Annotated in this window: 41 protein-coding genes and 1 tRNA gene (1 of these 42 only partly in view); 19 read left to right on the top strand and 23 right to left on the bottom strand. The window is 47.9% G+C overall.

Annotation, left to right across the window (positions count from 1 at the left end; genetic code table 11):
• Together ACO0K9_RS13170 and ACO0K9_RS13165 are read left to right on the top strand one after the other, a co-directional pair.
• Positions 1 to 2,009, top strand: the 3' portion of a protein-coding gene (locus ACO0K9_RS13170; protein ID WP_422985572.1) for an ATP-dependent nuclease. The gene continues 151 nt to the left of window position 1, outside the view; the window shows 2,009 of its 2,160 coding nt (coding positions 152-2,160); the start codon falls outside the window, past its left edge; the stop codon is at positions 2,007 to 2,009.
• Entirely contained in the window at positions 2,006 to 3,751 is a 1,746-nt protein-coding gene (locus ACO0K9_RS13165) for a UvrD-helicase domain-containing protein (protein WP_422985570.1), read from the top strand. The genes ACO0K9_RS13170 and ACO0K9_RS13165 overlap by 4 nt, the downstream gene beginning before the upstream one ends.
• A 55-nt stretch (positions 3,752 to 3,806) precedes the next feature.
• Here ACO0K9_RS13165 and ACO0K9_RS13160 read toward each other — a convergent pair whose 3' ends face one another.
• From ACO0K9_RS13160 to ACO0K9_RS13150, 3 genes are all read right to left on the bottom strand, one after another.
• Entirely contained in the window at positions 3,807 to 4,343 is a 537-nt protein-coding gene (locus ACO0K9_RS13160) for a tyrosine-protein phosphatase (protein WP_422985567.1), read from the bottom strand.
• 517 nt (positions 4,344 to 4,860) lie between these two features.
• Positions 4,861 to 5,193 (bottom strand): IS66 family transposase, encoded by a 333-nt coding sequence (locus tag ACO0K9_RS13155; protein ID WP_422985565.1) that lies wholly within the window; start codon positions 5,191 to 5,193, stop codon positions 4,861 to 4,863.
• 133 nt (positions 5,194 to 5,326) lie between these two features.
• Positions 5,327 to 6,016, bottom strand: a complete 690-nt coding sequence (locus ACO0K9_RS13150) for a hypothetical protein (protein WP_422985563.1) — start codon at positions 6,014 to 6,016, stop codon at positions 5,327 to 5,329.
• 506 nt (positions 6,017 to 6,522) lie between these two features.
• Here ACO0K9_RS13150 and ACO0K9_RS13145 point away from each other — a divergent pair.
• The 3 genes from ACO0K9_RS13145 to ACO0K9_RS13135 all read left to right on the top strand — a co-directional run bounded on the left by ACO0K9_RS13145 (position 6,523) and on the right by ACO0K9_RS13135 (position 9,602).
• A complete protein-coding gene (locus ACO0K9_RS13145; RefSeq protein ID WP_422985561.1) occupies positions 6,523 to 7,722 on the top strand; it encodes a hypothetical protein in 1,200 nt (399 codons plus the stop codon).
• A gap of 141 nt (positions 7,723 to 7,863) precedes the next feature.
• Positions 7,864 to 8,109 carry a helix-turn-helix transcriptional regulator gene (locus tag ACO0K9_RS13140; protein ID WP_422985559.1) on the top strand — a complete coding sequence of 82 codons (246 nt, stop codon included), beginning with the start codon at positions 7,864 to 7,866 and terminating at the stop codon, positions 8,107 to 8,109.
• A gap of 2 nt (positions 8,110 to 8,111) precedes the next feature.
• On the top strand, positions 8,112 to 9,602 hold the full coding sequence (locus tag ACO0K9_RS13135; protein ID WP_422985557.1) for a YfjI family protein: 1,491 nt from the start codon (positions 8,112 to 8,114) through the stop codon (positions 9,600 to 9,602).
• Positions 9,603 to 9,957: 355 nt separating this feature from the next.
• On the opposite strand, the gene ACO0K9_RS13130 is transcribed toward ACO0K9_RS13135, so the two are convergent.
• On the bottom strand, positions 9,958 to 10,710 hold the full coding sequence (locus ACO0K9_RS13130; protein ID WP_422985555.1) for a MobA/MobL family protein: 753 nt from the start codon (positions 10,708 to 10,710) through the stop codon (positions 9,958 to 9,960).
• 419 nt (positions 10,711 to 11,129) lie between these two features.
• On the opposite strand from ACO0K9_RS13130, the gene ACO0K9_RS13125 reads away from it, so the two are divergent.
• The 4 genes from ACO0K9_RS13125 (at position 11,130) to ACO0K9_RS13110 (ending at position 14,617) form a co-directional block, all read left to right on the top strand.
• A complete protein-coding gene (locus ACO0K9_RS13125; RefSeq protein WP_422985553.1) occupies positions 11,130 to 11,498 on the top strand; it encodes a hypothetical protein in 369 nt (122 codons plus the stop codon).
• A 136-nt stretch (positions 11,499 to 11,634) separates the two neighbouring features.
• Positions 11,635 to 12,228, top strand: a complete 594-nt coding sequence (locus tag ACO0K9_RS13120; RefSeq protein WP_422985551.1) for a hypothetical protein — start codon at positions 11,635 to 11,637, stop codon at positions 12,226 to 12,228.
• Between the two features lie 95 nt (positions 12,229 to 12,323).
• Complete coding sequence (locus tag ACO0K9_RS13115) at positions 12,324 to 13,496, top strand: restriction endonuclease PLD domain-containing protein (protein WP_422985549.1); 1,173 nt, start codon at positions 12,324 to 12,326, stop codon at positions 13,494 to 13,496.
• A gap of 140 nt (positions 13,497 to 13,636) precedes the next feature.
• Positions 13,637 to 14,617: a hypothetical protein gene (locus tag ACO0K9_RS13110; RefSeq protein ID WP_422985547.1), complete on the top strand. Its 981-nt coding sequence runs from the start codon at positions 13,637 to 13,639 to the stop codon at positions 14,615 to 14,617.
• A gap of 357 nt (positions 14,618 to 14,974) precedes the next feature.
• On the opposite strand, the gene ACO0K9_RS13105 is transcribed toward ACO0K9_RS13110, so the two are convergent.
• From ACO0K9_RS13105 to ACO0K9_RS13090, 4 genes are all read right to left on the bottom strand, one after another.
• Positions 14,975 to 15,214 (bottom strand): hypothetical protein, encoded by a 240-nt coding sequence (locus ACO0K9_RS13105; RefSeq protein WP_422985545.1) that lies wholly within the window; start codon positions 15,212 to 15,214, stop codon positions 14,975 to 14,977.
• A gap of 267 nt (positions 15,215 to 15,481) precedes the next feature.
• On the bottom strand, positions 15,482 to 15,916 hold the full coding sequence (locus tag ACO0K9_RS13100) for a hypothetical protein (RefSeq protein WP_422985543.1): 435 nt from the start codon (positions 15,914 to 15,916) through the stop codon (positions 15,482 to 15,484).
• A 60-nt stretch (positions 15,917 to 15,976) separates the two neighbouring features.
• A complete protein-coding gene (locus ACO0K9_RS13095) occupies positions 15,977 to 16,306 on the bottom strand; it encodes a hypothetical protein (RefSeq protein ID WP_422985542.1) in 330 nt (109 codons plus the stop codon).
• 150 nt (positions 16,307 to 16,456) lie between these two features.
• Entirely contained in the window at positions 16,457 to 17,254 is a 798-nt protein-coding gene (locus ACO0K9_RS13090) for a hypothetical protein (RefSeq protein WP_422985541.1), read from the bottom strand.
• Between the two features lie 112 nt (positions 17,255 to 17,366).
• Between ACO0K9_RS13090 and ACO0K9_RS13085 the strand changes: the two genes are divergently transcribed.
• Positions 17,367 to 17,609 carry a helix-turn-helix domain-containing protein gene (locus ACO0K9_RS13085; RefSeq protein WP_422638488.1) on the top strand — a complete coding sequence of 81 codons (243 nt, stop codon included), beginning with the start codon at positions 17,367 to 17,369 and terminating at the stop codon, positions 17,607 to 17,609.
• A 35-nt stretch (positions 17,610 to 17,644) separates the two neighbouring features.
• On the opposite strand, the gene ACO0K9_RS13080 is transcribed toward ACO0K9_RS13085, so the two are convergent.
• The 6 genes from ACO0K9_RS13080 to ACO0K9_RS13055 all read right to left on the bottom strand — a co-directional run bounded on the left by ACO0K9_RS13080 (position 17,645) and on the right by ACO0K9_RS13055 (position 23,650).
• A complete protein-coding gene (locus ACO0K9_RS13080; RefSeq protein WP_422985538.1) occupies positions 17,645 to 19,219 on the bottom strand; it encodes a DUF4942 domain-containing protein in 1,575 nt (524 codons plus the stop codon).
• Between the two features lie 52 nt (positions 19,220 to 19,271).
• Positions 19,272 to 20,246, bottom strand: coding sequence for a hydrolase or metal-binding protein (locus ACO0K9_RS13075; protein WP_422985536.1), 975 nt, complete (start codon positions 20,244 to 20,246; stop codon positions 19,272 to 19,274).
• 185 nt (positions 20,247 to 20,431) lie between these two features.
• Positions 20,432 to 21,460 (bottom strand): YqaJ viral recombinase family protein, encoded by a 1,029-nt coding sequence (locus tag ACO0K9_RS13070; RefSeq protein ID WP_422985534.1) that lies wholly within the window; start codon positions 21,458 to 21,460, stop codon positions 20,432 to 20,434.
• Between the two features lie 245 nt (positions 21,461 to 21,705).
• The gene (locus ACO0K9_RS13065; RefSeq protein ID WP_422985532.1) at positions 21,706 to 22,665 is read right to left on the bottom strand and encodes a DUF932 domain-containing protein; all 960 of its coding nucleotides are present in this window, start codon (positions 22,663 to 22,665) and stop codon (positions 21,706 to 21,708) included.
• Between the two features lie 169 nt (positions 22,666 to 22,834).
• Positions 22,835 to 23,206 (bottom strand): hypothetical protein, encoded by a 372-nt coding sequence (locus ACO0K9_RS13060; protein WP_422985530.1) that lies wholly within the window; start codon positions 23,204 to 23,206, stop codon positions 22,835 to 22,837.
• A gap of 114 nt (positions 23,207 to 23,320) precedes the next feature.
• Positions 23,321 to 23,650 (bottom strand): hypothetical protein, encoded by a 330-nt coding sequence (locus ACO0K9_RS13055; RefSeq protein WP_422985528.1) that lies wholly within the window; start codon positions 23,648 to 23,650, stop codon positions 23,321 to 23,323.
• A 416-nt stretch (positions 23,651 to 24,066) separates the two neighbouring features.
• Between ACO0K9_RS13055 and ACO0K9_RS13050 the strand changes: the two genes are divergently transcribed.
• The 6 genes from ACO0K9_RS13050 to ACO0K9_RS13025 all read left to right on the top strand — a co-directional run bounded on the left by ACO0K9_RS13050 (position 24,067) and on the right by ACO0K9_RS13025 (position 45,062).
• Positions 24,067 to 26,994, top strand: coding sequence for a DEAD/DEAH box helicase (locus ACO0K9_RS13050; RefSeq protein ID WP_422985526.1), 2,928 nt, complete (start codon positions 24,067 to 24,069; stop codon positions 26,992 to 26,994).
• 12 nt (positions 26,995 to 27,006) lie between these two features.
• Positions 27,007 to 31,956 (top strand): Eco57I restriction-modification methylase domain-containing protein, encoded by a 4,950-nt coding sequence (locus tag ACO0K9_RS13045; RefSeq protein ID WP_422985524.1) that lies wholly within the window; start codon positions 27,007 to 27,009, stop codon positions 31,954 to 31,956.
• Positions 31,957 to 32,321: 365 nt separating this feature from the next.
• Positions 32,322 to 33,995 carry a DUF262 domain-containing protein gene (locus tag ACO0K9_RS13040; RefSeq protein WP_422985522.1) on the top strand — a complete coding sequence of 558 codons (1,674 nt, stop codon included), beginning with the start codon at positions 32,322 to 32,324 and terminating at the stop codon, positions 33,993 to 33,995.
• A gap of 2 nt (positions 33,996 to 33,997) precedes the next feature.
• Complete coding sequence (locus ACO0K9_RS13035; protein WP_422985520.1) at positions 33,998 to 40,330, top strand: DEAD/DEAH box helicase; 6,333 nt, start codon at positions 33,998 to 34,000, stop codon at positions 40,328 to 40,330.
• Entirely contained in the window at positions 40,327 to 42,414 is a 2,088-nt protein-coding gene (locus ACO0K9_RS13030) for a UvrD-helicase domain-containing protein (RefSeq protein ID WP_422985518.1), read from the top strand. Before ACO0K9_RS13035 ends, ACO0K9_RS13030 begins: the two co-directional genes overlap by 4 nt.
• Before the next feature lie 509 nt (positions 42,415 to 42,923).
• The gene (locus ACO0K9_RS13025; RefSeq protein ID WP_422985516.1) at positions 42,924 to 45,062 is read left to right on the top strand and encodes a hypothetical protein; all 2,139 of its coding nucleotides are present in this window, start codon (positions 42,924 to 42,926) and stop codon (positions 45,060 to 45,062) included.
• 251 nt (positions 45,063 to 45,313) lie between these two features.
• On the opposite strand, the gene ACO0K9_RS13020 is transcribed toward ACO0K9_RS13025, so the two are convergent.
• The 5 genes from ACO0K9_RS13020 to mutL all read right to left on the bottom strand — a co-directional run bounded on the left by ACO0K9_RS13020 (position 45,314) and on the right by mutL (position 51,183).
• Positions 45,314 to 46,576 carry a tyrosine-type recombinase/integrase gene (locus tag ACO0K9_RS13020; RefSeq protein WP_422985514.1) on the bottom strand — a complete coding sequence of 421 codons (1,263 nt, stop codon included), beginning with the start codon at positions 46,574 to 46,576 and terminating at the stop codon, positions 45,314 to 45,316.
• 165 nt (positions 46,577 to 46,741) lie between these two features.
• Positions 46,742 to 46,818: transfer RNA gene (locus tag ACO0K9_RS13015), tRNA-Met, on the bottom strand.
• A 219-nt stretch (positions 46,819 to 47,037) separates the two neighbouring features.
• Positions 47,038 to 47,991: a tRNA (adenosine(37)-N6)-dimethylallyltransferase MiaA gene (gene miaA, locus ACO0K9_RS13010; protein ID WP_422985512.1), complete on the bottom strand. Its 954-nt coding sequence runs from the start codon at positions 47,989 to 47,991 to the stop codon at positions 47,038 to 47,040.
• The gene (locus ACO0K9_RS13005) at positions 47,988 to 49,208 is read right to left on the bottom strand and encodes a multidrug effflux MFS transporter (protein WP_422985510.1); all 1,221 of its coding nucleotides are present in this window, start codon (positions 49,206 to 49,208) and stop codon (positions 47,988 to 47,990) included. The genes miaA and ACO0K9_RS13005 overlap by 4 nt, the downstream gene beginning before the upstream one ends.
• A gap of 49 nt (positions 49,209 to 49,257) precedes the next feature.
• Complete coding sequence (gene mutL / locus ACO0K9_RS13000) at positions 49,258 to 51,183, bottom strand: DNA mismatch repair endonuclease MutL (protein WP_422985508.1); 1,926 nt, start codon at positions 51,181 to 51,183, stop codon at positions 49,258 to 49,260.
• 84 nt (positions 51,184 to 51,267) lie between these two features.
• Between mutL and ACO0K9_RS12995 the strand changes: the two genes are divergently transcribed.
• Positions 51,268 to 51,915, top strand: coding sequence for a VTT domain-containing protein (locus ACO0K9_RS12995; protein WP_422985506.1), 648 nt, complete (start codon positions 51,268 to 51,270; stop codon positions 51,913 to 51,915).
• 41 nt (positions 51,916 to 51,956) lie between these two features.
• Positions 51,957 to 52,298: a hypothetical protein gene (locus tag ACO0K9_RS12990; protein ID WP_422985504.1), complete on the top strand. Its 342-nt coding sequence runs from the start codon at positions 51,957 to 51,959 to the stop codon at positions 52,296 to 52,298.
• 295 nt (positions 52,299 to 52,593) lie between these two features.
• On the opposite strand, the gene ACO0K9_RS12985 is transcribed toward ACO0K9_RS12990, so the two are convergent.
• The 4 genes from ACO0K9_RS12985 to tsaE all read right to left on the bottom strand — a co-directional run bounded on the left by ACO0K9_RS12985 (position 52,594) and on the right by tsaE (position 56,055).
• Positions 52,594 to 53,124, bottom strand: a complete 531-nt coding sequence (locus ACO0K9_RS12985; protein ID WP_422985502.1) for an REP-associated tyrosine transposase — start codon at positions 53,122 to 53,124, stop codon at positions 52,594 to 52,596.
• Between the two features lie 160 nt (positions 53,125 to 53,284).
• Complete coding sequence (locus ACO0K9_RS12980) at positions 53,285 to 53,935, bottom strand: hypothetical protein (protein WP_422985500.1); 651 nt, start codon at positions 53,933 to 53,935, stop codon at positions 53,285 to 53,287.
• Positions 53,936 to 54,187: 252 nt separating this feature from the next.
• Positions 54,188 to 55,606: an N-acetylmuramoyl-L-alanine amidase gene (locus ACO0K9_RS12975; protein WP_422985498.1), complete on the bottom strand. Its 1,419-nt coding sequence runs from the start codon at positions 55,604 to 55,606 to the stop codon at positions 54,188 to 54,190.
• Positions 55,570 to 56,055, bottom strand: a complete 486-nt coding sequence (tsaE, locus tag ACO0K9_RS12970) for a tRNA (adenosine(37)-N6)-threonylcarbamoyltransferase complex ATPase subunit type 1 TsaE (protein ID WP_422985496.1) — start codon at positions 56,053 to 56,055, stop codon at positions 55,570 to 55,572. Before tsaE ends, ACO0K9_RS12975 begins: the two co-directional genes overlap by 37 nt.
• A gap of 79 nt (positions 56,056 to 56,134) precedes the next feature.
• On the opposite strand from tsaE, the gene queG reads away from it, so the two are divergent.
• Positions 56,135 to 57,217 carry a tRNA epoxyqueuosine(34) reductase QueG gene (queG, locus tag ACO0K9_RS12965; RefSeq protein WP_422985494.1) on the top strand — a complete coding sequence of 361 codons (1,083 nt, stop codon included), beginning with the start codon at positions 56,135 to 56,137 and terminating at the stop codon, positions 57,215 to 57,217.
• The last annotated feature ends 454 nt before the right edge of the window (positions 57,218 to 57,671 follow it).

Genomic DNA, 57,671 nt, shown 5'->3' with positions numbered 1-57,671 from the left:
AACTGACGTTCCAAATCGAAGATTTCTCCAATGTATCGTACGACGGATTCTGCGAAGCCCTAAAAGCAAAAAATGATGGGAAGGAAGACGTGGAAATCCGCAGTCTTCTCCCAAGCATCGAACTGAAACTCTTCTTTCGCTATGACAATGCGATTCCTCTTGGCCCGCTGAGCGAATTTGTAATCGACCTCGAACCGGCCTCTGACGAGGCATTGATCGTGGTGCGCTATGAACTTCGTGCAGGCGGCATTGACGCATTCTTCGAGGGGCAGCCCGCTGCCCCGCTAACGCCGGAGTCACGCGTCAAGTTTTTTCGGGCACTACGTGAGCGTATTCCTGGCCACTTCGAAACGCTCTTATGGGCTGAAGACCCGAGCGATCAATCCAATCGTAAAGTGCTGCCACACACGGCGCTGCGGCCATTGCTGAAAACGGGTTTTGTTAACGCTCAGCGTGGCTTGGATGATGTGACCTACAAGGAAACTGATGTTTTGGCAAAGGTTCTGGAGAGCCTCTTCACTACTGCTCAATCGCCTACCGCGAGAGCAGAGGACCGAGCAATTGCCGAAGGTCTTCAAGACGCGGTCCGAACCATTCAGGTTGGTATTGATACTGACTTCAATGGTAAGCTAAAACAGTTGCTGCCGACTTTCGCAGAGTTCGGATATCCAGGCCTCGGCGGTCCCGAGATTCAAACCGAAACCACGCTTGATGTAAAACGCCTGCTATCAAATCATACAAAAGTGCGATACGAAGGTTACAGTGGCGTGCCGTTACCTGAGGCTTACAACGGCCTAGGTGCACGAAATTTGATTTTTATACTTCTTCAAATTGTTGGCTTTTACAAATCGTATCGAGCTGACCCTAAAGCAGCAGGTGTACATCTTGTTTTCATTGAGGAACCTGAGGCGCATCTTCATCCACAAATGCAGGAAGTGTTCATCAGGCAGCTTTTATTCATCGCCCAGAAACTGAACGCTCAGCAACCGGACGCAGAGCCTTGGCCTGTACAGTTTGTTGTTTCAACCCATTCTTCACATGTTGCCAATGAAGCGGGATTTGAATCAATTCGTTACTTCCTTTCCACGCAAGCCGACACTGCTGCCGGAGTGCGACAGACCAAAATCAAGGATTTCCGGCAGGGACTCAAGACAACGACTCCTGATGACAAGAAGTTCCTACATCAATACCTAACTTTGACTCGCTGCGATCTTTTTTTTGCTGATAAGGCAATTTTGGTTGAAGGGCTAAGTGAGCGTCTGATGCTTCCAACGATTATCAAGAAACTGGAGGACGCCGATCCTAAAGCGCCCAAGTTGTCGAGTCAATATACGACGGTTATGGAAGTAGGCGGTGCCTATGCCCATATCTTTTTTGAGCTACTTGATTTCCTTGAGCTGCGTTCCCTCATCATCACGGATATCGATTCAGTTGAGAAGCCCGGTGGCTCAGCATGTGAAGTACACAAAGGCGGGGCTACGAGCAATGCATGCCTAAAATCGTGGTTCGATGGCTCCGATATGTCGATTACAGGGTTATTAGCGAAGACAGAAGCCGAAAAATTATGTAGGAAAAGGCGAATCGCCTTTCAGCATCCTGAAGTCGTCAAGGGTCCGTGTGGGCGAACATTCGAAGATGCCTTTATGTTGGCAAATGGTGTTACGTTCGGCGTCGCCGGATCAACCTCAGACGAATTGGAAGCCAGCGCAATGGCCCTGGCGAGTAAAGTGAAAAAGTCAGAATTTGCACTGAAGTATGCAATCAAGGAAACAATCTGGGTCGCACCTCGATACCTCGTGGATGGCGTTAAGTGGCTGGCTGCGATTGATATTTCCGGAACGGCGAACCCGGCACTTGTCCACGCCGCCGCTGGTGCGACAGCTCCAGTCCCAGATCCTGCGATCTCGGCACCTGTTGCGAAAATGGTGGCGAAACCCACTTTAAAAGCGTCGGCGAAACCAGCAGCGGCACAGCCTGTCGTCAAGGTCGTTCAGAAGGTGAAGAAATGACATCCATAAATAAGAGCCCAGCGGAGCTTGCCAGCGAACAGGCGATAGCCGCGGTATACGATTGCCTTACGAGCGGTAAATCTTTTCTGCTTGAAGCTGGTGCCGGTGCAGGAAAAACCTACTCATTAGTTAAAGCTCTTCGTTTTCTATGTTCTCGTGATGAGTTTAAACTGCCAAGAAATCACCAAAGAATTGCTTGTATTACGTTCACCAATGTTGCCAAAGATGAAATTGTCACACGCACAGATCGCGACCCTTTGATTCATTGCGATACGACGCATGCATTTTGTTGGTCGCTTATTAGCGGTTTCCAAAAGCAGCTTCGCTCTATATTGCCGACTTTAAAACAATGGTCTGAGAAATTTGAGGAGGTTGGCCCAATTCAAAATCGCACGGTTGAATACAGTCTTGGATTTAGATCCATAAAGGATGACCGGGTTTTTATCCACCATGATGATGTGTTACCTTTGACCATCGCATTGATGGAGAACGAGAAATTTAGACGTATCTTCGCAGATAAATATCCGGTTGTCCTCATCGACGAATATCAGGACACTGATGCAGATTGGGTCGAAGCAGTGAAGACCAAATTTCTGGGACAAACTCAGTCGCCGCAGTTTGGCTTCTTTGGTGATTTTTGGCAAAAAATTTATGGCGACGGTTGCGGACGGATCGATCACCCAGCGATTGTTCGGATCGGAAAAGAAGCAAATTTTCGATCTGTTCCTGCCATCGTTAATTGCCTAAATAGGATGCGACCTGAGTTAAAGCAAATGGTTGAGAAACCTGAGGATGTAGGTAGCGTAAAAGTATTTCATACGAACAAATGGATGGGTGAGCGGCAGTCGAGTAATCACTGGAAAGGTGATTTACCGACCGAAGTATCACATACTGTTCTTGAAAGCGTATGCAATCAGCTTAAAGGTGACGGGTGGAATTTGTCAGCCACAACAACAAAAATTTTAATGCTGACCCATCGGGTACTGGCTACCGAACAAGGCTATGCAAGTCTACCCGGTATTTTTGAATACAACGAATCGTTTGCAAAAAAGGAAAATGATTACATCGCCTATTTTGTCGTTATGTTGGAGCCCGCATGTGTTGCATATAGCGAGCGAAAATTTGGCAAGATGTTTGAGGCACTCGGCGGGAAGATTCCAGGAATACAAACTAAAGCTGACAAGATTGCATGGGCGTCCTCAATGGACGAGCTTTTAAAACTTAGGGCACAAGGGGCAGTTGGTAATGTCATCGATCATTTGCGAAAGATACGACGTCCAAGATTGCCTGAATCCCTTGAACAGCAACATAAAGATTTAGACGAATTTGACAAAACGAAAGGCGAAGAGATGCCGCGTCGACTATCGGAGCTTGACGCACTACGCGCGGTCCCATATGCTGAGATCGTCAGCCTCTCTGATTACTTAACAGGGCATTCGCCGTTTGAGACGAAGCATGGTGTTAAAGGTGCGCAATTTGAAAATGTATTAGTCGTAGTTGGACGCGGTTGGAACCAATATAATTTCAACGAAATGCTGGAGTTGGCACAGGACTCGCAACACGTACCAGCCAAACGACAAGCCGCCTACGAGCGGAACAGAAATCTTTTCTACGTTGCTTGCTCACGACCAAAGCGGAGGCTTGCGTTAATCTTCACGCAGGAATTAAGTGCTGCAGCATTGAAGACGCTGGAGATGTGGTTCGGAACAGAGACGGTTGAAGCGATAGCATTTCCGCCATAATTGGAGACCACCATACATCAAAATTGGTAGCACAAGCCGCACTCTATACATCCATTTACACACCAAAAAGTGCTTGCTTCAGTCTATGTGGGTCGATCAGCGGATTACATGAACGATTGCACAATCCATCAATTGCCTGTAAAACAGATTTGCGTTCGGCGTCGCTGCTCAGCAAAAATTCCTCAACAACGATTTCTCTAGGGATGCCTATAAGTAACAATGTGGCAGCAACTACGACGCCTGTGCGATCCCGCCCTGAGGTGCAATGAATATAGACTGGCCATTGAGTCGCAGGATCAACGAATGTTCCCAGAACCGAGGCAATCCAGCGCCGCACCTTTGAATGGCTAGTGTCGTAATTCTCAACTGAATCAATAGCTGGAAGGTGTATCAGTTTTGCATCAAGATGTTGTGGGTCTGGCCCTTGACGTAAATTGATAATTGTCTTGGGAAAACCCAAATCTGCAAGTGTAGACATGGCGTCAAATTTACCGCCACGAATTAAGCGACCAAGTGGAAGCGGAACCTCATCAAGCCAAAGTCCCAAGGCATCGCTGACATCACGAAAATTCACAGGATGTTGTTGGTGCATTGCAAGTTAAGTATTAGTTTTAAAATGGGTGATTCAAGCATTTCCCGGGCAAATAAATCGCGATGAATATGTTGTTCACCTGACGATCTTATTTTTTTCCTGAGATTTGACATCAAGGTCAATTAGGATAGGGTGCCACTCATTGAGTGGCCTAATGAATTCTACTTTATTTCTGCATAAGGACTATTGGTCAATTTATTGGTATTTAAATACCCTTTGGCTAAAAAGCACGAAACTTTGGATGTGAAAACAAACAAAAAACCCGCTCAAGCACAAGGCTAAAAGCGGGTTTTTTGTATCCAACAGATTACTCTGCCAGAAAATTCTGGTGGGATAGGTGGACTTGAATAATGCATCAGAGCCCTTTATATTAAAGGTATTTAAAATTAAGAATTGAATTGGTACCCGCAAAAGTACCCTTAAAAATATTGTGTGCAATTTGCTAATTTATATTTGACTTACATATGAAATTCTTTTACTACGTTAAATAAATTTATCTAAATATGGTACGTCGGTATCAAACTATAGATATTGCACTGGCATGCGTGTCGGCTAGTACATCAATGAACATCCTAGTTTTTCTGCCTGCGATGAATGGGCGGATGCCATGCTCTACGGCGTTGTTATAGATGGGGTCAATGCAATCATCGGCACACCGGTTCAGATAGTTCCTTTGGTTACCCATATACGTGATCGCTTTGCACAGCAAACCTTTTGGCAGAACATCATCTGCTTGCTGGCCCAGTCGTCTCCTGAGAGCAGTTAGCACCTCCACGCTATGCTGCTGGTCCAAGCGGAAAGTGTAGTGAGTGCGTGTGCAGTCGATCGGCAAGTCACCGCTGGCCAGCATTCGACTTTGTAAAACCAAGCAATTATCTCCGCCTTTTGCCTGGCACAGCTATAGGTGTTTCCTAGCGCCCTGGCTGCCTTGTCCAATAATAGAAACCAACTCAAGAAATATACTCACGTTTATACAGCATCGGCTATGGTTTAAATTTCCTACTTGCTAACTCTGCAATGGTTAGTGCATCGTTTTGCTGATGGGGGTGTTGTTCGCGATTAGAGCTAAAGAGCGTTTTTTCATCTTCGACGGTGTTCGCGGATATGCCGAATTTGGTGGCAGCTTCAGAGTCAATCGCCGTGTTGAGTAGAAAAAGATTTTGTCCTTGCGGGGCAATTGCACGATCAGGAAAACAAGTCAATGTATAGAACAATCCTTTGTTTCGCTTGCGGATTTCATTAAACGGATTTGTCAGAAATGTTTTTGCACCCTCCATTGGATTGCATGCATTTACTGTCTGATTAGGCGGATTCATCGCTAATTTTTCCAACAATGAAGGTGTCGCAATCAGAAAAAAAAGTATGCGATTAAAGAATGAATCTCGCACAATATTCTTTTTTTCAAGCACCAGGTTAATACGTTCTATTAAGCTTATGTCAAGGGTGATGGTGAGTTTAGTCTTATGAATCAGTTTTCTCTGACTCATAGATTTGTAAACTTCATCAGAATTGCGGAATGTCATTTCCGTTTCTAACAATTCAATTTCCTGAGTCAAAAGATCATTTAAAAACGCATCACGATTAATGTGTAATTGGGAAAATTGGTTTTGAATCTCGCAAGCGATACTGGTAGCGATTTGCACGGTAATTCTGGATTTGCTATTTTCTGACATATATCTGAATGCTGATGAGCAATCAGCTGAATACGAAATGGCAATCAAGTATATGTCAGTTGGCATCCATCTGCATTTTCAATTTCATCGATAAATAAACGAAATAAAAAAATGCATTGCAATATTTTCAAGTCACTGCTCTTTTATTAAAAAGCAATAAAATTGCCCTAAAACTCTAAAAGGTAGTTAATATAAAAATGACAATTATTCAATTGCGCGCAGATCAAACAGCATTGGCAGATCAGTTTACTCAGACATCTGGGCTGCTACTGACTTACTACATTTAGCATCCATATTTATGCCAATTGACATATATAAAGATGATTGCCAGAGTGAATTGTAATGTCTACTAAAACCTGATATGTAACTAAATGACGTCAAGTCTAATAAGCGTTGTACTTGGTACAAAGTATCATTTCACTTGCTTATGATGCGGCAATTATTCATCAACACCCTTGCAAATATTAATAACACATGCAGTAACTTAATAATAACGGATTAATGACATGAAGTTACCAGACAGACCGCTTCCTGAAAAATTGATTTGCAGCCTTAAAGAAGCAGCAGCAAAGTTGGGATGGGAGACGCGCACGCTTCTGAATTTGGGGGCTGAGGGCAAGCTCAGATTTTGTATCTCTATACCAAAGCACAAAGTTTTGATTTATGCCGTTCAAAGAGATTGGATACCAAAATTCGCAGCTCTAAAGCCAAATCGCTTCGGCAGCAGGATGCAGAGAGGTTCCGGCGACATTGTCAAAGACTTGCAATATTTATTGCTGAATTCCTCCGATTGTGTTGATCTTCTTCACTTCCAAAAGATTGAACAGGAGGTTTTTGAGATGGGGTATCTGCTCATTGATTCAATGTTATCGACTCTTCCTGTTGATGAAGAAGTAGTTCCAGATGAACTTATTATTGATGATTCTGGTCCAGAGCCTATAACGGTTACGGTGATACCCGATCTACCCCCTAAGCTGGTTTTTTGTACCAACAACATAAATGTCATACAACATGATTATTGGGATAAGCAGTTTCTGGAACCATTGCAAATCACTGATGAGCAAGTATTTATTTCTACAGCCGAATTGCATGCGTTTTTAGAAAGTCAATCAACGGTCAGTGTGACACCGGCATTAAATGGGCATCGTGACATTGTTAAGAAAAGCTGGCCATTGAAATTGCAGAGATTAGTAGAGGTGCATGAGGATTTTTGGAAAGACACGAAGTGCAGCGAAGAAGTCAGAGAAGAATTAAGAGTCCTTTATATTCAGGGCGACAATTCTCATGAGGCGCAGAAAATACGGCGCGACAGCATCAAGGCAAGAGAGCTTAAAATTCGTGTTCAACTAAAAAAACTCAAATCACAAACTAGAATGTTTCTTTTTAGTTCAGAGTCATTGCTGCAAGGCTCCATAAATATCATCAAGCCTGACAGGTTGCAGCCCGCACAAAAATTGAATGCAGAAACTAAAAATAGGTCAGAGGGCAAACCCCCGTATCACAGTTCACAACTTGCTGCGCTAATTGCAGTTGCCGACGTGGATATTAATTCCAAAGAAGAAAACATAACCAGGGAGAAAATAAGACAAATTCTGATGAAAAAGTATCACTTTAGCGGTAATGATGCAGCAATAGGTGCCACGATTTTGCGGCATGAAGACGCGCCCAAAGGTCGTCCAAGAAATAAAGTTGCAAATAATAGTTGAGTCACAATTACTTTTTTATTCAAGGACTTACCGTTCAAAAAAAATAGTTGATGCAATAAGTCTTGAAGTTGCATCATTTTTTTAACATATGAAATATTGGAAAATTCTTTCGCTTCTCAACGAAACCAAAGAGGTCCCAAAGTGAACGAAATCCCGAAATTAAAATCTATTTTGCGCCTTGCAAAAGTCCTGGTCCGTACGGGCTTGTCAAGGTCTGCACTTTATCAAAAATTGGATGAAAAAAGTCCGCATTTTGATCCGCTTTTCCCCAAGCAGATCAAGCTCGGAGCAAATGCTGTAGGCTGGATTGAGTACGAAGTGGACAACTGGATTGAGTCCCGTATACAGGCCAGTCGTCCGACTATTCATTTGGAAGCGAAGGTGTAATTGTGAATAGCTTCAACACGAATATACAAGATAAAAATTTGATTCGGAACTTCCGCCCAGATTTCCCCATTGGCTCATTGCCCCCAATATTGCAGAACGTTGTATCCGCCGTAAAGGCAAATACGCAAGCGCCTCTTAGCCTGGTGGCGTCGTCTGCATTGGCAGCCATTTCACTTGCCTGTCAACGCATTATTGTCGTTCGTCGCCCCAACGGCATGGAAGGTCCAGTATCATTGTATCTGATTGGTATTGCCGAATCTGGTGAACGTAAGTCAACAGTCGACTCTTTTTTTACAAAACCAATTCGCCAGTATGAAATTGCGCTGGCAAAGAAATTCAGTAAAAAATTGGATGAGCATTTTGCAGAACTTAATGCTTGGAAAATAGAAGTAAAAGCAGTATCGTCCGCAATCAAGAAACAAAAAAAACAGGGCGCATGTACAGTATTACTTGAGCAAAAAATTGCGGAGGTTTTGCTGCGTGAGCCACATGTTCCCAGCCAGATCAAGTTGCTGTATTCGGATACGACGCCAGAGGCACTTCAACATGGCCTGGCAGAAAATGGCAAGTCTGCTGGCATTTTTGCTGACGAGGGCGGTATTTTCTTTGACGGCTATGGGAAGGGAGGGCTCCCCATTTATAACGCGTTGTGGAGTGGTACGCCTATTGATGTTGCACGCCGCAGTACAGTCAGCTTCACCCTTGAAGACGCACGACTTACTATGACTCTCATGGTACAAGAGAAGGTGTTTCAGAAATACCTGTCGCAATATGGTGATCTTGCCCGAAGCAACGGTTTTTTTGCACGCTGTCTTTTGACTCATCCGTACACAACACAAGGCACCAGGTTTTTGCAAAATCAATTGCCTCTGGAAGAACCCATTAATGCGTTTAATGCGCGTCTGACGGAAATCCTCGAATCCAATGACACAACTGAAGTGGGCAGCCTTACATTGAAATTTTCTTGTGACGCTGGAATCCGTTGGATTGAAATCTATAATCATATTGAAGCACAGTTAGGACCTTATGGCCTTTATGCCGACATGAAGGATTTTGCTGCGAAGATGGCCGAGAACATTGCAAGGATTGCGGCGCTTTTTCACTATTTTGAAGGCAACGTTGGCGATATTTCGCTTAAAGATGTGAACAGTGCATCTGACATTGTTTTTTGGTACGCTGAAGAATTCAAGCGCATATTTGTGCCATTGCCACAGATACCCGAAGTCGAGCGTGATGCAAATGAACTTGAGTCCTGGCTGATTAATAAGGTAGGCGCACATGGATGGCGGTCCGTTAGGAAAAATATCATCTTGAAAACAGGACCAAATTCCTTGCGTTCCAAAGGCCGTCTGGATGCCGCCATTGAACAGTTGATACAACAAAATAAAGTTTTCCTATTTCAGTGTGACAAATATGGAAATCCATGTTTCGATGGAAAAACTACCTGGATTGATTTTAATGGTCTGTACCAGAATCCTTTTACCCGTTGGTAGCCCCTATCAAATCAGGTCACCTGGCCTTACTGTCAGATCCAATTGCGTTGAACAGTCAGCCTCATTCCTGCTTGTAGTACATCCCTTCTTCTTTCAATGCCTGCATTGATTGCCATCCGACCACAACATCCGATGCTGCCAGTAATCACCTGGCAATTCGGATTTGACTTTGATGTGCCAGTCATCCGCTTGTCTGATAATATTTGGAATCTTGTGGCTGCTATCGACAAGTAGCTTTTTGAAGCATGCCATATCTCAATTTTTCACCAGTCAGTTTTGGAAAGACCGCTATTCCTGCTACAAGTAGCAGGAATAGCGCCGATATGGAAACGCGAAGATATATTTCTGTGCTTTTTTAGCGGGTGACACGGACCATCTGAGTTTGCGTACTTCCGCCAGACTGCCTGAGATTATTGACCAATTGTTTTTCTTCAGCAGACATTTTTTTGACACCCAGGAATCCTAAGTGTTTTTCTGGAACACGTTCTATGCCCCGGTCCTTGTTGCTACGATGATCAACCTTTACATCATACCCTGATTGCTCTAATGCAGAATTTTGTATCTGCGCCCATGTGGCGCGGGTTTGCGTGAGAGCCTCTTTCATTGCGATACGATCTTTGCCGCCGCTATCCTTTTTACATCCACCCAATTCAGGATTTGCGGAATTGTACCGTTTGAAATGTTGTTCGGGTAGTCGGTCAATGCCGTCATCTATCCTGTCTGAATACATTACATGCGCATGTGGCTGCTCAGTTTTCCCCAGGGCCGCAACAGGTGAATGAACTGCAAATTGGTACGGCTTGCTTCCAATTTCTGAAGCAATAAATTCTCTGACAATTTCCAGTTGCTGATCCCGACATAGTTCTTGCGGCAGAGCCAAGACGTATTCACGATAAGCGGCACCATTGACACGTTCATGTTTGTCTGCCATCTTCCAGAAGTATCTAGGATCGTCGGCTGACCAGTCTGGCAAGTTGCCATAAGCTTTGGCGATCAGGTCAGACGTTTCCTCGTCTCTGGCATGTCGCCCTTCACGAACAATGTAATCCGCGTGACTTGCTGCTTTTCCTCTTTTTCCACTCTTGATGCTGCAATGATAGCTGGCCATGTTTTCTTCCCTTACTGATTCATGATGGATCAAATGAAGACAGGAGATCCTGCTTCATCGGTGAAATTGGGAAGAGAGAAATGAGCTTGTCTATGCTAAACGCGAGAAAGGTTAAGTGCGCCTCCCTTTATCCCCCTAGTAGTCAAGCAATTATTTGATTGATGATTACTTACTCTCTTCATAACATGTATGTGTGAGTAAAAAAATACTTTCAGTATTGAGGGTTATAGATTATTGAGTGGAGTCACCACAGTGAAGTCCACTCATCTGTAACACAAGGTCAGAGATTGATTTTAAGAAAGATATTGCTCTTCAACAGAACAACTATATTGAAAACTGATATAGAAAAGAAGCAAACATATTGAAATTCAGAAATTCATTCCCAGATTGTATTTTTAATTAACAATATGGTAATGTCGATGAACTCAAGCAACGTTACAGGTGCAAAATTTGGTCAACTATTTCGGCTGTGTGACATCCTGGATTCAATGTATCAAACCGCAGTCGGTGGTGAAGTCACTGTACGACCTGGAATGGAACGTAATGCGCAAGACGCATTTAATAGTATTGTCAACTTTATCGAATTGCTTACTGATGAAAAAGTGATGGAAATTCAGGCATTAATGTCGATGGGGTATAACTCAGATGAAAGTTATGAAGTAAACCTGAACGATGCGAGAGCTAACTTTAGTGAGTTCTCTCGCAGCCAGGTGAGTGGTAAAGGCTCTAATCTCAAAGGCTACATTGAGACTGGTTTGCGTAAGCGAAATGAACAGCGCGGTCAATGAAATTGATGCTCACTTTTTTCAATTAATTTTATAGCTGTATTCTCTTTCAACAGTGGCTGTTCCGGTGATATCTGTCTGTTAGGGAATCCACTTATCAGCAACATCCAAAGTGAATAACTGTTAGGAAAAAATACCAATGGCAAGTGCAAGAGAAAAATTGCCCCAGTTAGGGCTGTGGGATAGCGAAGTGAGCAAGCCGAACCACGATACCATTACCTTGTGGGCTCACAAGCATGCTGAGATGTTGGCGCGCCAGTACGTTACGACATACGCGGACCATTTTAATGAGCGTGGCATCGACTTGCTTCCTGACTGGCCACATGCGCTGTTAGAGAGAAATCCAGAGCTAGGAATGCCTCCTCCCAAGTGCCCCACGTTAGTGTCCAAGCGCGAACTGGAAGCTGTTCTGCGAGGGCGATCTGAAGGCGCGAGTCGATACAACCCGATTCTGGGATATGGGGATCTGTTACTGCATTGCGAGGCACATGTGCTTGGCACGATTGAATCAGAACGTCCTCGTAAAAAGGAATGGTGGGTGGAGACAATGCGGTTTCAAATCCTGGTGGAAGTGAAGACTGAACTTCCGACACTTGGGGAATTGATGCGTCAACTGAATCTCTATCGTGAATCAGTGCGCCATGTCATCGTCGTTGCACCTGATGAAAAATATGCAGAACTATTGTCCGAGCAAGGTATTCTTTTTGTGCGATATGATGCAGATCTAACATAAGCAAAGTAAATGGGGAACAATAATGGCGATACATTGCAAGGTACTCAAGACGAGAAGTGAATATCTTTTTTAAAATTTAAATCTGAGGAGCAATTTTGGAATTAATATTCATACCGGACCGAGGTGTTGGTGCCTTAACTGGGATATACCAACGTGCGTTTAAGCATTCGAAGGAGTTGTACATCGTCAGTGCTTATTTGACCAATTGGGACGTCAAAAGTCCGTTGGGTGAGCAATGTAAGAATTTCCGACTGATCGTTGGCAAAGACTTTGGTATCACGCGCAAGAAGGCGTGTATTGATGTGATGAAATGGCTGCCAAATGAGAGACGAGCACAGTTTTTGGTAGCCGATCAGGTAACAGGATTTCATCCTAAAGCTGTATTTTGGAAAGAGGTTGACGGCACGTGTTTTGCATTGGTGGGGTCGTCAAATTTATCCAAAGCTGCCTTTGAGTCCAATTGCGAAGTCAATAGTTTCTCTGAAATTAGCGAAGAGAGTTTCAAGGTAGTTAAAAATTGGGTCGCCATACTCTCTGAAAAGTCCGTTGTTGTGTCGGAATCTTGGCTACAGAAGTATGTTGAAGCCACTCCGCCGAAGAGACCTGATCATTCATCGCTGTTTGCGGACACACCTTTATTCGAATTGGTGCTTCCTGACATTACCGATAAAGGCAGCTTGGAAAGACATCTTAACCACCGCAGAAAACGGATGAAAGTCTTCAAGAAAAATCGTGATGATCTAGAAAGTCTTTTCAGAAAAACTGCTCGACTGCAGTGGTCAGAAGAGACGGGTAGACGATTCTACACTGCCTTAAACAACCTGTGGGAATCCGGCGAGAGTGGCAGCCGGTTCCAGGGAGCAGGTTGGGAGCGTAGCGGACGTTCAAGCAATTTCGTGGAACTGGCGCGCAGTGTCGTTGCAGTGCTCAACTGTGACCCTTTCGAACGAGATGATACTGTGAGTCGAGAGATTGATAGGCTCGCTGAGAAAAGAATTCCCACGAGAAGCGCCTTATTTTCAGAGATGCTTTGTCAATTTTTCCCTGCCGAATTCCCGGTTCTGAACGAGCCTGTTAGAGATTGGCTCAAACAGACAAGCTTTACTCCCCCAAGAGGTGCTTCCGAAGGAGCGAAATACATCGATTTGGCCATAAAGTTGCGCTCTGCGTTGCGGCAGTCTCAATCCTGTGCTGCAAGAAATCTCGCTGAACTTGACGCTTTAATCTGGCTCGCTAATCAACCGAGAGAATACTATGCGGATGCATAAGCAGGTTTTGTAAGCGGTAATAAATTAAAATTATCTGTACATGCAAATTTTCAAATAGCCAGTTACATATCCCATTACGACTGCTTATCGATTTGTTTGTCAGCACACAGCGCCAAGTGCGATACAAGCGCAAGAAGACTATGATTGACTTACTCCATCCACTCATTGACGCGACCAAGACTATTCATCTTAAAATGGGGCAATGGTTTTCTGCTTATCCAGCAGGAATGCCGTGGACAGTTGTATCAGACTATTGCATCGGCGACGAAGGCAAGCCGAATGACGTATTCTCTTTTGTGGCTATTGCGAATCATGACTCGACGGCAAATATTTGCGAGTACATTACTGCTGTGGCACCACGCGATCTAAAAAAGGTAAATGAAGTTCCAGTTGGACTTATTCAATATCTGACTTGCCCGATGCCTGTTACGTTTAGTGTTTCGTTTGTTATCAACAGACAGTCGCAACTTTTACGTGACTATTTACGCGCTGAGGATATGGCTAGCTTCATCCCAGACGCACGTGAATTCGTACAAGCACTCAAAACGAACACCCCTGTCAGTAAATCGGTCGCACCAGAATATTTTGATGACGTTCTAAAGCGTCTAGCATTGTTCGAAAGAAACTTGGCGAGAAAGCAGCCAAACGACCGTTTAGCTCGACAAATTCATTTGACGTCTGCATTTGCTGCGACGCTATTTTTTCTAATCACCGGCGCAACTCAGGCTAGTTACCTTAGATGGATTTCTGACAGGGATAAGCTGATTGAACACAGTGAAACTGTTGTGTATGATTTGGCGTATCTGTATTTCATACTTATGCGGTCAAAGGCCTCCGAATCTGTCGCGAATATAGATGGAACCGCAGCTCATCAGGTTCCAGAAATCACTTTTGAAATTCCAGATAAAGTCGGTAAGTATCGCTTTGATGAACTTATTCGTCTACCAGACTACTTAGCTGGCACATTGGCTGATCTTTCCTTGGATAATATGTCCTCCTCAAGAGAAAAATTTGAGACTGTTTTGCATCAAGTCTTTGTAGATTCGCCCAATAATTGGGTGGTTATTCTAAACTCCGACAGTGAAAAAATAACTGTAAAAGGAGCGCAGTTCCAAGGGTAAATAGCCTAGCTATTACTGTGTAATTGAACCATAGATGCTTGAACTATGGTAGTTGCTGATTCTTTTTAAAGATGGAAATTCATGTCGTTGAAAATCGATGATCCTAAATGGAGTTACGCAGTCCATTCCCCTGTATCTGGTGCGCAGACACAAAAAAGGGCGGGTTACTTGCCGCTCACTTCACTTGTTCTTGTGGTCACGCCTGGCGGGCCACCACATCAAAAGACCGTATGGCAGAAGGATATTTCCTAGAAACGCAGTCAGGTCTTCACATCCGTTGCTATGCTTGTCAGCAGGAATGGTCCATGCCACGTCAGGAATATGTCAATTTGTAGTCACAGCTAGCAAAAATAAACATCAACCTTGTGAAGTATCATTCCTTCTCCTGCTGTGTACCACGTCCTCAGAATCTGTTGTCAGGTCTTCACTTAGAATTTTCGATTTAAAGTAAACCATCCCAACACAAGCAGCCAGGGAGGTTGCACTGCCCACAGCACCAAAGAAGGGCAAGACACCCCAAAAGATGCTGGACAGGCTCACAAAGACCATGGCCAGATTGGCAGCTAATGTCAGACGCCAGATGAGTGAGGATGTCAATTCAGGCGCTCCTATTTTTCTGCGGTGGTTTCGTCATCAGTAAGCTTTTAGCCGCTATATCCGTTTGGTGATTCGTTTCATTGGTTTTCTGCATTCAGTCACGTATTTTAAGTAATTGTTAATCAATACACCAAGAGTTTGATTTGGTAACATTAAAAAACTCTCATTCAGGATAATTCCTATAGGCTGACGGAAAGAGATGTCACTGGAGGAAACCTCAAGTCATTGTTCATGACTTGAGGTGCGACCCAATATAAGCTGCTGGTATCACATCAAATTACAGCTAAATCCTTTCCCATAAACAGGCAAAACTTTCGCAGCATTGCTCTTGGGAAAGGTCACGGTTTTACTTCCTGCCTTGACTACTGCGTCCGCCTTGCGCAAGCCTGCAAGCAACGATAAGAAATTCTGCGTCCCCACTCTGCTATCCGCATCAAAAGGGCCGTCGTAACTGATGCCATTGACGCTCACGGTAAATTGTTTGTATTTCATGCCATCGCTAATGCGCTCTGCCGTGACAGATGAAGCGGCATCTGCGCTGCCTTCCTTGGTCGGGCAACCGATGTAGAGCCTGGTACCCTGATAGTCGATGAAATATTCCAAGTTTCCTTGGCCGCCTCCTTCCGTCCATCTACCCTCGGCTGCATAACCGTTTGCAGCAGAGAGAATAGCCAGAGTGGCGATGATGAAGATTTTTTTCATATGAGAATTCCTTAATTGTTTAAATAGAATTGAGCGAATTGCTTGACGGGTAAAACGAACTCAGGGCTTGCCCAGCAGCAACCTCAGCTTCCACACGCGGGATAGGGATACCAAGAACCAAACAAACAAGACAAGGGCCGCAAAGTCCATATTGACATACTCAAAAACAGCAATGGCCATGTAGGCTGGCAGAGAAAGGAGGAAATACAGACAGACCCTGAAATAGCTGCGGTTGCTCTTGCGGGCAACGGCTCTTGCCAGCACTGGGCGCGACTTGATTACTTCTTGCAATGCCTCGGAGCTCGATGCTTTAAGGAGCGGGTGGTAAAGGATTACAGCGGCTATGGTGAGTACAGCATTGATAAGTGAAAAGAAGATATTGTGATCCATGAGGATTTCCTTGGTTTGAAGGTTTGACAAGAAGAGAGGATTGACTAGGGATCAGATAGGTAGAATTTCTGATTCCATTTGAGTGATATGTACTTGAATTTAATAGGCACGGAAATGAATCCTCTGGAAAGCGTCGTGAAGCTGGCGTTTTCAATAAGGTTTGTTGATAGTGAAATAGTCACCAGCGCTCGTTTCAATGGCCGTTATTTGTAGTTCGGCTGAAAAGTTCTTTTCTTCGGCATACATTAAGTTCCGCAAATCTCGCGACAGAAGATCTACCACCCTGTATGAAAGGAAAATATCTGTAGTGTCATCGATGTTGCCTCGTGGCTTATTTTTGATGACTATATGCTTTGATTCACCGCGCAATAGTGGTGTGTCGAAGGTGTAGGTTGCTGGATCAGGTGTTGCCTTTAATCCATCTCCGTAGATGAGGGAAAGGGTGTAGTGAAAACGTGCTACAGGGTATTGCGTGCCGTTTTTAACATCAATTCCCAATGCGATCTCATCTACAGGAAATGAAGCAGCGTCTGCTTTTCTTCTCACCATTGTTGCATTTGTGATCGCCCCGGAAAATGCGTCAACAATCGCCTTTTCTTTGGCTGCAGCTTGCTCACCGATTTTCTTTGCAGCTAACCGCTCGGCTTCTTTTTGAGCCTCTATTTGTGCTTTTTCCCGCAGAATTTCTTCAGCTCTTGCATGAAGGTCTTTGGCAGTTTTGCCGTCAAATTCCTTAAAAGAGGAATCATTGTGAGTCATTGCATAGGTAGAGATATTGGCAACGTCCCAGCTCAACTGCTTACTTTCTTCTGGGGGGAGTTTTGAATGCATATGCTTCAGCGAGTCCATAAACGTGTCGCCATTTTTGCCGTCTATTTTGGGTGCGCACCCGGATAGAAAGAAAATCGCGGAACAGATTGCAAAGACTAAATTGAATTTTGAGTTCATAAAGGGTGTCCATTCAGTAGATCAAAAGTTATTGGTATTCTGGATTGAAATAATATCATGTGCTACTTAAACTCTGTAGACTTAAAGTCATCTAAAAAGCAACCTTTGGCCTGTGAAGACCAAAGACAAAAAGTTGCCTGCCAGAGAACCCGCCAAGATTCGTTTTGGTGTGAGGCTTCGTCATGCACGCGAAATATTGACCTTATCGCAAGAAGTTTTGGCTGAAAAAGCAGGACTCCATCGGACTTACATTGGTCAGGTCGAAAGAGGTGAGCGCAACATTTCCATCGATAATATGGAAAAATTGGCAGATGCCGTTGGCTTGGAAGTATGGGACATGCTGCGACCCGAGTAATATGCAGACTTATTCCTTGTGCAAGATGGAAAAAACTATACCCGGCAAGCCCTCAACATAACAACCGAAACGCCGGTCCCTGCAAATTCATTGTTATAGGTACGCAGCCATTCCAGATCCCAGCCCGGCAATACCTCTTTCCCATTCATTGACAAAGGCAGAATGGCGACCATCCGTCCCTGTGGCTTGACCAGGCTTGCCGCAGCCTCCAGATGCGCCAGCGCCCGCCCATCAGAAAACGGTGGATTCATCAGCACCTTGTCAAAGCGCTCCGTCGTTGTCCTGGCATATTCCAGGAAATCGATCTGCAAAGTATCAAAGCCTTTTTCAGTCAGGATCAGCGCATGTAATTTACTGATCTCTATACAGCGAGTCCTCTCCTTTGGCAGGTGCATGGCCAGATTCCCCTGGCCCGCACTTGGCTCCAGACAAAAGTCCCCCTCGCTAATGTCAAGTTCAGTTGCCGCATCTTTTGCCATCTCTGCCGGAGTTGCAAAAAACTGATGAGTCGCCCGGTCAGGCAAGCAGCCGCTGGCAATCATTTCATTCAGCACCCCATCCAGTTTAAAATCAAATTCGACATTCCCCTTTTTATTGATGACCCCACCAAGATATTGCAATACCCTGATTGCCTCCGTTTTGGCAGGTGAGGAGCCACAGTGCTGATAGCTGAACTGAAACTCCAACGGATTGTGTCGGCTGGCCCGCAACTCAGACAACACCTCAATAACAGCAAACGGCAAAGGCCGGTTCATCAACTGATAGTGTTTCTCCTGTTTCACCGGCTTCTTGCGGAACTGTGCAGGAATCGCCTGGGGATAGAGAGAATGCAGCACCTGATTCAGCCGCCAGGCCATCTCAGGATGAACCTCCAGATGTGCTGTTCCCTTCAGATAACAACGCAGCTTCAGTGCACCACCATCGAGGATCAGCCACTCACCATGACGCTGCCTTGCCATGCTCACAATTCCCGAGGTCGCATTCCACTTAGGTTCATCCCTGCCCATGAACTTAGCGATTACCGCACGCAGGTCATTGATCAGCCCGGCCCTGCTTGTATTGGTACTCCACTCACTGGTGACATAAGCAATGATCATCCGTTTGCTGAAACCCGCAGGCGAGTTCGTCACATGCTCCCCGGACAAACCCCGGAATATCCCCTCCACACGCTCAGCAAAGAACTTCTGGCGCGATGCCAGCAAATCACCAATAGTGGGACGGACTGCTTCATCCGTGAAATCGGGGGCTGTCATCTCACTGATGGTCTTGTTCCATTCGTCACGACGCTTTTGCGGCATCACACTCAACACATCCGTCATTGCCAGCGTCTTCGACCAATATGCTGCATTCAAGGCCGCAATCGCACCGGCAGGATTAAACAGCTTCTGTACGCTGGGCTTGAAGCGGTTGTGTTCATCGCCATTCCCATCCAGAAAGTATTCCATCGCCGCCGACAATTCCCCGTCTATCATCCCTGCAACATGGGTGATACGCTGGCGCATACTGTTGTACTGCCCCAGCAGACCATCAATCAGGTCAGATGACACCGGCGCAAAAAACGGCGTAGCGTCATCCACAATACTAAAATCTGTCATGCCCATGTCTGTCATGGCATTTTCTCCTTGAATTCATTGATCATTCATTGATATAAAGGCGCACGGCTTAAGGCCGAATGAGCAAGGCAGAGTGTGGCGCACCAAGTTTCTTGTCCAGCTTGTCTACCAGACTGGGCCTTGACCGGACCAGTGCGGCAAGCGGCTTGCCCGCAGCCGGGTTGTCAATTGGTGCAGCAGAGACAGCAGGGACTGTAGACTCAGCGGATTCAGAATTGCCAGACTCAGGATAAAATTCCTCCAGCGTTTCCAAGGTTTCCTCTGCACTCTCCTCAAAGGCCCCATTGGCAAATCCCCGTAGCGCAGCCCCATCCAGCGCCGCCTGATCAAACCCACACTCCCTGCGTCGTTGATCCGTCCCCCTGGCCTGAGCTATCGCCGCCTCCAGCGTCAACCCTTCCCGCACCGTTAAATCCACGTAATAAATCGCAGACCGGTGGCTCATGGTCGTGCTCTTACCCCTGAGCCTCAGTTCCAGCGGCAGACAGGCCAGCAAGTTGCCAGACACCGCCTGGTAATAACTAAGACGTGCTGCCAGGGTGCGAATACTGTTAAACCCGGTTGTTCTGAAGATGAATGACCCCAGTTCATCCTCATCCCCGATCTGCACATTTAAACGGCCATATGGCTTGCAGGCACCACCCTTGGCCAGCTCACAGCTATCCGGCGAAGGGCAGGGTAGATTCTGCATGCCGGAGTCTGTGAACCGTCTGCAAGTCTCCCCATTTCCCACACACAGAGGACGCCCGGTCTGCCGGTCAAACAAACTGTATTCCGCCCGCAGGTTCAATTCAGGTGAGTTGAACAAGACCCGTACAGGAATCGAACGCAGCTTGTCCGTATCAGCCTTCTTGCGCAATTCTTCATCCAGCGGGTGATTGACCCAGCCATTACGTCCCTGTACCTGGGAAGTAATCGTAAAAAAGTCTTCCTTCACTGGCAGGCGCTTGCCGTTCTTCTCTACGACACTGCCTATAGAAATACGCCCCAGAATGGGAGGCGTGATGGCTAAACCTTTAATCATGGTGATCCTCTAAATAAAAAAGAAAGCCTGTTCTGCCAAGGACAGAAACAGGCTGCTTGTTTGGTTGTGGAAATGCTTTATAGAAATGCTTGGGAAGAGTGATACAGAGACTTGAGTGAGCAGCACCGCAGTGCAGGACAGAGCTGTGTCGTACTATGCCGCTCAACACAGAGTGACAACGTAATTCAAGCTTCTACACTGACTGGCTTTGGTGTCAGCAAAAACCGCCGACTACCTGGCCTGACAAGAGGGTAACGCTCCAGCAAATCTGGCTGATCTTGTAATAGCTTCTCCACATCCAGACGCAAGCTGTCCTTGGCCCGTTTCCAACTGACCCGCCCACTATCAAAACTGGCCGTGCTCGCTTGCGCCAGACGTTGCTGTATTTGCTGCGCAAGTAATGCTGCCAGTTCTTCCCGGCTGTCGATATCCGCCCGCAGATTCACCAGGTCCGCAAAAATCGCTGACATTTGTGTATCTAAAGTAAGATCAAGATGATTCCCGGCATCCTGCGGATACAGACAGCGCAAAGCCATATCCGCTGATTCCGAGCCATCTGCCGGTGGAGGTGTATCTGTTTCCACGTAATGCCAGAACTGCCTTTCCAGTTCTATCAGCCTGGCAATCAGCTCATCATCACGGCTAATCCGGTAAATCCTGATTTCCTGCCCACAGACCAATACACAGACATCCGCCGCTGCCTTGCCAGTGACCGCCAGTTGATGTTGTACCTGGCAGACGATGTATTCCGGTACACCGTCCCGCCATAAGCGCACACCAAATTCCCCGGCAGTCTTGCATTCCAGTATTTGCACATCCGGGGCACCAGTCACTTCCCGGTCGATATTTGCCAGCATCCAGGACTTGTCTGGATCAGGATGCTGTAATACAGCATTGATCTTGCGTACCCGGTTGCCGGTGCGGCGCGTGTAGTGGGCTGCGACTATGGGTTCCAGCAGGCTTCCCCAGTAAGTAGGACTGGTTTCATCATTGGGATCAATCTTGGGTAAATCCGCATCACGGCCAGTCTTGATCATCCACAATTCCAGTGGAGACTGATAGGGATTCAGACCTACGGCTGTGCCAGCATCACTACTGCCTATGCCTTGCTTGCGCACAGTCAGCCAGTCGTCTCGGCTGAGTTCCTTGGTCTTGACCAGCTTCAGGGCTGGCCGGTTTGGTTTGAGTACATCGGTTTTTTCTGCGGCAGACATAAAAGCTCCGGGTTGAATTTGATGAATTGATTAAGAGAAAAACAAAGGAATAAAGAAGGACCAGGTACCGAAGGAAAAAAGCCCGGCAAGCGGATGCTGCCGGGCAGGGTGAGTGGTGTTTTCAGTTTTTGGTGCCCATAACACCCAAAGACACTTGTTGTTATTGGTACTGCTGAACTGCCATGAAATGCACTTGCTTGGCAGTTTTCTGTCAAAGCCTGTTTCTTCCAGTGACGTGGATATGCTCAGGCCACCATCAGCAAAGCCTGATCCAGCGCTTTCTGCTTCAGAGACGCACCCTGACCAAACCAGGCTGATTCCAGCCTGTGGTCAGTGGTACGTGCACGTTTCTGGTGATCGACATATTCGGTGACAGAATTCAGCAAACCAAAGGCTGTTCCCTTGGAAGAGCTTAGTTCAGCGCCTTTGCCTTGACCGTCATATAGTTCCTGTACCTTTTTCATGGCACGTTCATTGGTCAGGCCGGAAGCAGTATTGCCGGGATCAGTGAAGACGCGCAGGAAGTAATTCATGGCTTCATGCGATTTCACTTTGCGTTCGGAAAGAGTTTTCATGCGATACATAAATGCATCCCAGGAAGCGACAGAGATACCCAACTGACGTTTGACAGCCTGTGCGTCAAAGTTCGTGTTGTGTGGCACCTTGACTGCACCGCTGCTATTATTAAGAGCTACTGCCAGGGTGTTATTGCACACCACCCGGATACTGGTGAATTGTGCCGTAGTCGCCAGACTGCCATCGCAGGCAGTAGCCAGCAACAGATAAGCCTTCACGACGTCATTACCCTTGATGGTGGCTGACTGATTGGTTTTAGCCAGTGCCCAGACTTTGCGGCCTTCTTTGAGGACACCGGCAGTTTCCAGCTCGAAGCCGGATACTTCAGTCAGGTCACGATAGAACTCCAGGATTTCGCGGGGCTGTACGACCTGGTAACGATTCGAGACGACTGACAGGGCAGCCTTGGTATCGGAGCGATACAGAACCTTTTGTTCCGGGAAAGTCATGATAGCCCCGAGGCTACCGGCGCTTTCCGTCATGAAGCGAACAGGAGACTCCTTGATTTCAAAAGCCATACCGGCCTGTTTTGCCCAGACTTCTATGGGTTGCTTGGCAGTCAGTTGATTGCCCAGGCCATGCCATGGAACTTCATTAACATAAGCCATGTTTTCGATGAGGTGTGCCATAAGAGATTTCCTAAATTGAGAATAGATAGACGTACACAGGCATGCTGCTGAGACAGAACAGCAGTAGCAATTCAGCTCAATGATGACGATGCACGAGGGGGATTAAATAAAGATATGAAGAAAAGGGTAGTGCGAAGGGTAAAGCAGATCGGCAGTAAAAACGGTAGTTTCACTGGATTTGTGCACTGAAGTGATAACCACAATCCTGGCATTCATAATTGTCCAGAATGCGGTCATCCACCACCTGACCCAGTTTGACACCGACAGAGCAACCGGTGGCACCACCGATCAGACCACCAATGAGGGCACCAGCCAGCATGCCAAGCGCGATACCCAGAGGACCACCGGCAGCACCAATGGAAGCGCCGACTTCAGCGCCACCAATCGAACTGGCTGTGCCTGCGGCGACACCGGCGACAGCACCGACTGTTCCGCCAGTCTTCTTGCCGTAATTTTTAATTTGGATGCGTGAGGATTGACAACAGGGACATACATGCGCGGACGTTGGAATAGCTGATAGGGACGTGTTGAATTCTGACATGGAATGCCTATGAAAAAAGGAAGAAAGATAAAAGGGAGGGGTAAGACCAGGAGGAAAAACGCAGCTCTGAAAATACTCTGAGCGGACTACTGGACAGCGGTCAAAAAAGCAGATTCAGGACTTACTCAGCATCATCCTCAGCATCCAGATGCGGGACAGAGATACCAGGAACCAGACAAGCAGTGTGAAGGCAGCAAAGTCCATATTGACATACTCAAAAACAGCTATGGCCATGTAGGCAGGCAGAGACAGGAAGAAATACAGACAGACCCTAAGATAGCTGCGATTGCTCTTGCGGGCGACAGCTCTTGCCAACGCTGGACGGGTTTTAATTGCTTCGTGCAATGCCTCGGCGCTCGATGCTTTAAGGAGCGGGTAGTAAAGGATAATAGTAGCTAGTGTGAGTATGGCATTGACGATAGAGAAGAAAATGTTGTGATCCATGAGGATTTCCTTTATTGAATATTCTGAAGAGGGAAGGGGACTGGGTATCAGGGAGATACAACGCCTGATTCCAATTCAGTGATATGTGACTGAGAATTTTTAGAATGCCGCTTGGAGAGACTTGAAATCTGCTTCTAAATTATTGGGGCAGCGTTATAATTTAGTACACACTCGCGATAGCTTCTTGACGTCGCAGTGAGGATGGCAATTGGCAGATATCTGTTTAACGGATTTTGAGGTTATTAAAAGCGATATGGCGAACAACGACTCAAAACAGAATATGAGACTTGGCAATCTTTTACTTATGTAGTACTCATTCCTAAATAGAACGCAAATTGGCGATGTTTCTCAACATAAATAGGGAGCGTTGAGAGATAATCAATGCAATTAAAGAGGTTTCAATTTAACAATTCTGTATGCAACTAACTCAAGCTCCTGCTCCTGGCGCTCGCGCGCTTATTCGTGATGAAGAATGGATTATTCAAAATGCTGATCAATGCACACTTGGAGGTTGGCAACTTTCATGCATAGGCGTGTCAGAAACGGTACGTAATCGCCACGCTTTGTTTCTCACTCAGTTAGAAGACATCACTCTTATCGATCCTGCTAAGACAGAGTTGGTGTTTGATGAGTCCCCATCGTTCATTGCGTCACGCTTGTTTATTGAGGCTCGATTAAGGCAAGCCGCTTTGCAAGATGGCGAGATCGTCATTGGTCATCGTGGTGTAATGGACGCTTTGCCTTTTCAATTGCAACCAGCACATCGCGTTTTACAACAATTGCGTCCGCGTCTATTAATTGCAGATACTGTAGGTTTGGGTAAAACACTTGAAGCCGGTATTCTCAGTGCAGAATTGATCCGTCGGGGCAAAGCGCGCCGTATTTTGGTAGTAACTACCAAGAGCATGATGCGTCAGTTCCAACAAGAATTTTGGAATCGCTTTACCATTCCCCTGACGCGTCTTGATTCGACTGGGATTCAAAGAATCCGTCGCGATATTCCTTCAAACCACAACCCGTTTAATTATTACGACCGCACGCTCATTTCGGTTGATACACTGAAACGTGATATCGAATACCGGCATTTCCTCGAATCTGCATGGTGGGATCTGATCATTATCGACGAAGCGCATAATGTTTCCTACAAAGGTAATCGAACTCAAAGTAATCGCTTGGCGGAATTATTGTCGCAACGCTCCGATGCCTTAATACTGCTGACGGCGACGCCGCATAATGGTAGAAAAGAGAGTTTTGCCAGCTTAATGCGTATGCTAGACCCCACGGTCTTGCCTGCAGGCGAGAAAGTCGAGTACACCCGCGAAGATGTGGATCATTTGTTTGTACGTCGATTCAAAAAAGACGTACGCGAACAAATGAAGCAGGATTTTCCTGAACGCGATGTTTTCCGTTTGGCCTGTGATGCAAGCCCGGAAGAAAACCGCGCCTTCGATGCACTGGCCCAGTTAAAGCTCAATAACGAAGGCAAAGGCGCGCGTGATGGCGCTATGTTATTCTGTACTGTTTTGGAGAAAGCCTTATTTTCTTCTCCCGCAGCATGCTTGCAAACTTTGCGCGAACGTATTCGTAAGCTTGATGCCAAAGAAAAAGGCCATACAGATTTACCTGATTTAAGGGACTTAGAATCTTTGGTAAGTGCCATTACGCCAGAGAGCTTTAGCAAATTTCAGTATCTCATACAGCAATTGCGCACAAATGCACATTGGAAATGGGATGGGAAAGCAGCCTCAGACCGCTTGGTCATCTTTACAGAACGGGTCGAGACCCTCAAGTTTTTGCAAGAAGCCCTACCTGCCGCACTCGGTTTAAAACCAGACGCCGTTGCCATCTTGCATGGTCAACTCCCTGATGTCGAAATTCAAAAAACTGTTGAGGACTTCGGCAAAACTCACTCGCCACTACGTTTGCTTATCGCCTCTGACGTTGCGTCTGAAGGTTTGAACTTGCATTACCAAGCGCATCGGTTAGTTCACTTTGATATTTCTTGGTCGCTCATGGTGTTCCAGCAGCGTAATGGTCGTGTTGATCGCTACGGTCAAACGAAGGCTCCCAAGATCGGCTACTTACTCACGCAGCCAAGCCATGAGCGCATTCGTGGTGATTTACGCTATCTTGAAATCTTGATAGAGAAAGACCAGCAGGCAGCCAAGAATATTGGTGACCCGTCAGCATTTATGGGGCTTTACGATGAAGACCTAGAAACGCTTGAAGTCGCCAAAGCTATTGAAGGCAATACCGCTGCGGAAAAATTTGCAGAATTGCTTGCGGATGACAGTGTCGATCCTTTTGAAGCGCTGTGGAGTACAGCAGCAGAATGCAGTGAGCAAGTAAGTGCGGCGACAGAGTATCATCTCAGCGATGCAAGCCTTGCGATCTCTTACTATGCCAATATTCCGGCACCCATCAAAACATCGACCAGTTTGTTTGGCGATAGTTACGCTTATTTACGTGACGGTTTGCGCCTGCTACATCAGCAAGCACCGCGTGAATATAGCGCTGTTACTGCCGATGAGCAGCATCGCATTGTCAGCTTTCAGCCCAGTAAAGATTTAGCACAATTACTGAAACGTGAATTGGCTGAAGAAATGTGGCCCAACGATAACACCTTCGCGCTCAGTGCCGATGCGACAATGGTCGAATCGTGCATTAAGCAGGCGCGCGATACCAATGCTTGGCCACAGCTACAGTATTTGTGGCCGTTGCATCCTGTTGCGCAATGGATGGACTATAAATTGATGGCGCTGTTTGGTCGACAACGCGCCCCCGTTTTGCGCGTCAATAGCGAGAATAGCGCTATGAATGGACTGCAAGCTGGCGAATCTATGGTCATGGTCTTGGTGCAAATTCCCAACCGACGTGGCCAAGCTGTATTAACCGAATGGCTAGGCGTGCGTCTAAACGCAACGGCCCAAGTTGCTCAGGTTTTACAACTGAAAGAATGCCTCACGTTAACCGGGCTTGATGACCCTAAAAACCAAATTGCCAATGACGGCGTGCCGATAGATGTTAGCTATGTGCAAAATGCCTTAAGTGCGGTCATCAAAGCGGCTGAAGAACACATCAAGCCAATTAAGCAAAGCTTCGATCAAGCCAACCGTCAACGCATGACGGCGGAATTAGCCAAGCTCAGTCGCTTGCAGCAAAAGCACCACCAGCAAATGGAACTCGACTTTAGTCAGGGCTTAGAAAAAATTAACGCCGCTAAACGCAAACAAAAAGAAGAATACACCGCCAACTTGTTTAGCAACTACCAGCAATGGATACGCAACACGCTAGAACTGGACGATCGCGCTCAGTTCTCCGTTATTGCCGCTCTGGTGGCGTAAAGAAAGGTAATCATGAGTTTTATTCTCTCTGGTCTCACCAATGCTAACGAATTTTATAGTCAACATTATCTTGACGAGATTTTGGAAAAAGATCTCAAGCCCCTGTTTGATCAATGGAAAGAACAAGGGTCGCAAAGCCCGGTCTCGCGCCTGCGTGCAGCCGCAGGCGCGAATACCTATTTCCGCCAACGTGAACGATTGCTACAAGAACGCAAAGCTTCCGAGCGTGAAGCACTGTTGATTGATTTGGTGCAACCTTTGCTTGAAGCCCTCGGTTATCAACTCAATCCGCATGCCATGTCGTTGGCTGATGGTGACTTACCGGTTTTAGCGGTGTATAACGATGCCAAACAATTCCCACTGTTGGTCATCGTCGCGGCAGTTGCAGGTGATAATGAATTAGACATGAGCCCTTTGGAGTTGTGGCCGCCCGCCGTATTCAATGAACAGGGCAAAAATAGACACTCGGATCAGACCTGGGAGGATGCCCTCAGCAAGAGGCTGTTTGCAGAAGACCATCCACCGCGGTGGGTGCTGTTGGTTCACCATGATGAATGGATATTGATTGAGCGCAGCAAATGGGCGCGCAAGGCGCTGTTAAGTTTTAATCTGCCTGAGCTATTCGGCCCGCGCGATGAAAAAAACTTCCGCGCCATTGCCGCATTGGTCGGCAGCCAATCTGTATTGCCTGGCGACGGCACGGTCGCTCTGCTCGATAGCATAGATGACAATTCCCACAAACATGCGTTTGAAGTATCGACTGATCTCAAGTACGCATTGCGAGAATGCATTGAACTCATTGCCAATGAAGCCGTTCGGTACAAGCGCGTCGTCGCCCGAGAAAAAGTGTATGACCGTAACGATATTGACTTTGCCGAGCAACTCAGTCTTGAGAGTTTGCGCTTCATGTATCGATTACTGTTTTTGTTCTATATCGAAGCGCGCCCCGAGTTAGGTTATGCGCCGATCGATGCTGAGGCTTACCTCAAAGGCTATAGCATTGAACACCTGCGTGAATTGGAGCAAACGCCCCTCACCACCACCGAAGCGCAAGAGGGTTTTTACTTTCATGAAAGCTTAAAGAAAATATTTAACCTGATCTGGCAGGGCTTTCCTCATAAAAACAGCAAAGACAGTTTGGGGCAACAAACTGATTTTTTACTTCAATCGGATGCACCAATCAATAATGGTTTCACCATCGCACCTTTACAAGGCCATTTATTTGACCCAGCACGTACGAAATTATTAAACAGTGTACGCCTACGCAATAGCGTCTTACAACGTGTCATCGAATTGATGTCGCTGTCCCGTAGAGGTGGTCGGCGTAGTGGTCGTGGTCGCATCAGTTATGGAACTCTAGGCATCAATCAATTGGGTGCTGTATATGAATCTCTGCTGTCTTTCCGTGGTTTCTTCGCTGAGGAAGATTTGTACGAAGTGCGTTCAGACCCCAAAGGCAAAAAAACTATTGCAAACCGAGATGATGGCGAAGAGGGCAGCGTAGATAATGCTGATAGCAACGATGAATCTAGCAGTGATGAAGATGCACTAAGTATTTCCGATAAAAGAAAAAACGCTGTGTTAGACCCGCTAGAAGCAGCCTATTTCGTACCGGCAAGCAGCATCGGCCAATACACAGATGCCGAACGCTTGTTTGGTGGAGAACCGCGCAAATATGCTAAAGGCACTTTCATCTATCGCTTAGCCGGTCGCGCCCGCGAAAAATCAGCCAGCTATTACACGCCCGAAGTGCTCACACGCTGCTTGGTTGAGCATTCGCTCAAAGAAATTTTGCCAGGCAAAACTGCTGACGAAATTTTGCAGCTCACAGTCTGTGAGCCTGCCATGGGTAGTGCCGCTTTCTTAAATGAAGCTGTGAATCAGCTAGCGGAGGCCTATTTGCAGGCCAAACAAAAAGAGTTAGGTCAAACCATTCCGCACGAAGATTACGCCGAAGAAATGCAGCGCGTTAAGATGTACATCGCCGACAGCAATGTATTTGGTGTTGACTTAAACCCAGTAGCGGTAGAGCTGGCCGAGGTATCGCTATGGCTGAATGCTATTTTCAAAGGCAGTCATGTACCCTGGTTTGGATTGCAGCTATTTAATGGTAACTCTCTGATCGGCGCTCGCCGCGAGGTATTTAGTACAGTACAGCTCAGCCCAGGTAAAGGAGAGAGTGAAATGCCAGAGCGTAACTGGCGCATCGCAGCTCCAAACAGCGTGCCGTTTGGCAAACCGCTATCCAGTATTGACGTACTGCACTTTTTATTGCCAGCCGAAGGAATGGGTATGGTAACGGACAAAATCGTCAAAACCATAGAGCCAGCGGCGGTTGAGCAATTTAAAAAATGGCGTAAAGAATTCTCCGGTCCACTAAGAAAAGAAGAAATCCTACGAGTACAAGCATTGAGCATTGCAGTGGATGATCTATGGCAGCAACACGCCATTGAACTTGCTCGTGTACGCGCCGTGACGAATGATGAATTACACGTTTGGCCCGATTCTGCTGCTAACCATGCGCCTACCAGCACAGCACAAAAAGATGCGACTTATCGACGCGAAATGCTCGGCGAGGCGCAAAAGAATGCCAGTCCTTACCGTCGCTTGAAACTAGTTATGGATTTTTGGTGTGCCCTGTGGTTTTGGCCTTTGGATAAAGTTGCAGAATTACCTGATCGTGAGCTTTGGTGGTTTGTGTTAGAAACGGTTTTGTTGGGCAATGCGAGTTTAAGTACCAAAGTCGCTGATGATCTATTTCCGGAGACTCAAGCACAACCAAGCTTAGATTTTACGCCCGAGCGGGATCGTTACGGTTATGTCGATATTGCCGCCTTGATTGAGGCTCTACCACAATTGCAAGTGGCGCAAACGATCGCGGGACAACAACACTTCATGCATTGGGAACTGGAGTTTGCTGATCTTTTTAAGCGGGGTGGTGGATTTGACGTGATTTTGGGTAACCCGCCTTGGATAAAAATTGAATGGAATGAGCAAGCTCTGCTTTCTGATTATGATCCACGCTTTGCAGTGCGTAAACTGAGTGCTAAGCAAACGGCGGATCAGCGCGAGGAAGTGTTTTCGAAAATACCTCAGGCGCGGTCTGACTATGTGAGTGAATGTGTTTCTATTGAAGGTGTTTCGCAATTTATGAATGCCACACAAAACTATCCGTTACTCAAAGGGCAACAAACGAATTTGTATAAATGCTTTTTACCACTAGTGTGGCGGATAGGTGCTGGTGTACAAGCACTTGTGCATCCTGAGGGCGTTTATGACGACCCTAAGGGCGGGCAGTTACGGAAGGAATTGTATCCGCGCCTACGTGCGCATTATCAGTTCCAAAACGAGCTGTCACTTTTTGCGGAAGTTGATCATCACATGAAGTTCAGTATCAATATTTTTGGTAAGGCACAACCTTCGCCCTTGTTCCGAAACATGGCTAATACGTATTCTACGGCCACAGTGAATGCTAGCTTGCAGCATGCTGGAGGAGGAGTCATACCGGGTATCAAGCGCGATGAAGGCGGATGGAATACTGCTGGTCACTTCAACCGGGTAATTGAAGTGGATGTGAATTTACTGAAATCTTTCGCTCATCTCTACGATGCTCCAGATACGCCCGCCTTGCAGGCGCGCCTGCCAGCCGTGCACAGTCGCGAACTGGTTTCTGTGCTGGAGAAGTTTGCTCGCGTTCCTCGGCGATTGGGTGATTTGCAAGGTGAATATACTACGTTGGAGATGTGGCATGAAACTGGTGCACAGAAAGACGGCACCATTCGTCGCCGAAGTACCCTTGAACAAGGCTTTGTTGAGTCATTGACAGAGTTCGTGCTTTCCGGCCCACACTTCTATGTCGGCAACCCATTCAATAAAACCCCACGTGAGGTTTGCACGTTAAACAGTCACTACGATGTACTCGACCTCGAAACCCTGCCAGATGATTATTTGCCAAGGAGTAATTACCTGCTTGCCTGCTCCGCAAGCGAATATGCCCGCCGCGTGCCCAGAGTCACCTGGGTAGAAACAGGCGAAAGTGAAGCAAGAAGGGTGACTAGCTATTACCGTTTATTTTTCCGAAATATGCTCTCACAAAGTGGTGAAAGAACACTTATTGGAGCCGTACTTCCTCCTGGGATTGGCAATATTCACCCAGTTCAATGTGCAGTGTTTCGAAATATGGCAGACTTGACTGCAGCGTCAGCAGTTGTTAATAGCTTGGTAGCTGATTTTTTCGTCAAGGCGACAGGAAAAGCCATGCTCTATAACGTTTGGACGCAGTTGCCACATTTTCCTGCCAACATAGCCCTAGCCGTTCGAGCATTGTGCTTATCTTCACTTTCTAACCAATATATGGACCTTTGGAAAAGCAGCTGGCAGCCTGAATTTCAGCAGGATGCTTGGAGCAGTCGTGATTCACGATTGCCTCAGGATTTTTTTGGTAAGCTCAATCCTCTGTGGCAGCGTCATTGTGCTTTGCGTAGTGACTATGCTCGTCGCCAAGCTTTAGTGGAGATTGACGTGCTGACTGCTCAGGCAATGAATTTGACTCTAAAAGAATTATTGACGATTTATCGCGTACAGTTTCCAGTGATGCGTCAATATGAACTTGATACGTGGTATGACATCAAGGGCAGAATTATATTCACTTCTAGTAAAGGCTTGGTCGGTGTAGGATTGCCGCGTAAAGCAGTTAAGGAAGATGGTGAGTATACTTTGATCTATCCGAATGGCGAACGCAGCACCAAACGCATCGGCTGGGAAAATGTCCAACCCACGGACGGGAAGCCACAATTACCCGACGGGACGCGTATTCAACGCACTATTTTTGATGATACTTTACCCGGCGGCCCACTGACGCGCATCATCGAATATGTTGCTCCCTTTGGACTTGCCGATCGCGAGGCTGATTACCGCGTCGCCTGGGCGCACTTCGAGCAACGACACGGGACTGCTCTATGAGTGTTGAGGATCAAATTCCAGTAGTGTCCAAGGCCTAAACAATTTGTTCTGCAATTGCGACTTGCTGCCAGCCCTTGGTGTATGTCGCACTGAGCGCTACTGAGTCAAAATCCGATGCATTAAGGAACTATTTCGGAGAGTGAAGTTTTGGCTATAGCACTAGACAGTAGTGAGTTTACAGTAATTGTAAATATTGCCAATTGGCAATATTTGGCGATATGCTATCAAGCTGGCGTGCGTATTCGTGTATTGATGCGTAACGAGTAAATGGGGAAGTAAAGACCGACACCTTTATCGATTGAGTTGGCTACTAAGCAGTAAGATCAGCCCAATAGATCTATTTAATACAACGAGGAAGAATATACATGTCATACGCAGGTATTTCTGTCAGAGAGGCATTGGATAGAATTAATGCCCCCAATAATGGCTGGTTTTTGCCGCAAGTACAGCGTCAGTACGTATGGGGGGCACGTACCGAATCCGAAGATTATGTCTGTCTATTGCTCGATTCCTTGCTTAAGCGCTATCCAATTGGTGGCATTGTTTTGTGGGAGACATCGGCGAGAGTACCTTACCGTTGGTTTGTAGGAGAATATGCACCCGGCAAGTATGCCAAACAAGTCGATCCCGGATTATGGGGAGCAGATAAAGCCCTGGTGTACGATGGGCAGCAACGTTTACAGACCTTATATTCGGTATTGCGTCATCGTTTCAACGAAAGGACCTTACATTTCGATTTGTTGTTTGACTCGACTTCTGCTGAGAGTGATGAAACAGGTTTTCTATTCCGCGGCGAACAGGAAGAAGCGAGCCCAAGATTTTTGAGGATGACTGAGCTGTCGTGCATGAAGTGTAGTGAGGAAGAAAAAGTTGATTTAGAAGACCGTGTTTTACCTGCGGCAGGCGAAGATAAAACAGCAAAGCTCCGAATTAGAAAAAACCTCAGTGCGCTATGGGATATCTTTGTAGATACGAACCATAAATCGATCGCTTATTTTTCTGTAAAGGCAGATAACTCTAACGAGGTCAATGAAGTGTTCCGTCGGTTGAATACGGGAGGGGTTGCGTTGACTCAGATTGAGCTGGTTCTGAGTAAAGTCAAAGCTTTGCACTCTGACTACGAGGAAAAGTTATGGCAATTGGCCGAAAAAATTAAAGAAAAGAGTGGAGGGATCGATTTTCCATCAAGCTCAATACTTCAGTTTTTTCACTTGTTGATTAAGTCGACGATTCGTATAGATGAAGCGCGCATTGACACGAAAGAGATTCAATTGTTTCAAGATGTGTTGATCAATGACAGCGATCCGTTGGTGGAATTGTTTTCGGGGTATCTTTGGGGGTTATTTCGCATTAACCATGGGTCTATTGTTCCTCGCTGGTTAGCAATATTGCCAATCGCTAGTTACTTAACCACTCGTAAAAGAGCGGGAAAAGAGTGGCGCATCAGGGCGATGAGTGAAGAAGAGCTACTGCCTATTCATCAGTATTTCTTGCTCTCACAAGTGTGTGATTGGAATACACAGACAATGGTCAATGCATTCGCCCGTGAAGCTGTTTTAGCTGCAGAACAGGGAGCGGTATTCCCTATTGAGAAAATTCGAGAGATCGCGATAGAGAAGAGTAGAACGGGCAATCTCAATGAGCACCAGCTATTGGGGCAGACCTGGTTCGTGACAAAAATATTGATGCCGCATCGTACCTATATCTTTCACGCAAATAGACCTCAGGTTGATCACATTTTTCCCCTGAATCTGGACAGTGCAGATAGCCAATATCAAGATGTGGTTGATGTGCTTTGGAATTTCCAACCGATGCCAGCAGAAGTCAATAACTACAAACGTGCCACACATCCTAAGACATTTTTCAATAGCGATGTGGGAAGTAAGTACTGGGATGCGTATGACTTTATTCCTGAACGAAAGAGTGAAACGTGGGATGACTATGCGGAATTTGTCGAATATCGTAAGAAACTGATGCTTGATAAATTGAATGAGACTTTTCATTTATCCATAACACCTAGCAAAGTGAAGATGGACTAAGTATGCAACCACTGATCGTCTCGCACCAGGTCACACAAGGCATCGCAGATTTTCTTCGCACGGCTTTTCCTTCAAGTACAGCGGGTTTTGATGGCTTAGTCGAACGCTTTTTATCTGAACGCAACAATTTGTTTAAGGGACCATATGTCACGGTACCCTTGCCTTTTCGCAAGCAAGCTATGCAGTCAGGTTTGGCGTTTTCTTGGTTACCATCTGATTTTCTCGCCCATGCACATCAAGCCAAAGCTTTTGCTCGTTTGTGTGGCGATGATGCGCGTTCGACTTTGGTTGCAACAGGAACCGGTTCTGGTAAGACTGAATGTTTTCTTTATCCGATTTTGGAGCACTGCCGTTTAGCTAAAGCTGAAGGGCGGCGTGGTATAAAGGCGATCATTTTGTATCCAATGAACGCGTTGGCAAGCGATCAGGCTACCCGCGTTGCTAAAGAGATTCTTAAAACTCCAAAACTGGCCGGGGTACGTGCAGGTTTGTTCGTGGGCGAAACCCCTGCAGTTGAATCGCAACAAGTTGAGCAGCTGATGGATGGGACTTTCTCTATCATCACAGACCGTAACACGCTGCGCGACGATCCACCAGATATCTTGTTGACCAACTACAAGATGCTCGATTTTTTGCTGATCCGTGCGGCGGATGCGCCTCTTTGGGCTTTACAACAGCCAGATACCTTACGTTATTTAGTGGTCGATGAGTTGCATACCTTTGATGGGGCGCAAGGGACCGATTTGGCTTGTTTGATTCGTCGACTGAAGGCGCGCCTGAACGCACCGGCTGGACAGCTGGTATGCGTTGGCACTTCCGCGACATTGGGGGAAGATGGCGTTAGCGATTTGCTCAATTTTGCTGGCGACATTTTTGGTGAGCAATTGGACGCTGGAGCGGTCATTGCGGAGGATAGGGAATCAGTGGGCGATTATTTGGCAGAGTCGACAGTTGAACATACATCGCTGCCTCAACCTGTAGACATTGCAGCGCTTGCGCCCGAAAATTACACGGAGCTTAATGCTTATCTTGCCGCGCAAGTGCGCTTGTGGTTTGGCAAAGAAGTTTCTAACCTTGAGGTAGAAGAGAAAGACTGGCGCTGCCAATTGGGTGTGGATCTTAAATCGCACTTTGCGTTTCAAAACTTATTGCGCGACCTAGATAAATTGGGGCCGAAGTCGGTCTTGCTAGAAGATTTATTGAGCCTACTCAAGCGACGATTGCCAGCATGTGGGGATGAACGGTATTCATTTCTGTGGCTGTCGAGTTTGCTTTCTTTGGTTGCACACGCTCGAGTTAACGGTGTGCAGAAATTCTTCTTGCAAGTGAAGGTGGAAATTTGGCTGCGTGAGTTGCGTCGTATGGTCGCGATGGTGGATGCGCAGCCTGTATTGCGTCATCATGACGATTTACGTAAGGTCGATCTAGCTCGTGTTCACTTGCCAGTGATTCATTGCCGTGAATGTCATGTGACGGGTTGGGGTGCTACAGTACAGAAGGTCAGTCCTAATCTGCTGACACAAGATCTTCAACAATTCTATCAAGCATTCTTCGCCGAGGATACCACTACGCGCTTTGTGTTTCCAGCTGCTGAGAGTACTGATCTACGCGCGTTTGAACAAAAGAAAGTATGTGTGGCCTGCGGTACTTTGCATCAACGATCGCAAGCGATGTGCTCAAATTGCGAACACCCGCATCTCTTAAGTGTTGATATAACGAGTAACCTGAGAGATGGTACGCGAAATGGAGCAAAACTCACTCGATCACATCACGATTGCCCCTACTGCGGCGGCTACAACACGCTATCGATTGTTGGTTCTCAAGCAGCGAGTTTGGCAGCGGTAATGTTGGGACAATTATTCTCCACGAAGTTTAATGCCGATAAAAAGCTGATTGCCTTTTCTGACTCGGTACAGGATGCTGCCCATCGAGCGGGATTTCTTGCGGCACGTACGTGGCGTCTGAATATGCGGCCAGCCCTGGCGCAAGTGATTGCGAAAGCAGTTGAAGAGGGAAGGTCACTTAGTCTAGCTGAGTTACCAAAAACTTTTGAACAACATTGGCGGAGAGTCATGGGAGATGCGCACTACCTCGCCAACTTTGTACCACCGTCGATGCAATGGCTGCGTGACTATGAGAGCTTGATGAGCGAAGGTGTTTTACCCGTGAATAGCAATCTGCTCTCTGATTTGGATCGGCTATTGCCTTGGATTATGTGTGCAGAGTTTGGTCAGGATGCCCATATCGGTCGCACTTTGATAGCAACAGGCACGGCAAGCGTGGCTTTGAAGGACGACGCTTTAGCTCGCGCTGTCGACTGGCTCATGCCACGTTTGGGCGAGCAACTCGAGGCTTTGAAAGCCGTTAGTCGGGATGATTTGCAAGTTTTCTTAAGTGGCTTGATCGAGTTATTACAGCGCTTTGGCGCGTGGCGTTCGCCTGGGTTAGAGTTTTATGCTCGTATGGGTAATAGCCCGTGGGTGTATAAGAAGAATCCCAGTCAGAAGAATTTCTTATCTACTCCGCGTTCACCTAAGTTTGTTTCGGTCGGCGAATATAAACGCTGTATTAGCATTGCTTCGAGTCATGCCCGACTATTTCAGTCTTGGTCGTTTAAGACAATCTCATGCTTGAACGACATCGCGATTGGTGCCGATGCGACTAGTCATGCGCTTTATCGTTTGGCATTTGATGCCTTGGCCTTTGCAAAAATCGTTGATTTTGAACAGGCTCAGGAAAAGCCGGAAATTCAAATATGGGGTTTAGAGCCTGCTCAATTTGAAATTCGCCTAGGGAGTCGTCAGTGGCGTTGTAATTGCTGTCAAAGTAAAGTCTTCTCGATTGAAAGCGCCGACTATACTGGCCAACCATGTCGCCGAATGGATTGTGGTGGTGAGCTACAGGCATTTGTTGAATCTACCAACTTCTATCGCAAACATTATCTGAATGCGGATATCCAGCGCGTGGTGGCGCATGAACATACTGGTTTGCTGCCTCGTGCAACACGCGAACAAGTCGAACGCAATTTCAAGCAAGCTGATGGACGGCCTGGCGGCATTAATGTGCTGTCGGCGACGCCGACCCTAGAAATGGGTATTGATATTGGTGATTTGTCGAGTGTATTGCAATGCTCTATTCCACCTCAACAAGCTAATTACATTCAGCGCGCTGGCCGCGCAGGCCGTAGCACCGGCAATGCGCTATTGATGAGTATGGCGACTAGTAAGCCGCATGATCTATATTTTTGGGATGATCCTAAAACGATGATTGCAGGAGCCGTTCAGGCTCCAGGTGTCTTCCTCAATGCATCTGCCGTGTTGGAACGACAGTTAACCGCTTTTACCTTGGATTGCTGGGTACAACTAAATGCGAAGGCAGCGCAAATGCCGAGCGAGATTCGGGCGGTATTTAGCGCGATTAGCAATAACAACAAAGCGAAGTTTCCCTATCCATGGCTGTCATTTGTTGAGCAGAACCGAGCGTCATTATTGGATCGGTTTTTGGCGTTGTTTAACCACGGAACGCAAAAGCCGCTCAGTGACGGTACGCAAAATTGGTTGGCAAATTTTATTCGTGGCAGTGGAGAGCAGAGTAGCCCACTAGCATACAAAATAATTGACCGGCTTCAAGGCATCGCGAATGACGTCGAAAGTATCAAACGCAAACGAGATGCAACGATCAAGGAAATTGAGAAGTTAAATGCGTTAGCAATTAGAGGCGAGGAGCAGGAAGCTGAGTTGGCGCGCTTGGTGCAGGATAGAACAGCATTGTCACGTCTGATTGGTAGCATTGAAGGCAAGGCGACAATGAATGTTTTAACCGACGAAGGTTTGCTGCCGAATTATGCTTTCCCAGAGCAAGGTGTTTTGTTGCGCTCGATTATCGTCAAAGAGGCAAAGCCAGGTTCTACAGTTCCAGAACCTGAAACATTCGAGTACGAAAGACCTGGCTCTTCGGCAATCACCGAATTGGCGCCGAATAATACTTTTTATGCGGAAGGCCGAAAGGTTGTTATTAATCAAGTCGATATTTCTAAAATTAAGCCTGAGTTTTGGCGCTTTTGTCGTCAATGTTCTTATTCGGCACCACTTTCCTCGGGAGATACAAGCCCACATTGCCCGCGATGCGGGGATACAATGTGGCGTGATAGCGGCCGCATTCATGAGATGTTACGTTTAACCACAGTGTTTGCTCGCACACTTGATCGCGAGAGCCGTATTGCCGACGATTCAGATGAGCGTGAGCGCGGGTTTTATGTACGACAAGCGTTGGTCGATAGCCCGCCCGAGGCAGTAAGTCAGGCATTTATCATTGACGATAAGGCTTTTCCGTTTGGATTTGAGTTCCTTGATCGAGTGAATTTCCGCGAAGTCAATTTTGGGGAGCGCTCGAACGAAGGCGCACCAATGCAAATTGGTGGCGAGGAAATGCTTCGCCCTGGCTTTAGTATTTGTCCGGAGTGCGGTACCTTGCAGCGCAAGCGGAAAGCAGACGAGCTTTTCAAGAATCACGCATCTTGGTGCGCGAAACGTAAGAGCGAAGATGCCACAGCACAGCAGTGTGTTTTCCTTTATCGAGAGTTTGCGAGTGAGGGTATCCGAGTTTTCTTACCAGAAGTTGGCTTTGCTGATTCCAAAGACGCCTTGATGAGTTTTGTAGCAGCACTTGAGTTGGGGTTGACTAAGAAATTTAAAGGCGCTGTCGATCATTTACGCATCGCGCTCGATATGCGCATGTCTACAGGTTCGGATACTCCACGCTGCTATCTGGTGATTTTTGATAGTGTTCCAGGCGGAACGGGCTACCTGAAAGAATTGATGCGCGCGCCCGAACCTTTGTTGGAAGTGTTTGATATCGCCCTTAACTCGCTCAATAGCTGTACCTGCAACCAAAATGCCGATACAGATGGTTGCTATCGCTGCGTTTTCCGATATCACAATAGTTTTGATCGGCAATATATTTCACGGCGCACCGCTCAGAAACTGCTCGGTGAGGTGACGCAATATAAAGCAAAGCTCAAATCGGTTTCTCACCTCTCAGCCGCGCAAAACAATAATTCTTTGTTTGAGAGCGTATTAGAAAAACGGTTTATCGAAGCTCTGCGAAGAGAGCACCTAGGGAAATCATTTAAGCTAAGTGAGATTATTTTTAAGGGAAAAGCAGGATACCTTTTGCAAGCGGGTGAACGGCGTTGGCGTATTGAACTTCAAGTCAAACTATCGGAAAAAGACCAAGTTGTCGTCCCATGCGAAGCGGATTTTGTATTCTGGCCTGATGATGCTGTTGACGATCTTCCAATTGTCGTCTTTATGGATGGTTGGAAGGATCATAAGAAAATCATTTCAGCAGATTTGTCAAAACGTTTGGCGGTTTCGAAAAGCGGAAAGTTCTCGGTTTGGACGCTAGTGTGGCAAGACGTCGAAGATGCACTTCAGAACACACCAAATCAGTCTTCGATTTGGACCTCACTTGTGGGAGAACAAGCTGTGCCTATACTTTCAAGGTTGTGCGCTGCGCAAAGTATTGATACTTTATCTGAGCTTCGTTCAATGCCGCCGTTCTATCAGTTACATCGTCGCCTGTGTGAATTTACGCATACACAATTGCAAAAATTGTCTGTTGCTCTTGTTGCTTGTATGTCTCAGCCACAAGGGGACTTGACAAAATTTGATGCAACAAAGAATGGCGAATTCTGGCAACGACTTGACGATATGGAACTGATCCCTGAGCTAGAATATCGTCGTAAGAGTGTTCGTTCTCTCGGTCATGCGCTCAACTTGGTCATGGCAATGAAGCCTGAGCAACTGGCACAGTTTATGAAGGGAACGTATTCATCAGATGTTGAGCCCTTTGTAGTTGGTGAATGGCGAGAGGATGGGATCCAAGAAAGCGAGTTGCATATACTCTGGCGACAAATGTGGCAAGTAATGAATTTGTTATTTCCTCTGCGCGGGATTTGGACCGGAAATGTAGATATGCCGGGGCTGAATGCGCTGCGCGATTGCCCAGCACTTAAGGTGTCGGATAAAGGTGTTCCGGATGCTTGGAGTGAGGCTGTTGATCTGGTTGACTCTTGCTTGCAAGGGTGGGCGATACAACTAGCTTTATCAGGTGCTCCAGTCCCTGAGATTGGTATTGGTTGCGTAAACGAAAAAGGCGTCGTGATTTTTGAAACTGAGATGTCTTGGCCACATTTATTACTTGCGGTGATTTTAAAGGGCTCAGTTTCTGTATCAGATATCGCCAAAGTAGGTACATGGAAAATTATTGAGGCCGAGTCAGGCATGGAAATGCCGTCTGAGTTGAAAGAATTATTAGTGGAGAATAAAGTATGAGCTTGACACCTAAGATTGCGATGTCGGACGATTTCCTAAAATCGTTTGCCGCTGTTCCCCGTTCTAGCCAGCATGCTGTACTCACTTTTGTTGCTAAATTTCGGCAAAATCCGATGGCCACAGGAATTAATTATGAGCGCATTAATAATGCAGGTGATCCCAATATGCGTTCAGTGCGTATCAACGACAATCTACGCGGCATTGTCCTCAAACCAGATGTTGGAAATGTATATTGCTTGCTATGGGTAGATACACACGATGATGCCTATCAGTGGGCGGGCAGACATCGTGTGGCGATTCATCCAGACGTGGGCAGTATCCAAGTGTATGCTGTGCAGGAGACTCAAGGTGACGTAAGTAGTAATAACGCTAGCCTGCCAGAAACAATAGGGCTCTACCACGAATTGAAAGATAGAGAGATACGACGTTTGGGTGTGCCGGACGAGATGCTGGCAGTAGTACGAGCAATCGGAACTGTAGATGAACTTGAGGCGATTGAGACGCAATTGCCGGATGAAGCATTTGAATCGCTATATTTGTATGCCGCTGGGGATTCTTACGACTCAATAATTAACTCGCGCGATAACCCTCATTCGGTCGATCAAACAGACTACTCGGCAGCACTTGAGCGCGACTCTTCTAAACGTCATTTTGTTGTCATTACGGATGATAGCGACCTCGAAGCATTGCTGGCTGCCCCACTAGAGCGTTGGCGGGTGTTTTTACATCCAAGTCAACGGAAACTGATCGAACGCGATTGGAATGGTCCTGTCAAAGTTACAGGTGGTGCTGGCACCGGAAAGACGGTTGTCGCTATGCATCGTGCAGCACGATTGGCCCGTCAATATGCTGAACTCCCTGGTCGTCCCATCGTTTTTACGACGTTTACAAAAACGCTTGCTGAAGATATCAAGCAACATCTTGCTTTATTGTGCACGCCACAGGAGTTAGAGAAGATTCAAGTTGTCAATATTGATCAATGGGCATCTAGTATTTTGCGCCGATTCGGTTATCCACATAATTTGCTTTACAGCGAGGTTGAGCGTCGAAAGATGTGGCAGGCTGCTATGTCAGCATTGCCAGCTTCTGTTGAATTTAGTTTGCAGTTTATGCGAGCTGAATATGAAAGAGTGGTATTGCCGCTCGGTTGCGAATCAGCGGAGGACTATATGCGTGCAAGTCGTGTTGGGCGAGGTGGACAAATTGGAAGGTCAGTACGAAAATCTATTTGGCCAGTGTTTGCAGAATATCGGGCACAACTGCAAGCTGCTAACTTACGCGAACCAGAAGACGCTTTCCGTGAAGCAGTGCAAATCCTAAGAGTTGAAAAACCATCCCTTGGGATTCGAGCAATGGTTGTTGACGAGGCTCAAGATATTAGTCCCTCTGGATTCGATCTCATTCGAACCTCTGTACCCGAGGCCGAAAATGACATTTTCATTGTCGGTGATGCCCATCAGCGTATTTATCGTCATAAAGTCGTATTGAATCGGGTTGGAATTTCGGTGCGTGGACGTAGTAAGAGTTTGAAAGTTAACTATCGAACAACTGATGAGATCCGTCGATGGGCGTGTGCGCAATTGGAAGGCTGTGAGGTGGACGATTTGGATGGTGATGTCGATACCTTGCGTGGATATCATTCTCTAACGCACGGGGATTTTCCTGCCATCATCGAATCGAGATCAGCACATGATGATTTCGAACATATTCAAGATCTGTTGAAAAAGTTAAATGACGACTGTATCGAGGCACGGCAGATTTGTATTGTTGCTCGAACAAATGAAGATATCGAAGGTTTAGGGAAGCTGCTGGTGCAAACCGGTATTCCCTCACTAAAACTAGATGGCAATACTGCAGATAACGATACTACGTCTGGCGTCAGGTTAGCGACGATGCATCGGATAAAAGGGTTGGAGTTCAGTGTGGTCATTATCGCCTCATATCGTGGGGCACAAGAATATGCAAGGCAATTTAGTCAGGATGAAGACGCTGGAGTGACTGAAGAGACCGAGATGTCAGAGCGATGTTTGTTGCATGTTGCGGCTACTCGAGCAAAGCGGAATTTGTTTTTGTTAAAGAGATAGTCATTTAAAATTTAGTGACGGGTGAGGTTCCCTCAGTATGTCGACTGCCAGCAAATGATTGTTATGTCGCGAATTTTTCCTGGATCTGCCTCTTTCTCCAATCATCGATATACTTCAACCGTGATCAATTCGCCATTCTTGACCCGCTTGACCGCAAGTTCCTTAAACTTGCTCATGTATTCGCCATTTACTCTATAGCCGTCGATTTTCTTGGTGTCACTCAATCTGTCTTTGGTATCATTACTTGTTTTATCGGTCAGCGCGAATACCCCGGAAGCAGATGGCTAACTGGCGGTTGTTGCTGCGTCGGGATTAGAGCCAGATTCAATTGCAGCTACAAAGTGAACTTGGTTGCTGTGCATGACTAGTTGGCAGATATTGAGTTGGAAATCACGAGCGCCAAGAACAAGAACAATGATTTCTTTAAGGGACTGGGATTGCCGTTGTTGCCTTGATCGAACTACAGGATGACGCTGTAGCGATACCTTCTATTGGGAATTCTAAAAATCATGACACTTGATATTCGTGGCAGTCTAAAAGGAACGAAACTTAGCAGGAATCCGTATGTCGTATTCGAGGAATTGGTTTCGAATTCCATTGATTCCTTTCTTATTAGAAAAAATAGCGATGCTGCTGCTGTCGATCTGAAAATTGACATTGCTGTTGATTTCTTCTCAAAGGACTTACTCGATTACGAGGAGGAAATGTCTATTTCCTGTTTAGACAATGGTTGCGGGTTGGGTGATGAACAGTTAAAGGCGTTCATCACGAAGGATACATCTTATAAAGACGATCTGTCTATTCCTGGGATTGGTAAGTGTATGGGAGCAGGTCGTATTCAGTACTTCCATCATTTCTCCACATTGGCGATAGATAGCACTTTTCGCTATGAGAGCGGCTGCATCCGAAGAAAGATGGCCTACTCAGAACCAAAGAAGAAAATCGAGGTTGAAGATTTTGTTTCCAGTGTTGGAAATGAAGGCGAAATTGGCACTTGCATTTCATTAAAAGAACTCAGAGAACCCATTCGTGAGCGTGTATTGCATAAGTCATTGCCTAGCACTCTCTATTCGGCTCCCGTGCTTAAGCGTCAGATGCTGCTGACATTTCTGCAAAGACTGGTAGGTCTTGGTGATCAAATTGGTGATTTTGAAATCAATTTTCTGTCGCGAAGATTGAAAGGAGCGTTGACAGTTGAAAATTCGGAGATGCGTGACTCTCTTAAGAGCGTCGATCTTCCTGTCGTGACAACTACAAAGAAGGTTCAGGTAGAGGAACGAGAGTCAACTACAGGCAACGGTTTGGGCACATTTCAATATTTTGAGTTATTCCATTACCGACTTGATGCGAATCAGTATGGTCTCCCCAGAAATGAAGTGGCATTTTGCGCGAAATCGTCCCCAGTTAAAGACATAACTTCGTCATATTTTCGAACACGTTCAGAACAAAATAACCCTACGTCTGGCTCCTATCATTTCGTCTTTATCGAGAGCGATTTTTTGGATCAACATGTTAATGAGCAGCGCGACGACTTCGAAGGTATTCCAGAGGAAATCCCAAGTGGCGATTTATTCTCAGCGGAAAAAATCTCCTACTCTGCGATTCATGAAGCCATTGACCCTGTAATTGTTGAAATGGTCGCGCCATCAGAATGGAAGCGCGAAGAAGTACTCAAAGATGCGGTAGAACAGTTTGGTATCAGCGAAGGAATGCTAAACGATACAGATACTAGGGTTCGTTACGGCGATTCGGCTCAGGTCGTTGCTGAACGCGTTTTGAAGAAATATCAGGAGCGAGTCATTAACGAGACTGTGGAGATTTTCAATCTCAAAACTGAAATCAAAAACGCTGAGCCAGATTCGGATGCGTTCCGAGTAAAAATCAATGAATTGGCTTGGAAGTACACTTCATCACTTAAAAATTTTGACATGGCAAACTTGTCGCAGCTCATAGTTCGTCGCGCTGCAATTGTCGAAATTCTTGACCTTGCTTGCGGAAAAAAACTATCAATTCAGGTTGTTGATGAGGGTGTGCGTCGCAAGGACGAAAGGATCATTCACAGCATTTTCTTCCCAATGCGAAAGGATAGTACCGAGATCGCTGACCATGACATGTGGCTATTGAATGAGGAATATCATTATTATGACTATATTGCCTCTGATATGCCGTTAGCTAACATTGCTTGGGATGATGGCGAGAAGGTCTTCGAAAGTGATATTGACGAAGAATTCAAGAAACTACTGGCGACACGGGCAGAAGACAATGAAGGGAAAAGACCTGATATTGCTATATTTAGCAAGGAGGGGTCCGCTATTATTGTTGAGTTTAAAGCTCCCGGCGTTTCAATGGATGGGCATATTGGGGATTTGTCCGAGTATGCTCAACTCTTAGCTGCGAAATCTGGAGGAAAACTCAAGAAGTTCTACGGTTACTTGATAGGTGATACTGTCAATCCTTTACGTTTGAACGGTTGGACGCCGTTTGCGTTGGGCAAGGGTTGGTTTAGATCTGATCCATTGATCGACCCTTATACGCGTCAACCGCTCGGTGAAACCTATTTTGAAATACTGCATTTTTCTGATGTAATTGAGCGTGCCAAAAAGCGGATTTCTGTATATCAAGAAAAACTCAAGCTCAACTTAAATTGAAGTGTTGGTAAGCATGGGTATTTAGTTTAGTTCCCACTGGTCCCGGCTAAATCAGGTTGAACTTCGGCTCGCAAAATATAGCGCTAAGCCATCGTCCGGTGTTTCTTCACATCCGTTAGCGATCTTAAAAAAAGCTGATGCGCTATATCTGCAAGTACGGCGAACAACTCAAGCCATCCAAATGGCAACACCTTAACACCAGTAAACGCGTTATTCTAGATTCATCTGGTACGGTCCTGTGCGTATCAATTTTACGCCGCGTTTTTTCCAAACTTACCTAAAACCACGTTGCCATGTTCTATGTTGTCTAGGTAGTCGGCATACTGCTGCATCATGGCTTTCCTCTCGTCAAGAAATAGGGCTCGATCATAAGCCTCTCCATAAGCATCGCCGGAGGCGTGCGACAGTTGACGATCAACAACTTCATGTCTATAGCCAAGACGCTCCTTGATGACGCCCATTGCCAGTGAGCGGAATCCATGCCCGGTCATCTTGCCACTGTATCCCATGCGCTTTAATGCAGCCAGGATGCCAAAGTTTGTTGCTGGCTTTTCGTGATCTCTTTGATTCGGGAACAAGTATTTATTTCCACCAGTAATTACATGAAGCTCGCGCAAGAGTTCCCAGCCTTGTCGTGGCAGGAATACATGGTGATTAACTTTGCGCGGGTTGATTTTCTTTTTACCCATCTTCATGCGATGCCAGTCAATGATCCACGATTCGTTTTCGAGGTCAATTTCTGACCAGGGGGTTTCGGTCAGCTCACTTGTGCGGACGAAGGTCAGCATCATCAATCTGAACATTACTTTGGTCGGCACGAACATGCGACCTTCAATCTTTTTGAATGCCTGGATAAATTCTGGGATCTCATCAGGTGTAATTGCAGCGTGATGCCCTTTGGCTATGGGTTTGAGTGCACCACGTAGGTTTGGAACAGGATCGCTATCGGCTTTACCTGATGCGATGGCAAATCGAAATATTTGACTGCAAACCTGCCCCTGTCGTTTTGCCATGTCTAATGCGCCACGTTTTTCAATCTGACGCAGCACGTCTAGCATGATGGGGGCCTTGATTTCGGCAATTGGATGTTTTCCTATTAAAGGGAAAACATCTTTCTCAAGACGATGCAAAACATTGGCCGCCGTTCGGGTTTGCCAAGTCTCAAGCTTATTGGTGTGCCATTCCCTGGCAACCGCCTCAAAGGTATTCGCGTTAGCAGTGGCTCTGTTTATCTTTTCAATACGCTTTGCCTGTGATGGATCGATTCCTGAATTAATTTTGGCACGTGCCTCTGACCTTCGCCTTCTCGCGTCTGCCAGCGAAATTTCAGGGTACTTGCCAAAAGAGAGCAGCCTTTCGGTACCCTCAAAGCGATAACCCATACGCCAGTATTTGGAGCCATCTGGCTTTATTAGCAAATACAATCCTCCCCCGTCTGTGAGTTTGTAAGGTTTTTCTTTGGGTTTTGCCGTGCGGGGTTGAATTTCAGTCAGTGGCTTAACTAGTTTCGGCATTTTAAGGGTACCTGTTTTTAAGGGTATCTAAAGTACCCTTAAAGATACCCTCAAAGAAATTAGATTGCAATGGACGGTATCAGATGCCATTAAACAAAAAACCCGCTACAGCACTGGGCGAGTAGCGGGTTTTTGTACGTTCTTGGATGTCCTTGAACGAAATTCTGGTGGTGATAGGTGGACTTGAACCACCGACCCCAGCATTATGAGTGCTGTGCTCTAACCAACTGAGCTATATCACCAAGAAGCCTGCGATTATGTCAGTTTGGGGGTAGGGTGTCAATACTTTGGGCCTTATTTTGCTGGAAACTGCCCTTGTTTTGGCATAAAAAGCAATGGTTTTTGCGGCTTTGTCGGGTTCCTGCCAGGCGATGGATGGGGCTTATCGCCGGGCTTTGGGCTGCTTTGGTTGCTATTTAGTGGCGGCTTATTGGCTAACCGGCGGAGATGTGGGGGCTGGCTTATGCTGCCAGCGCTTCTCTTACGCTGGCCATGATCTGCGCCTGGGCATCACTTGCCAGGCAGTCGATGATGATGCGCTTGGGCATGGATCTTAGCCAGGTGACCTGGCGTTTGGCCAGTTGGCGGGTGGCGATGATGCCTAGCTCGCGCATTTCTGCCAGGGTGGTTAGGCCATCCAGATAATCCCAGGCCTGGCGGTAGCCTACGCAGCGTATGGATGGCAGGTTGGCGTGCAGGTCTGGCCTTTGTTTGAGTGCCTTTACTTCATCGATAAAACCTTGTTTCAGCATGGTGTCAAAACGCAGGGCAATGCGTTGGTGCAGCACGCTGCGGTCGGATGGTTCCAGTGATATGGCATGCATGTCGAAAGGTGGGGCGGCGCGTTCTTGTTTCGCCAGCAGGGCGGACATGGGTTGGCCAGTGATGGCGATGATTTCCAGCGCGCGTTGTATGCGCTGGCTGTCTTGCGGCTTCAGCCTTGCTGCGGTTTCCGGGTCTAGCGTTGCCAGCCTGGCGTGCAGGCCGGGTACGCCTATGCGGGCGGCTTCGGCATCCAGTTCTGCACGTATGGCTGGGTCGGCACCGGGCAGGTCGTCCAGGCCATCCATCAGGGCTTTGAAATACATCATGGTGCCGCCTACTAGCAGGGGCAGCTTGCCCCTGGCTTGTATGTCGCTGACCAGTCTTTGCGTGTCTTTGCGGAATTGGGCGACGGAATAGGATTCTGCCGGGTCGATGATGTCGATCAGGTGGTGCGGCACGGCTGCCAGTTCTTCAGCACTGGGTTTGGCGGTGCCTATGTTCATGTCGCGGTACACCAGGGCAGAATCAACAGAAATGATTTCTGCCGGATAGTGGCGCGCAATTTCCAGCGCAGCGGCGGTTTTGCCTGAGGCGGTTGGCCCCATGATGGCGATGACTTTATTCGTCAGTTTGGTGGTGTGGGTATTCATACGATGTGTTCTGCCGGGATCATGGCGGGTAAGACGCGTGCCGCGATAAAGATCAGGCTGCCCATGCAACAGGCGATGATGGCCAGCGGGTAGACGGTGCCATTGTGCGTGCCACCGACGACGGTGCCAACGATAAAGGCCACCAGCATGTACAGCGCACCCATCAGCCCGGCGGCAGTGCCTGCCTGTTGCGGAAAAGGCGAGACAGAATTGGATTGCGAAATAGGGAAGTTAATGCCATGTGCGCCCATAGTCATGAACATGACGGGCGGTATCATGGCCCAGTGCTGCATGCCTGCCAGCACCATGGCCAGGAAAATTGCACCCGCAGCCAAAGACAGGCTGCTGCCTATGCGCAAGGTGAGCTTGGTGCCGAAGCGTGCATGCAGGCGACGGCACACCACTGTGCCACTTAAGTAACCTGAAACGCCAAAAGCAAAACAGTAACCAAACCAGCCAGTGGGCAGGGCCAGCACCTTGATCAATACAAACGATGCGCCAGAGATAAACACAAAGATGGACCCATACGACAAGGCACCTGGCAAGGCATAGGCCCAAAACAGCGGCGAGCCCAGTACGATGCGGTAATTGCGGGCCAGGCCAGACAGTTCGGTGGCTTTGGGGTCTTTGTACAAATTGGTTTCTGGCAGGCGTGCAATGACCATGATCAGCAGTGCTGTCGCCAGCAAGGCATGTACCGCAAAGGCGGCGCGCCAGCCCAGGTGCACCTGCAAAAATGATCCCAGTATCGGCCCCAGCAAGGGCGCGGCGGATACCCAGCTACTGGCCTTGGAGATGACTCTGACACTGTCTTGCGGCGCATAGGCATCGCGCACGATAGCCCTGGCGATGATGACGGCAGAACAGCAACCCAGTGCCTGTAAAAAGCGCGCAAAGATCAGCATGCTGATGCTTTGTGATGCGCCACACAGCAGGCTGGCCAGCAGATACAGGCTCAGGCCGGTAATGACGACAGGGCGACGGCCATACCGGTCAGACAACGGGCCTATCACCAGTTGCGCACCACCAAAGCCAGCCACAAACAAGGACAGCGTCAATTGTACGGTGGAGGCCGGCACGGCAAACACGCTGGCGAGGCTGGGCAGGGATGCCAGGTACAGGTCGGTGGACAGCGGTTGCAGCATCAGGAAGGCCGCAATCAAAAAAAACAGCGGCGCTGCCTGAAACGTCGGTATGGCCTGGGCTGGTTCAGTCATTGTGTTGGTCATAGGGGCACGGGGGCATGGGGTCATGGGTCCATGCTTGTTACTGGCCACGCAAGAACATTTTGTCGAGATCATTCAAGCCCAGTTGTACCCAGGTGGGCCGGCCATGGTTGCACTGGTCTGAACGTTCTGTCTGTTCCATCTGGCGCAACAAGGCATTCATTTCAGGTACGGTCAGGCTGCGGTTGGCGCGCACGGCGGTATGGCAGGCCAGGGTGCCCAGCAATTCATTGCGCCTGTCTATCAACACGCGTGAACCGCCAAATTCGCGCACTTCACGCAAGACATCCCTGGCCAGTGACTGGGCATCGGCATTCTTCAGTAAGGCAGGCACGGCGCGCACCGCCAGGGTAGTTGGGGAGATGGCCGCCATGTCAAAGCCCAGGGCCTTGAGCGTATCCTGATGTTCTTCCACGGTACCGACTTCAATCGCATCCGCGAAGAAGGTCACGGGTATCAGCATAGGCTGTACCGGCATGCTGTTTTCATCGAGGGCATTTTTTAGCTGCTCGTACAAAATGCGTTCATGCGCAGCATGCATGTCGATCAGTACCAGGCCCCTGGTGTTTTGTGCAAGTACGTACACACCATGCAATTGTGCCAGAGCGAAACCTAGTGGGTATTCACCTTCAGGCAAGCTACTGCCTGCAAGGCTTGAAGAATTGAAAGCAGGATTAAAGGCGGGATTAGAGGACGGGTTAAAGGAGGGATTTTCATTGCCAGCGCGAAAAAACGCGCCGTAATTGTCCAGGCTTTGCGACACGCCACCAGGTGCTTGTGGACGATATGGATTTTGGTAGTTGCCACCATTTCCACCACCCGCTGCATAGCTGCCGCTGCCACCATTTCCACCATAGGGGGAAGGGTTGGCAAACTGTGCTGCAAAGCTGGTTTGTTCACCACTGATCCAGGGCATACCCTGGCCTGATGGCGCGGCTGTGGCTGGCCCGGGCACGGTACCAAATGAGGTGGCCGATGTCTGCGCCAGCGCACGACTGACAGCATGAAACACAAACTGATGCACCGACCGGCTATCGCGAAAGCGTACTTCTATTTTGGAGGGGTGCACGTTGACGTCAACCAGCGCCGGGTCCAGGTCCAGCCCCAGTACATAGGATGGATAACGGTCACCGTGCAAAACGTCTTGATACGCAGCACGTACTGCATGGGTCAGCAACTTGTCGCGTACAAAGCGGCCATTGACGTAAAAGAATTGCGCGTCGGCACGTGCCTTGGATGCAGTTGGCAAGCCAACAAAGCCATGCAGGCGCAAGGGGCCGGCACTTTCATCGAGTGACAGGCGGGCATTGCTAAAAGCATCCCCCAGTATCTGGGCGCTACGCTTGTCGATGGCGCTGACATTCCAGTGGTCAACGGCTTTGCCGTTATGGCTTAAAGAAAACGAGACATCAGGGCGGGCCAGGGCAATGCGGCGCACGATTTCTGCGCAATGCCCAAATTCTGTCTGTTCTGACTTTAAAAACTTGCGCCTTGCCGGGGTGTTGTAATACAGGTCTTGCACATCCACCGTCGTGCCTTGCGCGCCAGATGCTGGCGAGACCTTGCCGTTTTCTATCTGCCAGGCATGCGGTGCATCGGCGGTGCGGGTGGTCAGCGTTAGTAGCGATACAGACGCAATCGAGGCCAGTGCTTCACCACGAAAGCCCAGGGTTGCAACATGTTCCAGCTCATCCAGGCTGGCGATTTTGGATGTCGCATGGCGGGCCACGGCCAGCGTCAATTGTTCTGGTGGTATGCCACGGCCATTGTCGGTAATGGCGATACGTTTGACGCCGCCTTCTTCAAGACGGATGACGATATTGCTGGCACCGGCATCAAGGGCGTTTTCCAATACCTCTTTGACAACGGCAGACGGTCTTTCCACGACTTCGCCTGCAGCGATTTGCGAAATCAGATTGTCTGGTAGTGCCAGTATGGGGCGATAAGTAGCAGAGTTAGAATTCATGACATGATTATACCTGTCAGGGCGTCTCAGACATTGCGGTCTGGTGTATGATTGCGGCGGCTTCGTATTGACCCTGGGATAATAATGGATTTTATGCAACTCCTCGACATGATTCTGCATGTCGATAAAATGCTGGGCACTGTCATTGAGCAATATGGCACCCTTGTTTATTTTGTGTTGTTTGCCATCGTGTTTTGTGAAACGGCATTTGTGATCTTCCCTTTCCTGCCGGGGGATTCGCTGCTGTTTATTGCCGGCACTTTTAGTGCTACGGGGTCAATGAATGTGTGGCTGCTGATCACCCTGCTGGTGATTGCGTCTATCACCGGTAATTCCATCAATTACTGGATAGGCAGCATGATAGGTCACAAGGTGCTGGAAAAAGATTTCCGCTGGATAGATCGCAAGGCGTTGATGAAGACCCATGAATTCTATGAAAAGCATGGCGGCAAAACCGTGGTGCTGGCGCGCTTCATTCCACTGGTGCGTACTTTTGCACCTTTTGTGGCAGGTATATCAGACATGACACACAGAACCTTCCAGCTATATAACGTGCTGGGTGCTCTGTTGTGGGTGTTCAGCGTGGTGCTGGCCGGCTATTTTTTCGGTAATATCCCTTTCATACGTGATCACCTGAACGCTATCGTCCTGATCGGTGTTGGTACTGCTGTGGTGCCTGTGGTGCTGGGCGCATTGTGGAAGCTGTTACGGAGCACGCGCAAAACTAGCTAGTCGGCTTCACTTCGGCTTCACTTCGCAAGGGGCATGATGCAATGCGTTCTACCATCATCTGGTTAAAAGCCGACGCCCCGATGAAGCCAGCCGTGGGCCAGGTTTGTAATGGTTGCGGTGTGTGTTGTGCAGCAGAACCCTGCCCGGTGGCAAGGGTTTTTTTATGGCAGTTACGCGGTAGTTGCCGTGCACTGGAATGGCATGCCGACGTGCTGCAATATCGTTGTGGCATGTTGATACAGCCGTCGGTTTATCTGCCCTGGCTGCCAGCAATCTGGCAAGCCTGGTTTGCCCGCCGCGTCAGGCGCTGGATAGCAGCAGGTACAGCCTGTGATTCGGACGCCCTTGCTGCCAGCGGCGCCGTGCCTGAAGATCAAGCCTGAATCCAGTGTGTTTATCAGGATGTACGCAAAACCGGCCCAAAGCGTTACACGATGAAAATGCGTAGGTGCGATTAGCGCAGCGTAATCGCACGTAGTTATGGTCGGGCAATGATGAAGACGATTCAAGGACATGCGTACGATTACGCTGCGCTATTCGTACCTACGTTCTGTGTTACGCGATGATAATGCGTAGGTGAGATTAGCGCAGCGTAATCGCACGCATGCAAGCCACCACTTGCTATCGTCAACCGCATATTCGCTAAAGATAATACAAAAATCGCACACAACATGCATATCAATCACCGCCAGCTATATCCGCCACCACATCGCCACACCAGTTGAGAGGATATATTCCCGCATCTACATAGTGATGAAAAGTGGAATAAGGCCAATCGCAGACGCGTTGGACCAAGCCATGTTTTAATGGATTGACGTGCACATAATCGACATGTTTTTGGAAATCCAGTTCGTCGCGAATCAAGTGTTCCCAATAATGGCGTTGCCAGATTCCCCGTTCACCGGCGGCCTGACGTACTGTAGAAAGCAACTCTGTTTTGGGTAAGGCGCGTGAGAAACTGCTTTTAATCAACCGCCAGCGCAAGCTGAAATCACTATCTCCTTCGGGCAGGGTGAAAATGCAATGCATGTGCTCGGGTAAAACTACCCAGGCATCGATGTGAAATGGATATTTATTGCGAACGTTCCTCACCACCTGCCGTAATAGATCTATCTCGCGCACCAGAAGGTCATTGCCGTGCCGTTGCAGTAGATTAACGGTGAAAAACCATGTACCTCCGGGAACGAACGCACGGCGATAGTTGGACATGATATTGTAGGATTTTGGTTATTTGAGAGTACTTCATACGTACGATTACGCTGCACTAATCGTACCTACGTTCTACGCCGTAGCTTATCTGAAATCAGTTCGTAGGTGCGATTAGCGCAGCGTAATCGCACGTTATGGAACAATTTTGCGTAAGTCCTGATTACCTAAAAATCAGCGGCAATATCCAGGCACACACCAGCGCCATTCCGCCATTGCCTGCCACCAGTATGCGGGTCTGGCGCATGTCTGGTTTCAGGGTATCCACATTGATTTCTGCCTTTAGTGCACTGGCAATGCGTTCCACTTTTTCTTCTTGCGTGGCAGGACCATCGGCGACATTTTTTTCCATCACGCGAGCGACGACGGAAATAAAATCAAACTTTTCCAGCAGCTTGTCGAATATGGCCTTGTTGATGCTTGATTGCTGGCTGATGCTGGCAATGACGGCGCTGAGTTTTTCATGAATGGCACCGCCGCTGGCCTGCGGAGTGTCCAGCAATTGTGGATAGGTATCTGCCAGTTTGCCGACGACAAAACGGCTCAGGTCATCGCCATGCTCGTCAACAATATAATGCAGGGCGGTGGCTGTGCCCTGTTTTTTACCCATGATGAAATACACGATGGGCGACGCTAGAGCCATCAGCAATAACAGTACCCATGGCACGGCACTGCTGTTTCTGCCTGCGGAGCTGGAAAAGAAAATCAGCAAGAACAGGTTGAAGACGATGCCAAAGGCGGTGTAAGCGATGATGCGCGTTGACAGTTTGACGCCTGCTGCTGCGGTCACATTCAAAATACTTTTAATTGCCATGCTGGTGTCCTGTTGCTACGGCAGTGTCTGGGCCTGCCCGTTGTTGAGGGAGTGATGGATTGCCAACAAATCATAGCATGCCGACAATTCAGGCCATGCAATTGCGCTGTATCAGTGTGTCCAGTGTGTCATAGACGAACCATCACCGGCGCTGCTGCCAGCAGCGCTCTACAAACGGTGACTGGTGTGTGCGATGAAGGTGATGAAGGTGACGAATGTGATGCAGGGGCCGTGTATAACCCCCGGGCATTCTCAGGTCATGCGGTTTTTGGCTAGTGGCGGGTTTTTGGCGAAATACTTTTTGATACCCTTCATGACTGCATCGGCCAATTGATCCTGATAGGCATCATCGGTCAGCTTGGCTTCTTCTTCCGGGTTGGAGATGAAGGCGGTTTCTATCAAGATGCTGGGGATATCTGGCGCTTTCAATACGGCAAAACCAGCTTGTTCAACCGCACCTTTGTGCAACTTGTTGATGCCACCGATTTCATTCAGCACGACTTTGCCAAGCTTCAGGCTGTCATTGATCTGTGCTGTGGTGGACAGGTCCAGCAAGACGCTGGCCAACTGTCTGTCATGGGTTTTGATGTTGACGCCACCGATCAGGTCTGCGGCATTTTCTTTGTCTGCCAGCCAGCGTGCAGCAGTAGAGCTGGCACCCTTTTCTGACAACACAAACACCGACGATCCACGTGCGCTGGAATTGACAAAGGCATCGGCATGCACCGACATGAACAAATCAGCCTGCACGGCACGGGCTTTTTGCACCCTGACATTCAGCGGGACAAAATAATCTGAATCACGCGTCAGCATGACACGCATATTGGGGTGCTGCTCAATCTTTGCCTTGAGTCGTTTGGCAATCGACAAGACCACGTCTTTTTCACGGCTGCCACCGCGACCGATGGCACCAGGGTCTTCACCGCCATGACCGGGGTCGATGGCGATGGTGATCATGCGTGTCAGTTGCACGGGCTTGTCCGCTGGCTTATCGGCGTACTTCTCGGCCACTTTTTCTGACGGTTTTTCCGGCGCGGTCTGCTGCTGGGTTTCTGGCTTGGCCGCCAGCTTTTCATCTGTTTTGGCGTCCGGCTTGCTAGCGTTGCTTGCTGCTGTATTCGGTGCCCCCGGCGCTGGAATGCCATCCTTGTTCCATTCACCTTTTTCTATCATGGCGGCGATGGGGTCAGGCGGATTGGCAGGATACAGGTCAAATACCAGGCGGTGTTTGTAATTGCCCACTGGTTGCAGGGTAAATACCTGCGGGCTGACTTCTTCTTTTAAATCAAACACCAGGCGCACGACGTTCGGCTTGTTCTGGCCTACACGCACCTGTTTGATGTACGGGTCATTCGACTTGATCTTGGCGACCAGTTCTTTCAGCTTGGCATTCAGTTCCAGGCCTTCGATATCGACAAACAGGCGATATGGGTCTTTCAGCACAAAATGGCTGGTTTTCAGTTCACTGTCGTTTTCCAGCGTGACACGGGTATAGTCTTCTGCCGGCCAGACGCGCACGGCCAGTATTTGCGCTGCATTGGCTGCTGCCGGAGCAATCACGGAAAGCAGCAGGGTGCCGCCGGCCTTCAGCAGGACGCGGCGTTTTTGGGACCGCACCGTAGTATTTACAGCGTTTACAGATTCGGGGCAAACTTGAGTAATGCGAGACATGCGACACCTTTGGCAGACAACGCGTGCAATTCTACCTCACGACCGTCACCGGCGACGCGCAAAAATATATTCAAATCGGGTTCGGGCAGCACGCCATCGGCTTTTTCTGGCCATTCCACCACACAAATATTGCTGTCGTTAAACTCATCACGGAAGCCAGCTTCAGCAAATTCATCTGCACTGATCATGCGATACAGGTCAAAATGCATGATGGTGACAGTTTGCCCCTTCAGGCGGACCTGGTAGGGTTCGGCCAGGGTATAAGTCGGGCTTTTGACGTTGCCGGCGTGACCTGCCGCATGGATCATGGCACGCGCCAGGGCGGTCTTGCCGGCCCCCAGGTCGCCGTGCAAAAAAATGCTCATGCCCGGTGTCAGTGCATGCGCCAGGCATTTACCCAGGGCCTGGGTGGCTGCTTCGTTGGCGAGTGTGGTCTTATAATGTGACATTTCCTGCAAAGTTCTTATTCATGAATTCGCTAAACATAGCACATCACCCACACTCTGTGTGCACCGCAGGGGCAAGGGCATGAGTCTGGATAGCACCGCCCTGGCCGATCTGGCCGGACAAATACGTCTGTGGGGCAAGGAACTCGGTTTTGCCGAACTGCGTATTGCCGATGTTGACCTGTCACATATCGAAGCCAGTTTCCAGGACTGGCTGGACGCTGGCTATCATGGCGAAATGGCGTATATGGCCAGCCACGGCACTAAGCGCAGCCGCCCGGCAGAACTGGTGCCCGGCACCGTCAGGGTGATTTCTGCGCGCATGAATTATTTGCCCAACACCGATAGCTGGCGCGCCGAAGAGCAGGGGCAGGCTGCCGATAAAGCCGTCATTTCATTGTATGCACGCGGGCGCGACTACCATAAGGTCTTGCGTACCCGCCTGCAACAATTGGCCGAGCGCATAGAACAGGCGATAGGTCCCTTTGGTTACCGGGTATTCACCGATTCTGCCCCGGTCATGGAAGTGGCCCTGGCAGCAAAGGCTGGCCTTGGATGGCGTGGCAAGCATAGCCTGCTGTTGAGTCGTGAAGCCGGATCGATGTTCTTCCTGGGTGAAATCCTGATCGACCTGCCGTTGCCGGTGGATGAACCAGTGGGCCAGCATTGTGGCCAATGCAGTGCTTGCATTGATGTCTGCCCGACCAAGGCGATTGTCGCCCCGTACACGGTGGATGCGCGCCTGTGTGTATCTTACCTGACCATAGAACTGCATGGCAGCATACCGGTGGAACTGCGCCCCTTGATAGGCAACCGTGTGTATGGCTGCGATGACTGCCAGTTGGTCTGCCCCTGGAATAAATTCGCCCAGGCGGCAGCCGTGGATGATTTCGCCGTTCGCAACGGCCTGGACAATGCCCGCATGGTGCATTTGTTTGCCTGGACCGAAGAACAGTTCCTGCGCATGCTGGAAGGCAGCCCGATACGGCGCATAGGGCATGAACGCTGGTTACGGAATATTGCAGTGGGGCTGGGAAATGCGGCGACCAGCATGCGGGGCGATGCAGAGATCGTGGCGGCCTTGCAGGCGCGGTTGATGCACCCTTCGGAGATGGTGAGGGAACATGTGGGGTGGGCGTTGGGGCGGCATGGGGTTGCGAGTTAGTTGAAATCCCCTCCCCTTCAAGGGGAGGGTTAGGGTGGGGATGGGTTTCGGTCGATGCGCGGCAATCATGTTTACGTCGCTGCAGCGGCGTTCGTTGCATGCCGTACTTTGATTGAAACGATTGCTCTCCGTGGACACAAGCCGGGTCTCGGCCCGGCAGCCGAGATACTTTCTTTTGCGTCGCCAAAAGCAAGTATCCAAAGAAAAGGCGACCGCAGACTCGCCCTTCGGGTGCTTACGCTGCGCTTCAGCATAATTTGTGCATCACAAAAAATGGGAAGATCCGCAACTCGCTTCGCTCAAACATCGGATCTTCTTTTTCCATTTTCTGTGAAGCACAAATTACATCGTCCCAAGCGGATTAACGTCAAAAGCAACTACAACGTCAAAACCAACGTCACCACGACCGAAACTCATATCAGTTTGAATGCTGTTGATCAACGATAGGCTTGCT

Origin of the sequence: Undibacterium sp. Ji50W, from assembly GCF_049340445.1 — a bacterium.
In the GTDB taxonomy this organism is placed as follows: domain Bacteria; phylum Pseudomonadota; class Gammaproteobacteria; order Burkholderiales; family Burkholderiaceae_D; genus Undibacterium.
This window is presented reverse-complemented; position numbering and strand designations above follow the sequence as displayed.

What these genes read in the sequence shown, in the direction of transcription:
- tsaE (WP_422985496.1), bottom strand. Translation starts at nt 56,055, where the DNA reads ATGTCACATTATAAGACCACACTCGCCAACGAAGCAGCCACCCAGGCC.
- ACO0K9_RS13110 (WP_422985547.1), top strand. Translation starts at nt 13,637, where the DNA reads ATGATTGACTTACTCCATCCACTCATTGACGCGACCAAGACTATTCAT.
- queG (WP_422985494.1), top strand. Translation starts at nt 56,135, where the DNA reads ATGAGTCTGGATAGCACCGCCCTGGCCGATCTGGCCGGACAAATACGT.
- ACO0K9_RS13120 (WP_422985551.1), top strand. Translation starts at nt 11,635, where the DNA reads ATGGCAAGTGCAAGAGAAAAATTGCCCCAGTTAGGGCTGTGGGATAGC.
- ACO0K9_RS13080 (WP_422985538.1), bottom strand. Translation starts at nt 19,219, where the DNA reads ATGACAGACATGGGCATGACAGATTTTAGTATTGTGGATGACGCTACG.
- ACO0K9_RS13005 (WP_422985510.1), bottom strand. Translation starts at nt 49,208, where the DNA reads ATGACTGAACCAGCCCAGGCCATACCGACGTTTCAGGCAGCGCCGCTG.
- ACO0K9_RS13030 (WP_422985518.1), top strand. Translation starts at nt 40,327, where the DNA reads ATGAGCTTGACACCTAAGATTGCGATGTCGGACGATTTCCTAAAATCG.
- ACO0K9_RS13160 (WP_422985567.1), bottom strand. Translation starts at nt 4,343, where the DNA reads ATGCACCAACAACATCCTGTGAATTTTCGTGATGTCAGCGATGCCTTG.
- ACO0K9_RS13165 (WP_422985570.1), top strand. Translation starts at nt 2,006, where the DNA reads ATGACATCCATAAATAAGAGCCCAGCGGAGCTTGCCAGCGAACAGGCG.
- miaA (WP_422985512.1), bottom strand. Translation starts at nt 47,991, where the DNA reads ATGAATACCCACACCACCAAACTGACGAATAAAGTCATCGCCATCATG.
- ACO0K9_RS13095 (WP_422985542.1), bottom strand. Translation starts at nt 16,306, where the DNA reads ATGGATCACAATATCTTCTTTTCACTTATCAATGCTGTACTCACCATA.
- ACO0K9_RS12980 (WP_422985500.1), bottom strand. Translation starts at nt 53,935, where the DNA reads ATGGCAATTAAAAGTATTTTGAATGTGACCGCAGCAGCAGGCGTCAAA.
- ACO0K9_RS13045 (WP_422985524.1), top strand. Translation starts at nt 27,007, where the DNA reads ATGAGTTTTATTCTCTCTGGTCTCACCAATGCTAACGAATTTTATAGT.
- ACO0K9_RS12995 (WP_422985506.1), top strand. Translation starts at nt 51,268, where the DNA reads ATGGATTTTATGCAACTCCTCGACATGATTCTGCATGTCGATAAAATG.
- ACO0K9_RS13070 (WP_422985534.1), bottom strand. Translation starts at nt 21,460, where the DNA reads ATGTCTGCCGCAGAAAAAACCGATGTACTCAAACCAAACCGGCCAGCC.
- ACO0K9_RS12975 (WP_422985498.1), bottom strand. Translation starts at nt 55,606, where the DNA reads ATGTCTCGCATTACTCAAGTTTGCCCCGAATCTGTAAACGCTGTAAAT.
- ACO0K9_RS13155 (WP_422985565.1), bottom strand. Translation starts at nt 5,193, where the DNA reads ATGCTGGCCAGCGGTGACTTGCCGATCGACTGCACACGCACTCACTAC.
- ACO0K9_RS12990 (WP_422985504.1), top strand. Translation starts at nt 51,957, where the DNA reads ATGCGTTCTACCATCATCTGGTTAAAAGCCGACGCCCCGATGAAGCCA.
- ACO0K9_RS13055 (WP_422985528.1), bottom strand. Translation starts at nt 23,650, where the DNA reads ATGGATCACAACATTTTCTTCTCTATCGTCAATGCCATACTCACACTA.
- ACO0K9_RS12985 (WP_422985502.1), bottom strand. Translation starts at nt 53,124, where the DNA reads ATGTCCAACTATCGCCGTGCGTTCGTTCCCGGAGGTACATGGTTTTTC.
- ACO0K9_RS13040 (WP_422985522.1), top strand. Translation starts at nt 32,322, where the DNA reads ATGTCATACGCAGGTATTTCTGTCAGAGAGGCATTGGATAGAATTAAT.
- ACO0K9_RS13065 (WP_422985532.1), bottom strand. Translation starts at nt 22,665, where the DNA reads ATGGCACACCTCATCGAAAACATGGCTTATGTTAATGAAGTTCCATGG.
- ACO0K9_RS13020 (WP_422985514.1), bottom strand. Translation starts at nt 46,576, where the DNA reads ATGCCGAAACTAGTTAAGCCACTGACTGAAATTCAACCCCGCACGGCA.
- ACO0K9_RS13100 (WP_422985543.1), bottom strand. Translation starts at nt 15,916, where the DNA reads ATGAAAAAAATCTTCATCATCGCCACTCTGGCTATTCTCTCTGCTGCA.
- ACO0K9_RS13035 (WP_422985520.1), top strand. Translation starts at nt 33,998, where the DNA reads ATGCAACCACTGATCGTCTCGCACCAGGTCACACAAGGCATCGCAGAT.
- ACO0K9_RS13050 (WP_422985526.1), top strand. Translation starts at nt 24,067, where the DNA reads ATGCAACTAACTCAAGCTCCTGCTCCTGGCGCTCGCGCGCTTATTCGT.
- ACO0K9_RS13075 (WP_422985536.1), bottom strand. Translation starts at nt 20,246, where the DNA reads ATGATTAAAGGTTTAGCCATCACGCCTCCCATTCTGGGGCGTATTTCT.
- ACO0K9_RS13025 (WP_422985516.1), top strand. Translation starts at nt 42,924, where the DNA reads ATGACACTTGATATTCGTGGCAGTCTAAAAGGAACGAAACTTAGCAGG.
- ACO0K9_RS13090 (WP_422985541.1), bottom strand. Translation starts at nt 17,254, where the DNA reads ATGAACTCAAAATTCAATTTAGTCTTTGCAATCTGTTCCGCGATTTTC.
- ACO0K9_RS13150 (WP_422985563.1), bottom strand. Translation starts at nt 6,016, where the DNA reads ATGTCAGAAAATAGCAAATCCAGAATTACCGTGCAAATCGCTACCAGT.
- ACO0K9_RS13145 (WP_422985561.1), top strand. Translation starts at nt 6,523, where the DNA reads ATGAAGTTACCAGACAGACCGCTTCCTGAAAAATTGATTTGCAGCCTT.
- ACO0K9_RS13060 (WP_422985530.1), bottom strand. Translation starts at nt 23,206, where the DNA reads ATGTCAGAATTCAACACGTCCCTATCAGCTATTCCAACGTCCGCGCAT.
- ACO0K9_RS13125 (WP_422985553.1), top strand. Translation starts at nt 11,130, where the DNA reads ATGAACTCAAGCAACGTTACAGGTGCAAAATTTGGTCAACTATTTCGG.
- mutL (WP_422985508.1), bottom strand. Translation starts at nt 51,183, where the DNA reads ATGAATTCTAACTCTGCTACTTATCGCCCCATACTGGCACTACCAGAC.
- ACO0K9_RS13130 (WP_422985555.1), bottom strand. Translation starts at nt 10,710, where the DNA reads ATGGCCAGCTATCATTGCAGCATCAAGAGTGGAAAAAGAGGAAAAGCA.